Below are 56244 nucleotides of genomic sequence, written 5' to 3'. Positions count from 1 at the left end.
CCGGGCGAGATCGAGCGGCTCGGGACCCACCTCGTTCGGGCGGTCGCAAAATGGCCGACCGGCGTGTTCCTGGCCTGGTATCCGATCAAGGATGCCGCCGCGATCGACCGCATGGTGGGGGACCTCGACGCCGCCCTGCCCCGCCCGGCCCTGCGCCTCGACCTGCTGATCGACCGGCCGGACGATCCGACACGGCTGTGCGGCAGCGGGTTGATCATCGTGAATCCGCCCTGGCGCCTCGCCGAGGAGGCGCTTCTATTTTTGCCGGCGCTAGCTGAGCGGCTGGCCCGGAACGCGTTCGGCGGGTTTCGCTGCGATCGGATCGGTGCAGAGGGCTGATTCGTCACTATTGCCGAAGGATCGCACGATCCGGGCACCGGTCTGACAAGGTCTCGCAGCAACGCGGGCTGAAAAATGTGGCGACAAAACCACAGACCTCTGCCGACCCATCCCTGGCGTCCAAGAATGACTAAAAACTAGGCAAGTGCCATTTGTTTGATTTTGTATCAGCGGCGGGTCGGTGTCAGCTTGGCCGGGAACCAATCCAAACGAGCCGCGAAACCATGCTGAAGCGATCCACCCTGGCCGGCTTGGCCACCGTGCTGCTCTCCTCGACCAGCATCCTCGCGGCCGATCTCTCGGCTCCGGCGCCGGTCCCCGTCGCGCCTCCGGCCGAGCCCTGCAAGGCCACCCTGATCGGCCCGGTTTACAGCGGTACGATCAAGGCCAACCCGAACCCGACCTGCTTCTCTGCCGGTCCGCTGGGCGACCTGTATGTCGGCGGCGCCGTCACCGGCTACGGCTACACGCAGAGTAACCCGTTCGCGTCGTTCTCGACGCCGGCCGCCCCGAATGATCGGGATCGCTCCGCGCGGTTCGACTTCTCGAACATACAGGGCATCATTCAGAAGCCCGAAGGCGCATTCCAGTTCTATATCCAGGCGGGTGGCTACTCGATCCCGCAGCTGGGCTTCCCCACCCTCGGGACGTTCACCCAGACCGACTTGCTGTTCGGCCCGGTTCCGGTCGCCTTCGGCAAGATCCAGATCAACGATGAATGGTCGGTCCAGGGCGGACGGATGTTCACCCTGATCGGCACCGAGCTGCTGTTCACCTATCAGAACCTGAACATCAACCGCGGCCTCCTGTTCGTGCAGGAGAACTTCATCAACCAAGGCGTGCAGGTCAATTACAGCAGCGGTCCGCTCTCGGTCTCGCTCGCCGGCACGGACGGCTTCTTCTCCAACGAAATTACGTGGTTCACCGGCAACGTTGCCTACAAGCTGGACGATTACAACACGATTGGCGTCAATGGCGGCTTGAATGTCGGGCGCACCAATTCGCTCGACCGCAGCCCGCGCTACCAGTTCGCTACGCCGAACGCGCAGCAGAACAGCGGAATTTTCAACATCAACTACACCTACGCGAACGGCCCGTGGATCATCTCGCCCTACTTCCAGTTCACGAATGTCGAGCGTGACCTGCGTGTCGGGATCGGCAACACCGCTTCCACCTACGGCGGTGCCCTGCTGGCGGCCTATTCCTTCACCGATAACTTCTCCCTAGCCGGCCGGGTCGAGTACACCGAGCAGACCGGTGTGCGGGGTTCGACGCAGACGAACCTGCTCGGCTTCGGTCCTGGCAGCAACGCCTTCTCAGTCACCGTCACGCCGACCTTCACGTTCGACCGTTACTTCTTCCGGGTCGAATACGCTCACGTCGAGCTCGGCGGCATCACCCGTGGGAATCTTGCAGAGGGCTCGCTGGGCACCGGCTTCGGCCGCACCGGCAACCGTACCTCGCAGGACCGTTACATGGTCGAGACCGGCATCACGTTCTGATCTGATTCTTCATGCCGGCCTCCGGGCCGGCCCTTTTGAAGACCCCCGGGCACAGGCCCGGGGGTTTTTTCATGCCTCAAGAACAATCCGAAACCGTTGTGCAAGACTGCTCAAGTTTCGGTTTGATCGTTGAATTAAAATATGGAACTTCTCCAATACGGTATATTCTCGACACAGAGGTTGGTAAATCCATACAATTCGAGCGATTCCGGAATCGCAATGAACTTGCGGTGGCGCCGTAAACTCTCGTAATAGACTTCGCCTGTGATGCGTATGCGGGTTGAGGATCTTAGAACATGCCGGTGATAAAGGCTTTGTCGGATACGTTGCGGAGTGTCGCCGCGCCCGGCATGACGCCGAAGGCGTTGCGCGCCGCCGTCCGGGAGAAGCACCCCGATGCCTCCAAGAAGGATATCGTGCGGGCCGCCTTCTATGCCTTGCTCGAGGAGCCGGAGCAGGATCTGGCCTGCCTGGCCGAACTGCATGGCTTCGCCCTCGTCGAGCGCGTGTCGGAGGATGAGCGCACCATCAAGGTCGGGGGCAGCAAGAAGAAGCGCCGGGCCGCCGAGGCGGCGCAGGTTGCGACGGGTGAACTGGCCGAGGCCCTGAACACCTGACCTGACGGCGCCTGCAGTCGTCCTGCGGCGCGAAGAGGCGCGGCTCAGCCGCGCTGGAGTATGCGTCGCCCGGGACGGTGCCCTTCCTCGCCGGTGTCGCGAAAGCCGAGCTTCTGCAAGAGGCCCCAGGAGGCGACGTTGCCGGGGCGGCACTCCGCCACGATGATACGGGCCGGGAACCGCCGGCCGAGGAGTTCGAGGATCGCCGAGACCGCCTCGTAGGCCAAGCCGCGCCCCCGCGCTGCGCCACCGACCCAGTAGCCGATCTCGATCGCACCGGGGCCGCGCAGATGCGTGCCGACCACGCCGACAAGGTCGGATGCGGCCGCGTGCTGGCCCGCCTCCGCGTCGTGCATCCAGACCCCCAGGAAGCGGTCCTGGCCGCGCCCACCGCTGCGGATCAGGTCTTCGGCGTCGCGTACGGTGAAGGGAGTCGGCAGGAAATCCACCGCCGCGGTGATCGCCGGATCGTCGGTGACCCGGCGGAGATCCTGGGCATCCTGTGGCCGCAGCGCGGCGATCGACAGCCGTGGGGTCTCGATTGAAGGCAGGTCGGCGAGGCTGTCGCGGGCGGCGCGAATGGTAAACATCTTTCCGATGTGGGGTGACGGCCGGACCGGAAAAGGCACGGTCAAACCCCGGTCTTTCATCCCGCGCAGAGTGCGGCCACTACTCAGACAGAGCGTCATGCGCTCACCGATAGGCCGGACGGGAACGGTTGCTTAACCTGAATCCGTCTTCATTGGGGCATCAAGTTGCGTCAGGCAAACGGGTGCGTCGATGCGGGTGCGCGGTACGGGTCGAGGGTTACGGACGCTGTCGCGCGTCGCCCTCATCGGCATCATCGGTGGCGGTGCCGCCGCCTGTTCCTCGGACGCATCGCGCCTGAGCAACCCTTTTTCAAACCCCTTCTCGTCGGAGCCTGCCGCCACCGGCAGCCTGCCGGAGGGTAGCCTGAAGCCGGCGCCGGTGATCCGCACCGGCCGGATCCAGTCCGAGGCGCTTGGCGCCCCCGGCGCTGCCTCGCGTCCGGCCGCTACGGCGATCCCGGCCCCGACCCCGGCGGCTGCGCCGGCCACCCGGGTCGCCTCGACCGGTGCTTCCGGTTGGAGCGCCCAGGGCGGCACGCAGATCACGGTGTCGAAGAACGACAGCCTGAACCAGATGTCGACGCGCTTCGGCGTGCCCGCTTCGGCGATCCTGTCGGCGAACGGCCTGTCCAACGCCAGCCAGATCACTCCCGGCCGGCAGATCGTGATCCCGGTCTACAACGCCTCCGGGCTGAACCCAGCCGCGGCTCCGATGACCGCCCGGCCGGCCCGGGCTGCCGAGGAGAAGCGCGAGGACGCGCGGCAGGTCGAGGCCAAGGTCGCCTCGAAGCGCGAGGAGGCCAAGGAGGTCGCCAAGCGCGAGGAGGCTTCCAAACGTGAGGAGGCGTCCAAGCGCGCCGCCGCCGAGAAGGAAGCGGACCGCAAGGAGGCGCTGGCTCGGGATACGGCAGCCCGCAAGGTCGCCGAGGACAAGGCTCGCAAGGAAGCGTCTCTGAAGGACGCCGACAAGAAGCATCACGTTCGCCCCGGCCAGATCGCCAAGGCGGACGAGAAGAAGGCCGACCCGAAGGCTGAGGCGAAGGCCAAGGCCGAGGCGAAGGCCCTGGAAGCCAAGGCCGAGGCCAAGGCGGCCGCGAAGGCCGAGGCCACCCAGAAGCTCGCCGAAGCGAAGGCCGCCAAGGAGGCGGCCCAGAAGGCCGCAGCCGCCGAGAAGCCCGAGAAGGTCGCCGCCAAGGAGGCGCCGAAGCCGGTCGCCGCCGCGCCAGCCAAGCCGGAGCCCGCCGCCACCGGGTCCGTCGCGGATGCGACGGTGTCGGAGAGCTTCCGCTGGCCCGCCAAGGGCCGGGTGATCTCGGGCTATGGCACGTCGGGCAACGAAGGCATCAACATCGCGGTGCCGGAGGGCACGCCGGTCAAGGCCGCCGAGGAAGGCACCGTGGCCTATGCCGGCTCGGACGTGAAGGGCTACGGCAAGCTGGTGCTGGTGCGCCACGCCAACGGGTTCGTCTCGGCCTACGCCCATAACGGCGAGATCGACGTGAAGCCCGGCGACAAGGTCAAGCGCGGTCAGACCATCGCGAAGTCCGGCGCCTCCGGTAACGTCACCTCGCCGCAGCTGCACTTCGAGATCCGGAAGGGCGGATCGCCCGTGGATCCGATGTCCCAGCTCGCCAGCAACTGAGACGCCGCAGTCGATGCGGCGCGTGCGGCGGTCCCGAGAGGGGCCGCCGTTCTCGTTCGCGACCGCTGGCTTAAACGATCAAACTCTTGCGATCAGGCTTTGGGGACCTGCAGCGATCCGTCCGGGCTGTGGTGGTCCACCGCTTCCGGCAGGGTCTTGGCCAGGGTCGGAAACAGCTGGTCGACCGGGATGCCGAGCTTCGCGGCCATCTGGCGGACCTGCTCGTTGTCCAGAACCTTTTGCAGGTCGTCGGCGGTGATCGGCTCGTTCGGGCCGCGGCCCAGCCAGGAATTGACCTGGCTCTCGTAGCCGGAGCGGCGGAGCTGATCCAGCAGCGCGTTGAGCCCGCCCGGCAGGACCTGCTGGATGATGCCGGGGAGCGCCTTGAGCGCCATCTGCCCCAACGAACCGCCGAGACTGTCGAGCAAGCTCATGATGATCCCCCGTCGCTCTCCGTCGGGACAGACCTTAGCGCATGGTTCCGGGTACCGGAACCGGCCGGATGCGCTAGCGATCTGATTCGCAACAGCCTTTCCCAAGCAGCCGGCGCCGCCCTTTGGCGCGAGTTCTCGAGACCGCCGACCGATTCGGCCGGGGCGGCCGATCAAACTATCAGCGGACCTGCGTGCTGAAGTTCGGCTGCGGCTTCAGCCGGCCGTCCTCGCTCTGGGCCGCGACCGCCGCGGGCAGGAACTCGGCGAGCGCCGTCGGCACGCGGCCGGCCGGCAGGCTGAGATCGTAGGCCAGTCGCTCGGTGACCGCATCCGGCAGGCACCCGGCGATCGCGGAGGCCGGGACTGGGCGGTTCTCACCGGACCCGATCCAAGAATCGACGGCTCCGCCGTGGCCCGCCTCGCGCAGCCGATCCAGGAACGCGACGAGGCCGCCCGGGTAGAACTTTGCCAACGCAAGTGCCAGCTTGCCGCTGCCGGCGCTCACGACCGCCCGGTCGGCCGCCGCGACAACGTCGCCGATCAGGGTCTTCACACCGTCGCGCAGGCTCATCGTGTCGTATCCCCGGGTTTGGTTACCACGCTCAAGGTTGGGCGGGACCGGCGGGCGGCAAGAGGCGGCCGGCAACGGTGCATGCGGCAATTGCGCGGCGATCGGCTAGAACATCCGACGCAGCGAGAGGTGATCCATGAAGCGCGTGCAGGCCGGTCTACTCGACGTCGCCTACCTGGAGGTCGGTCCTGCGGACGGGAAGCCGGCCGTCCTGCTCCACGGCTTCCCGTACGACGTCCGTGCCTACGATGCGGCGGCGGCATGCCTGGCCTCTGCGGGCGTGCGCTGCCTGATCCCGTACCTGCGGGGCTACGGGCCGACCCGGTTCCGCGACCCGCAGACGCCGCGCTCGGGTGAGCAGGCGGCCTTGGGAGCGGATCTCCTGGCCTTCCTGGATGCGCTCGGGATTGGGCGGGCGGTGCTGGCCGGCTACGATTGGGGCGGCCGGGCGGCCTGCGTGGTGGCGGCGCTCTGGCCGGAGCGGGCGACGGGGCTCGTGAGCTGCGGCGTGGGCTACAACATCCAGAATATCCAGGCCTCGGCCCAGCCCGCATCGCCGGAGGCCGAGCACCGGTTGTGGTACCAGTACTACCTTCATGGCGCGCGCGGCCGCGCCGGCCTGTCGGCCAACCGCGCGCAATTCTGCGCCTTACTGTGGCGGCTGTGGTCGCCCTCGTGGTCTTTCTCCGAAGAAACGTTCGCCCAGACCGCACGGTCCTTCGAAGAGAATTCGGATTTCGTCGACGTCGTGGTCCACTCCTATCGCCATCGCTTCGCGCTTGTACCCGGCGATCCGGCGCTGGCCGGAATCGAGGCAAGGCTGGCGGCTCAGCCGGACATCACCGTGCCGTCGGTGGTGCTGCTCGGGGCCGACGACGGGGTCGGGCCGCCTTCTCAGAAAGACACCGACGCCCGGCACTTCACCGGGCCGTACCGGCGCGCCATCGTCGCGGGGGTCGGGCACAACTTTCCCCAGGAGGCACCGGAGGCCTTCGCGGAGGCGGTACTCGGCCTGCTGTGACCGTCTGAGCGCGGGGCGTTGCTTTCGGGTAGCCCCTGGCTATAGTCCGCGCGCTTTCAGACAGGTATGCGGACGCCGCTTCCGGCGGCAGGCCTGCGTGCCAATCGCAGGAGACGCTCGTTGATCACCCCCGCCTTCGCGCAAGGGGCCGCTACGGCCGCTGGCGGAGCGGAGATCGCCTTTCAGGTGATCCCGTTCGTCCTGATCTTCGTGATCATGTATTTCCTGATCCTGCGACCGCAGCAGAAGCGGGTCAAGGACCACCAGGCGCTGATCAAGGCCGTGCGCCGGGACGACACGGTCGTCACCAATGGCGGCCTCGTCGGGCGGGTCGTGAAGGCCGTCGACGACCAGGCGGAGATCGAGGTCGAGATCGCCCCGAACGTCCGCGTGCGGGTCGTCCGGACGATGATCTCCGAGGTCCGCGCCAAGGGCGGACCGGCCAAGGCCGTCTGACACCTTCCATGAAGCGGCCGGCGTAACCCGCCGGCCTGACAGAGAAAACATCGGCCGATGCTGCGCTTCTCCCGTGCGAAGATCATCACGACCCTCGCGGCGATCCTGATCGGTCTGATGCTCGCCGTGCCGAGCTTCTTCTCGCCCGAGCAGCGCAAGGGCTTCGTGGCGAGCCTCCCGACCTGGTTCCCGACCTGGATCGTCCCGACCCGGGGCATCGTGCTCGGCCTCGACCTGCAGGGCGGCTCGCAACTGCTGCTGGAGGTGGACCAGAACGAGCTGATCGCCTCCCAGGCCAAGGCCCTGCGCGACGACGTGCGCCGCACGCTCCAGCAGGAGAACGTCCGGGCCGACGGTGGCATCGGCCTGCTCCAGCGCGGCGTCCAAGTGAAGGTCGCGGACGACGCGGCCCGGGCCAAGGTCCTGCCGAAGCTGCAGGACCTGTCGCTGCCGATCACCACGTCGATCGGCCAGACCGCCGCCCGCACCCTCGACATCACCGAGCAGCCCGGCGGCGTGATCCGCCTGGCGCTCACCGATGCCGGCATCACCGACCGGACACGCCGGGCCGTGAGCCAGGGCATCGAGGTCATCCGCCGGCGGCTCGATTCCACCGGCACCACCGAGCCGTCGATCCAGCAGCAGGGCGCCGACCGGATCCTGATCCAGGTCCCGGGCGAGCAGAACCCGGAGCGCCTGGAAAGGCTGCTCGGCTCCACCGCCAAGCTCGAGTTCCGCATGCTGGCCGACAGCCCCTCGGGCGACGTCGATATGCTGCCCTCCAAGGACGAGAAGGGCGCCAAGGTCCCGGTCGAGCGCCGGGTCATGGCGGATGGCGGCGAGCTGACCGACGCCCAGCCGGCCTTCGACCAGCAGTCGCATGAGCCGATGGTCAGCTTCAAATTCAACCTGCGCGGAGCCCAGCGCTTCGGTCAGGCGACCTCGGAGAATGTCGGCCGGCGCATGGCGATCGTGCTCGACAACGAGGTCGTGTCGGCTCCGGTGATCCGTTCTGCGATCACCGGCGGCTCGGGCCAGATCACCGGCAACTTCACGGTTCAGCAGGCCAACGACCTGTCCGTCCTGCTCCGGGCCGGCGCCCTGCCGGCAAAGTTCACCGTGGTCGAGCGCCGCGTCGTCGGCCCCGGCCTCGGCCGCGACTCGATCCAGGCCGGCAAGCTCGCGACCCTGGTGGCGGCGGGCCTCGTGGTCTGCTTCATGTTCGCCACCTACGGGACCTTCGGGTTCATCGCCAACATCGCCCTGATGGTCCATGTCGGGCTGATCCTGGGCCTGATGTCGGTGCTGGAGGCGACCATGACGCTTCCGGGCATCGCCGGCATCGTGCTCACCATCGGCACGGCGGTGGATTCCAACGTGCTGATCTACGAGCGCATGCGCGAGGAGAGCCATGCCGGCCGCTCGCTGATCTCCGCGCTCCAGGCCGGCTTTGATCGGGCCTTCGCGACGATCATCGACTCGAACTCGACCATGGCGATCGCCGCGCTGATCCTGTTCTTCCTCGGCTCGGGGCCGGTGAAGGGGTTCGCCGTGGTGTTCATCCTCGGCATCCTGACCACGGTCATCACCGCGGTGACGCTGACCCGGATGATGATCGCGGTGTGGTATAAGACGTTCAGGCCGAAGGCCCTGCCGTTCTAAGGCTTCGAATCTTCCGAGGAGGTTGGCCGAGCGATCAGACACCGACCCGTCATCCCGGGGCCGCGAAGCGGAGCCGGGGATCCAGAGCCGCCGCCGGCGCCCGATCCTGTCGCCGCCGTGCGTCTGGATCCCGGGCTCGCCTACGGCGCCCAGGACTGGCGGAGCGAGCGGGATGAGCCCGCGTCGATCATCCGGAGGCCCCTCGCGCCCGATACGCGAACCGAGACGAAACCATGCGCCTGCTCCGCCTCTGGCCCGATGAATCGCATTTCGACTTCATGCGCTTCCGGCGGCTCACCTTTCCGCTCTCGGCGGTGCTGTCGCTCGTCACCGTGGTGCTGTTCCTCACCATCGGGTTGAACTTCGGCATCGACTTCAAGGGCGGCACCCTGGTCGAGCTGCAGGCCAAGTCCGGCACTGCCGACGTGGCTGCGATCCGGCACACCGCGGTGGGCTTCGGCTTCGGCGAGCCGGAGGTGCAGGAACTTGGCAACCAGGGCACCGTGCTGGTCCGCCTGCCGCTCCAGCCCGGCGAGCAGGGCCAGACCGCCGTGATGAACAAGGCGCACGCCGCCTTCGACGCCGATTACGATTTCCGCCGCACGGAGACGGTCGGCCCGCGCGTATCGGGCGAGCTGGTCCAGTCGGGGACGCTCGGCGTCGTGCTGTCGGTGGTCGCGGTGCTGCTCTACCTGTGGTTCCGGTTCGAGCGCGAACTGGCGCTCGGCGCCATCGTCGGCACGCTCCACGACATCGTGCTCACGGTCGGCGTGTTCATCATCACCCGTATCGAGTTCAACATGACCTCGATCGCCGCGATCCTGACCATCGTCGGCTACTCGCTCAACGAGACCGTGGTGGTGTTCGACCGGACCCGCGAGCTGATGCGACGCTACAAGACGATCCCTACGGTCGACCTGCTCAACCTGTCGATCAACTCGACCATGTCGCGGACCGTGATGACCTCGATCTCGTCCGGCCTGTCGCTGCTCGCGCTGGTGCTGTTCGGCGGCGAGGCGATCAAGGGCTTCGCCACCGTGATGCTCTGCGGCGTTGTGATCTGCACCTACTCGGCGATCTTCGTGTCGACTCCAGTGTTGATCTATCTGGGGCTGATGCTCTCGGGCGCCCGCGCGGCGGCCGAGCGGTCCGGTGTCCCGCAACCCGCGGAGTAGTTTGTCCCCGAGATGGCCGAGCAGCCGAGTCCGAAGAGTTTCGAGTCCGGCTTCGTGCCGGGGCGCCACATCATCGACACCTACGGCAATGGCGGCTTCCGCTTCGCCGGGATGTCGCATCGCGGCTCGCTCCTGCTCCTGCCGTCGGGCGTTCGGGCGTGGGACGTGACGTCGCCGAAGGCGATCGACCGCACGGCCCTGCGCCCGGTCCAGGCCGAGGCGGCGGAGATCGAGCTGCTGCTGGTCGGCACCGGCCTCGACATCGCGGCGATCGATCCGTCCCTGCGCGGCTGGCTCAAGGATGCCGGCGTCGGGCTGGACGTGATGCAGACCGGGGCGGCGGCCCGAACTTACAACATCCTGGTGGCCGAGAACCGGAAGGTCGCGGCCGCCCTGATCGTGGTCGATTGATGCCGGAGGTCGATGACAAGCCCGCCGAGACCGGCCTGGCTTTCGCGCAGACCCATTGCGAGCAGCTGGTTCGCGACGGCGACCCCGACCGTTATTATGCGACCCTGTTCGCCCCGGCCGCCGCCCGCCCGCACCTCTTCGCCCTCTACGCCTTCAGCCTGACCGTCGCGCGGGTGCGCGAGGCGGCCTCGAACCCGATGGCCGGCGAGATCCGCCTGCAATGGTGGCGCGACGCCCTCCAGGGCGAGGCCCGGGGTGACGTGCGCGCCAACCCGGTTGCGGCGGCGCTCGAAGAGGCGATCCGGGTCAACCGCCTGCTGCGGCAGCCCTTCGTCGACCTGATCGATGCCCGGGTGTTCGACCTCTACGAGGACCCGATGCCCCGGCTGAACGACCTGGAGGGCTATTGCGGCGAGACCGCCTCGGCGCTGTTCCGGTTGGCGAGCCTTGTGATCGGCAACGGCACCGAACCGGGCGGCGCGGGGGCCGCCGGCCATGCCGGCGTCGCCTATGGCATCACCGGGTTGCTCCGCGCCCTGCCGTGGCATGCCCGCTCGGGGCAGGTCTACCTGCCGGCGGACATCCTGGGCCGCTACGGAGTGACCCGCGAGGACATCACCAGCGGCCGCGGCGGCCCCGGCCTGCGCCGGGCCTGCGCCGACCTGCGCGACCTCGCCCGGACCCATCTCAAGGCTTTCGAGGCCGCTCGTCCGGCGATCGCACCGCTCGCCGGTACGGCGTTCCTGCCGGTGGCCCTGGTCGAGCCCTACCTGGCGACGATGGAGCGGGCGAGCTACGACCCGCTCAACACCATCACCGACCTGCCCCGCTGGCGGCGGCTGTGGTGGTTGTGGCGGGCGTCGCGGCGGATTTCTTAGGGGAGGCGACGCCCTTTTCCGGACGCCGGCGACGCAGTGGACGGCGGTCCGGAATCCGGCAGAGGAAGTGTCGCGCAGCGGCACGATCGAGAAGCAACGCAGACGCTTCGCGGCGTCATGTGCTTGGTCTAGGGTCGCATTCCGCTGACGCTGCATGCGCCCGGGAAAGGGGTGGTGCTCGGGACGGCATCGCCATTGCGAGCGCAGCGAAGCAGCCCGGTGCGACAGCCCACCGGGTCGGCTTTTGAATTCAATCGGTAATGAACCGGCACGAGCTTTGGGGGTGGTGCCAGACCATCTCAGGCAGGGATTTGGGTCAGAGGCACGGCCGTGACGAAGCAAGCGTTGCGCGCGGCATCGAGGCGCCACACCGTGCGCACCCGCGGATTGCGTCCATCGGGCGTGAGGAGAGGCCCCGCGAAGATCACTCTCACGTCGCCGCGCCCAGACATCGTCTCCGCCACGAAGGTGGTGTCCGCCGGGTGATCGAGGAGGGCGGCTGAGGACGTCAGGGGATCGTGCATCCCGAATCCGGAGCGCTTGAAGATGCGTGCTTTCGGACCCCCTCCGATATGGATTTCATCCAGGAGGTAGCTGCTGATCGTGCGCGGGTCGAGCGATCAGCTCAGAGGCCAGTCCGGGAGGGTCAAGCCGGCCCGCGCTTCACGAGGCGGAGGTCGCTGGCCTCGACCGTCGCGAGGGCGCCCATCGGATGCGCAAACTCGACGTCGCAGGCTTCCCCGTCCCGCCAGATTCCGACGATCGTTCCCTCGGTGCCGGGCTCCATTGTCACGTCGTCGTCAGTTATCGCATGCGCCCTCAGCGCCACTCGGTCGAGGTCTCGAAGGTCCGACTGCGGCTCCTCGCGCCTGACGCTGTAGAATGCGTCGACCGACATGTCGGCGGGATGGCGGGTCGTGCGCGACGACGCAAGGCTTCAGCCTCACAGCACCCGCGCCAAGCCCGGCACCAGCCCCGCCAAACGTATCGGTGGCCCGAGTTCCGGGTCCGCATCGGGCGTCGCCAGCGTCGCGATCCGGCACCGGCCCTCTCGGCTGAGGCCCGTCACCAGGCGCCCGCCCGGTTCGAGGGCCGCGCGCCAGTGCGACGGGATGGCGTCGACGCTGCCATGGACCAGGATGCGGTCGAAGCCGCCGTCCGGCAGCTCCGGGGCGAGGCCGTCGGCCTGGACGACGTGCACCTCGGACTGGGCGGCGAGCCGCGCGGCAGCCTCATGGGCGAGCGTCGCGTAGCGCTCCAGGCTGAGGACGGCGCCGGCCCCGAGCCGGGCGAGCAGCGCCGTGACGTACCCTGAGCCGGTGCCGATCTCCAGGACACGGAGACCGGGTTCGATCCGCAGCAGCGCCAGCATCTGGGCCACCTGCGTGGGCGCCGTCATGGAGGCGCCGCAGGGCAGCGGCAGGGCGAGGTCGCGCCGAGCCTGGGCGCGGTGGGCCTCGGGGGCGAACGGCTCTCGCGGGACCTGCTCCATGGCCCGCAGGATCGCGGTGTCCCGCATCCCCCGGCCGCGGAGCGCCATGACGAAGGCCGCGTTGCCGGCAGCCTCCTCGAGGCTGCCCAGGTCGATCACGCCGAGAAGGCCTGCGCAAAGCGGGTGAGCGTCGGCTCGTCCGTGAGGTCCAGGCGCAGGGGCGTCACCGAGATCTTCTTCTCGGCGATCGCCTTCAGGTCCGAGCCGTGGCCCGGCTCGAACCGGGCCTTGGCGAAGGCCAGCCAGAAATACGGGTTGCCGCGCCCGTCCATCCTTGCATCGATCGACAGCAGCGCCTGGTTGCGGAAGCCCTGCGCGGCCACCGCAATGCCCTGCACGTCGGCCGGTTCGCAGTCCGGAAAATTCACGTTGATCAGGATGCCGGGCTCAATGCCGGTCTCGAGGATCTTGCGGATCACCTTCGGCCCGTGCTCGCGGGCGCAATCCCACTTGAGATTGGTCCGCCCGCCCGCGCCGTAGGCCTGGCTCAGGGCGATCGAGCGGATGCCGAGGATCGTGCCCTCCATGGCGGCCGCGATCGTGCCCGAATAGGTCACGTCCTCGGCGACGTTCTGGCCGCGGTTGACCCCCGACAGGACGAGATCCGGCCCGTGCTCGCCGAGAATGTGGCGCACGCCCAGGATCACGCAGTCGGACGGCGTGCCCTTCACGGCGAAGCGCTGCTCCGAGACCTGCCGCAGGCGCAGCGGGTCGTTCAGCGACAGCGAGTGCGAGACGCCGGATTGGTCGCTCTCGGGCGCGACCACCCAGACGTCGTCGGACAGCTCCCGGGCGATCTCCTCCAGGGTGGCGAGCCCCGGCGCGTGGATGCCGTCGTCGTTGGTGACTAGGATGCGCATCAGCGGGCCCCTTCGATCCGGTTGAGCCCGCCCATGTAGGGGTGGAGCACCGACGGGATCGTGATGCTCCCGTCCGGGTTCTGGTAGTTCTCCATCACGGCGATGAGGGCGCGGCCGACCGCCACCCCCGAGCCGTTCAGCGTGTGGACATAGGCCGGCTTGCCGTCCTTGCCCCGGTAGCGGGCGTTCATCCGGCGGGCCTGGAACGGGCCGCACACCGAGCACGACGAGATCTCGCGGTGGGTGCGCTGGCCGGGCACCCAGACCTCGATGTCGTAGGTCTTCTGGGACGCGAAGCCCATGTCGCCGGTGCAGAGCGTCATCACCCGGTAGGGCAGATCGAGTTTCTTCAGGACCGCCTCCGCGCAGGTGAGCATGCGCTCGTGCTCGTTGTCGGATTCCTCCGGTGTGGTGATCGAGACCATCTCGACCTTGTTGAACTGGTGCTGGCGCAGCATGCCGCGGGTATCCCGCCCCGCCGCACCGGCCTCGGCCCGGAAGCAGGGCGTGAGCGCGGTGAAGCGCAGGGGCAATTCCTCTTCGCGCAGGATGGATTCGCGGACGAGGTTGGTCAGCGGCACCTCCGCGGTGGGGATGAGCCAGAATTTTTCAGACGTGCTCCGGCCGGCCTCGTCCTGATCTCCCGGGGTCACGCCGATCTCCTGCGCCTTCGGGGCATCGAGACCCTTGAAGACCGAGAACTGATCATCCTCGAATTTCGGCAGCTGCGCGGTGCCGAACATCGCGGCGTCCCGCACCAGTACCGGCGGCGCCACCTCCAAGTACCCGTGCTCCTGCGTGTGCAGGTCGAGCATAAACTGGCCGAGCGCGCGTTCCAGCCGGGCGAGCTGGCCCTTCAGCACCACGAAGCGCGAGCCGGAGAGCTTGGCGGCGGATTCGAAATCCATCAGCCCGCTGGCCTCGCCGAGCTCGAAATGCTCGCGGCCTTCGGTCAGCCGCTCGCGGGTCGAGGCGTGGCTGCGGTAGACCACGTTGCCGTGCTCGTCGGCGCCGTCCGGCACGTCGGACTTGGGCCGGTTCGGGATCGCGGCGAGTTTTTCGGACAGCGCCGCGTCGGCCCGGTCCTGCGCCGCCTTCAAGTCGGCCTCGGCGCTTTTGAGCGCGGCGACCTCGGCCATCAGGTCGGCCGCGCGCGCCTCGTCCTTGGCCTTCTTGGCGCCGCCGATCTCCTTGGCGAGCGCGTTGCGCCGCTCCTGGTTGGCCTGGGCCGCCGAGACCGCGGACTTGCGGGCCTCGTCGAGGCCGATCAGCGCGGACGAGAGCGGCGTGAGGCCCCGGCGGGCGAGGTCGCGGTCAAAGGCGTCCGGGTTGTCCCGGATGGCGCGGATGTCGTGCATCGTGTTGGCTCGGATCTGCGGCGCACGAGGCTCGGCGCGCGCGGCCCACGCTTTGCCGCATTGCGTCCGGTGGGACAAGCGCAGGCCGCCCTCACGCCTTCGGGGGCGCGATCTTCAGCTGGTCGATCGCCCAGAGCCAGGTGCCGTCCGGCTGCGCGCGGGCGACCTCCACGGACAGCGCGCCGTTGGGCAGCCGGGCGAAGGTCAACGCGAGGGCGCCGTTGCGCACGGGCTCCAGCGTCTCGGGGGCCGGGAAGTCGGACTTGCGCGCCAGCAGGTCCGTGTAGAAGGCCCGGATCTCGGCATGACCCGTGGCCACGACGCGGCCGGCGGCCAGCACCGCGTCAGGCTCGTAGAGCGCCACCAGGCCCTCGACATCGCCGGCATTGGCCCGCTCGTTGAAGAGCTGGGCCAGCGCCGCCGGCTCGGTGGCAGCGTGTCGGTGATCGTGGGCCACGGGCAACTCCTGTGTAGGCTATGAGTGTGTGACATCTCGGGCCGCGCGCCCGGATGTTTGAGATGTCGGCCGCGACGCTGCGGGAAGGTCCGAAACGCCACACGTCCAGCCGGCGCTCATGCGAGCCGCGCCCCGTCGGCATCCTCCACCGAGACCGCCACCGGGATCCCGGCCTTCACGCTCTCCGAGACCGTGCAGAAGCGTTCGAACTGCTCCAGCACCCGGTCGATCCGGGGCATGGCCTCGGCCGCGGCCCCCAGCCGGATGCGCACGTCGATCCCGCCGATCCGCAGGCGGCCCTCCGGGTTGCGTGCCATCCGGCAGGTCGCCTCGGCGGCGACGCCCTGCGCGTCCTGCCGGAACTTGCCGAGGGCGAAGACCAGGCTGGCGCAAAGGCAGTTCGCTACGCCCGATGCCAGCAGCTGCTCGGGGATCGGACCTGTGCCGCCGCCGACCGGGGGCGCCTCGTCGGTGAGGAGGCCCGGAAGGCCCGCACCGAAATCGACGGAGAAGACGTAAGCCCCGACCTGGGTGATCCGGATCGTCGGTCCCGCATCCATCCGCGCCCTCCCGGGGCCGACCCGACCGCCCTCGCGGAGGATTCAACGCCCGATCCGGCTTCGCGTTCGAGCCGCACGGGGACGGATGATTTCCGCCACCGAACGCCGTAGTACGGTTGCTCGACCGATCCGGAAGCGAACCCCCGATCCGATGACGAGCCTCGAGACCCTGATGCCGCTCCTGGAGCGGATCGCCACCGCCCTGGAGCGCGCCGCGCCGCCCGCCCAGCCGGCCTTCGACCCGAACGCCGCCGACGCTTTCCTGTGGGGACCGGAGCGGCGGCTCACCCCGGTGCCACAGGTGGCGCGGGTGGAGATCGGCCTGCTCACCGGCATCGACCGGGCGCGCGACACGCTGATCGAGAACACCGAGCGCTTCGCCCGCGGCCTGCCGGCCAACAACGCCCTGCTGTGGGGCGCCCGCGGCATGGGCAAGTCCTCGCTGGTCAAGGCGGCCCATGCCGAGATCAACGCCCGCCGTCCCGAGGGTGCGCGGCCGATGAAGCTGGTGGAGATCCACCGGGAGGATATCGAGGCCCTGCCCGACTTGATGGCCCTGCTGCGGCCCGACCCGCATCGCTGGCTGGTCTATTGCGACGACCTGTCCTTCGACGGCGACGACACCTCGTACAAGTCGCTCAAGACCGCGCTGGACGGCGGCATCGAGGGCCGGCCTGGGAACGTCCTGTTCTACGCCACCTCGAACCGCCGGCACCTGCTGGCCCGCGACATGGTCGAGAACGAGCGCTCCACGGCGATCAACCCCGGCGAGGCCGTGGAGGAGAAGGTCTCCCTCTCGGACCGGTTCGGCCTCTGGCTCGGCTTCCACAAATGCAGCCAGGACGAGTTCCTGGCGATGATCCGCGCCTATGCCGAGCGCTATGGCCTGGACCTGCCCGCGGAGCGCCTGCGCGCCGAGGCCCTGGAATGGGCCACCACCCGGGGCTCCCGCTCGGGCCGCACCGCCTTCCAGTTCATCCAGGACCTGGCCGGGCGGATAGGGAAGGTGCTGGATTGAGGCGTTTGACCGCCTAGAACATGCGCGGCATCCCGGCGGACGCAGCCTCAGACGGTCATCGGCGGCGGGATCGGTGGATGCGCCGAGATCGGTCCACGCACCGTGTCGTCCCCGTCTCCGGCGCCCCGCCGGGACGACACGGTGAATCGTTCGGCCGCCGTCGTATCTCGGGAGTCGACCTTCGACTGGTCGGCACGGCGCGATACGTCAGAGCATGTTCGGCTTGGGCCTTGCGACCCATCGGCAGCTACGTCGGGCTCGCGCGATACGAGGTGATCGCCTTCGGGAATGATCTGGCTTGAGGGGCGGGGCGCCAACCGGCGATCTCCGTCACCCGCGTATCGCCCGGGGCCCTACCGACCGCTCGACCCGAACCCCCCTGCCCCACGGCCCGAACCCGAACCGGGCTCGTCCTCCAGCACGGTGAGGACCGGCCGGGTCACGCGGGTGAAGACCAGTTGGGCGATCCGGTCGCCCGGCTCGATCCGGATCGGCCGCGCGTCGTCGCGATTCCAGGCCGAGACCATCAGGGGGCCTTCGTAATCCGCGTCGATCACTCCGGTGCCGTTGCCCAGCACCAAGCCGTCCCGGTGGCCGCGTCCGGAGCGCGGGAAGATCAGGCCGCACCAGGCGGGGTCGCGGATCAGCACGCAGAAGCCCGCCGGGATCAGGGCCGGTGCGCCCCGGGGCGGCAGCGTCAGCGGTTCGTCCAGGCAGGCATGGAGGTCGAGGCCGGCCGCCGCCGCCGAGCCCCAGCGCGGGAAGCCCCAGCCGGGCAGCCGCAGGTCGAGGAGACGCAGGCCGACCTCGGGTGAATCGTTCACGCGCCGAGCCGTTCGATCGCCTCGGCCAGGGCCAGGGTGCGCCGCGCGGCCTCGACATGGAGGCGCTCGACCATGCGCCCGTCGAGCGCGATGACCCCGTGGGCCTGGGTCTCCGGTGCGTCGAAGGCGGCGGCGACCCGGCGCGCCTCCGCGATCTCGGCCGCGTCGGGCCCGAACGCGGCGTTGGCCGGGCCGATCTGGCTCGGGTGGATCAGCATCTTGCCGTCGAAGCCCAGGTCGCGGCCCTCTGCGCATTCCGCCTCGAATCCCGCCGCGTCGTCGAGACCGGAAAAAACCCCGTCGATTGCCTCGATCTCGTAGGCCCGGGCGGCGGCCAGGACATTCATCAGCCAGGGCACCAGGGCGGCCCGGCCCGGGGGGCGGATCCGGGCCGCCTTCACGAGGTCGTTGGGGCCGATCACCAGGGCGGCGAGCCGTCCATCCACGTCCCGCGCGGCCCCGGCGATCTCGGCGGCGTTCACCACCGCCATCGGGGTCTCGATCATCGCCCAGATCCGCGTCGCCGCGGGCGCCCCAAGCCGGCGCAGGCGGGCGCCCACCGCGATTAGCGCGTCGGAGCAGCGCACCTTCGGCACCAGGATCGCATCCGGGCCGGCGCCGGCCAGCGCCGCGAGGTCAGCCTCGCCGTCCTCGGTCTCGGGCGGGTTGATCCGCACGACCACCTCGCGCGAGCCGAAGCCCGATCCCGAGACCGCCGCGGCCACGAGGGCGCGGGCCTCGGCCTTCTTCTCCGGCGCGACCCCATCTTCCAGGTCGATCAGGATCACGTCGGCGGGCAGCGTGCGCGCCTTGTCGAGGGCGCGGGCGTTGGAGCCGGGCATGGCCAGCACGCTGCGACGGGGACGGATCTCGCTCATCACGCTTCTCCCGGGCCGGCGGCGATGCCCTTGCGGTCGCCGATAGCTTTCCACCGCGTCCCGGGCAAGAACGGATCGCGGGATGCGGGGACGGGATGGCGCGCTGGGTCGCGGGGCTGGACGGCTGCCGAGGCGCCTGGGCGGGGGCGCTCCTCGACCTCGACGATCCCGGTCGGTACCGCTGCGCCCTGTTTCCCGACGTGGCCGCACTCCTCGACGCGCCGGAGCAGCCGCTGATCGTCGGCATCGACGTGCCGATCGGCCTGCCGGACCGGATCGTTTCCGGCGGCCGGGGTGCCGACAGGGCCGCCCGCCTCCGGCTCGGCCCGGCCCGATCGTCCGTGTTCCCGATGCCGGCCCGGGCGGCGGTCTACGCGGCGGATTACGACGCGGCCAAGGCCATCGCCCGGGCGACGAGCGACCCGCCCTTCGCGCCCTCGATCCAGGGCTACAACATCTTCCGCGCCGTCCGCGCGGTGGACACGCTGCTGCGGGCGCGGCCGGTGGCGTTGGCACGCGTCCACGAGGTTCACCCGGAGGTGGCGTTCCACGCCCTGAACGGCCTCCGGCCCCTCGGCCTGCCCAAGAAGGGCGCCCGGGCCCGCGAGGGCCTCGCCCTGCGCCGGAGCCTGCTGGAGGCTGCGGGCTTGCCGGTCGCCCTGATCGAGGTCCGCGCCAAGGGCGTGCCGGCCGACGACCACCTCGACGCCCTCGCCGCCTTGTTGGTGGCACGGGACATCCTCGAGGGCACCGCGGTGCCGCTGCCGGACCCGCCTGAGCGGGATGGGTACGGCCTGCCGGTGGTGATCTGGGCGCCGGCCGCGCGGGTGCTGTGACCCGCCACCTCGAGGTCTTGTGATCGCTCACAACTTGGTGATCGCGGCTGAGCGGTGTCCGTCTGTGGCCTCGTGCTCTAGCTCAATTGCATGAGCGAACCGAACACACCCGCGATCCGCCACATTGCCCGGGCGATCGTCCTCGACCCGCAGGACCGGATCCTGCTGATCGCGTACGCCTCCGTCCACGCCAAGGGGCCGGACGGCGAGCCGCTGCGCTTCTGGTTCATGCCCGGTGGCGGACTGGAACCCGGCGAGGACCACGTCACCGCCTGCCGCAGGGAGCTGGGCGAGGAGATCGGCCGCGATGACGTCGCGATAGGCCCGCAGGTCGCGGCCTGCGACGGCCCGTTCCACCTGTTCCGCCAGTCGCGGGATGCCCGGGAGCGCTACTTCTTGGTCCGCCTGCCCGACGACCGGGTCGATACCAGCCAGCTCGCCGAGACCGAGGACAACCCGGTGATCGGAACCCGCTGGTGGCCGCTGGCCGAACTCAAGGCGAGCGGCGAGCGCGTCGAGCCGGCGGGGCTGGCCGATCTCGCGGCCGATCTCGCGGCCGGGACTATTCCGCCTCGGCCGCGCGTTCTGACTTGGCACGATCGCTGACCCGGATCTCGCATCTGCGAAGATCCCGAACCTCAAGGAGACGGCATGTTCCCTGAATTCCTGACCGAGGGCTACCGCGCGTTCCTGGCCGACCGGTTTCCCACCGAGCGGCGGCGCTTCGCGCAGCTCGCTCAAAGCCAGGAGCCTCAGATCCTGGTGATCAGCTGCTGCGACAGCCGGGTGGCCCCGGAGGCGATCTTCGATGCCGGCCCCGGTGAGTTGTTCGTGATCCGCAACGTGGCCAACATCGTGCCGACCTACGAGCCGGACGGAGCCTATCACGGCACCTCGGCGGCCATCGAGTTCGCGGTCCAGGCGCTCGAGGTGAAGCACATCGTCGTGCTCGGCCACGCCACCTGCGGCGGCATCAAGGCCTTCGCCAACAAGGCTGCGCCGCTCTCGAGCAGCAACTTCATCGGCAAGTGGGTCTCGCTGGTGGGCGCCGCGGAAGCGAAGGCGGGTGATTCGAGCGCGCCGGACTACCTGACCCGGATGGAGCACGCCATGGTCAGCCAGAGCATGGAGAACCTGCTGAGCTTCCCGTTCATCAAGGAGCGGGTCGAGGATGGCCGGCTCAACATCCACGGTGCGCATTTCGGCGTGGCCAACGGCGTGCTGCTGGTCCGGAATCCGGAGACCGGCCACTTCCACCCCGCGGTGGACGATGCCGGCCGCAAGATCCTGCCGACCGCGGTGGCTTGCGACTGAGGAACCCCTCGGACGGCTCGACATTCCGGCTTGAGGTGTTCTGCGGGGCGTCTCAGGCCGGGGGGCTGCATACCGGATGCTGCGGTCGCCAACTGGCAGATGCGCGTCGCCGTTCTTCGCGTATCGGTTGTCGCTTGCGAAAGCTGTAAGGCGCTTAAGCGTCTGCAGGGCTCGACGAACGCGCCTCCCCACGAGGGAGAGAGGAAGCAGGTTCCGCACCGATACTTACGGCTTGACGTCTACCATCTGCGGCTCCGCGAGCCCGCAAGGTCGAGTGGCTCGTCGCACCTTCGAACACGATGACGTCTGGCCGCAACTGCTGCCGGGGTGGCTTCGCTGCACCCGCAAGAACGGTGCAGTGCGCGGTCAGAGACAAGAAAAAGGCGGCGTGCTCGCGCACGCCGCCTCGCCCTGTCACCCGGCCGGGGCCGGGATATCCTAAACGATCACATGGCGCCCGGCAGACGCTGGGCGTGATCGAAGTGCATCTGCAAGGCCGGCAGGGCCTGCTGGGCGTAGTTGCGCAGGGCCGGGTTCGGGCCGCCCTGGGCGTAGGCCTGCGTCATGGCGATCGACATCTGGTGCGCCTGGATCTGCTGGCTGGCGTAGAGACGGTCGAAGCGTGGGCCGGCCGGGGTCGCGGACAGCTCGGCGAGCATCGCCTGCTGCTCGGGGCTCGGCGGGACGACAGTCGAGGCGCCGGTGGCCATGGCATCGCCGCGTCCGAGGCGACTGCCCGCCGCCGCGCCGCTGGCCGCGCCGGTGCCGACGCCCTGAAGGCCGCCGACCGGGCCGCCCGCCAGGGTTCCGCCGACCACGCCGGTCGCTGCGCCGACGCCTGCGCCGACAGCGCCGCCCGCCACCGCCAGCGGTGCCGTCACGAGGCCGCCGAGGCCTTCGTCCCGGGCCGCCATGTAGTTGCTCTCGCCGCCGGACAGCGCCACGTTGGCGGCGCGATGGTCGCGGATGACTTCCTGGGCGAACGACCGGACCTTGGGATTACGCGACTTCGACAGGGCGATCTGCGAGGACTGGACCTCGAAGGCGTTCGCCTGCATCGACTGCAGGCGGAAATCGTTCGCGCCCTGTGCGAAGGCGGGGGTCGATAGCGCCAGGACGAGCGCGGACGCGGCAGCGTAGTTCTTCAGCATGGAAACCTCGATTACGTGTGAAGACGCGAAGCGGCCCGCGGGGCCAGCAAAGATCCGGTCCTGGTCGAAGGCCCAAGATCTTGCAGCCGAAACGGTACGGCGACACGTTCGCGAATTAGTTCGACAACGGGGCTATCGACTTATGGTTCCTGCCGTTTTTTACTGAGAGCCCGGGATTAGAGGAACTCCATTTGTGTTGAAGGCTCCGTGACCCTGTTCGGAATCCAGATCCTGCGCGCCGCTGCTGCGCTCATGGTGGTCTGGCATCACGCGCGCCACGAGTCCGGGATGATGGCTGCCCGCGGCGCCGGCCCGACCCTCGATCCCGGGACGCTCCTGCCATGGTGGGGCGGGGTCGACCTGTTCTTCGTGATCTCTGGTTTCGTCATCGTCCATGCGAGCGGCCGGCTGTTCGGGGCGCCGGGCGGACGCGCCCGCTTCCTGGCGCACCGGGTCGCCCGGGTCGTCCCCCTGTACTGGCTGGTGAGCCTGATCGTCCTGGCCCTCGCCATCGCGCGCCCCGACTGGCTGGGCGAGGCCGCGGCCCTCGTCAGAGAGCCGGGCACGATCCTGGCCGGATTCCTGTTCTGGCCGGCGGCCCGGCCGGACGGCACCATCCAGCCCCTCTACAGCCTTGGCTGGACCCTCAATTACGAGGTGTTCTTCTACGGCCTCTTCGCCCTGGGGCTGGGCTTCGGCCGGCGCGGCGCCGTGGCCTGGCTCGCCCTGGCGCTGGTGCTGCTGGTGTCCGTGGGTGCGCTCGTGCCCGCCTTGCCGGTGCCGGTCCGGTTCTGGGCGAACCCGATCGTGCTGGAATTCTTGCTCGGAGCTGGGCTCGCCCTCGCCCATCGGGAGGGTCTTCGGCCTGGATCCGGGGTGCGCCTCGGGCTCGGGGTGATGGGTCTCCTGGGGCTCGCCCTGGCCGCCCGCCTGCTCGGCGACGACGGGTCCGCCGACGGGGTCCTCCGCCCCCTGCTCGTCGGCCTGCCATCCGCCCTCCTGGTGACCGCCGCCCTCGGGCCGGCGCGGGATGCCGCTCAGGTCGCGGCCCTGCCCGCCTTGACGCGGGGGCTCGTGATCCTCGGGAACGCCTCCTACGCGCTGTACCTCGTCCACCCCTTCGCGCTGCGCCTCGGGCGCGAGGCGCTGCTGCGGCTCGGCCTCGCCCCGGTCCTGCACCCCTGGGGCAGCGTCGTTGTGATGCTCGCCGGCAGCGTCGCGGCTGCCCTGCTGGTCCACCGGTTCGTCGAGCGGCCGCTGAGCCGCTGGGCGCGCGACCACCTGGATCCCGGCGCCGCGCAAAACCGTGTGCGCCCCGTCCCGGCCCCGGTTCCCACCGGGCCTCGGGCGGATTAGCCTCGCGCACCGGAGGAGGATGCCGCGATGAAGACTTTGCTCGTACCCGTCGCGATGCACGACGGCCTGACCTCCGTGTTCGAGACGACGCGGCTCGCGGCGTCGCGCTTCGGCAGCCTGATCGAGGGCGTATCCCTGCGCCCTGCGCTCGCCGAGTACGTCCCCGTCGACATGGTGGGCGGCATGACCTGGCTGCGCGACGAGGAGGCCGACCGCGCCGAGGCCGAGGAGGCCGGCGGCCGCTTCGTCGCCTTCATGGACGCGGCCGGGATCCCGCGGCACGCCCGCGACGGCCTGTGCATCCCCGAGAAGGTGGCGGATGCCGGGCCGCGCTACCGCTGGCGGCAGGACGTGCCCACCGGCGACGCGTTCCTCGGCCAATACGCCCGGCTGTTCTCGGCCACCGTGGTCGGACGCCCGGGGACCACCGACAACGCCCCGCGGATGACCACCTTCGAGACTGCGCTGTTCGAGGGCGGCCGGCCGATCCTGCTGGCGCCGCCGGTCGCCCCGACGTCGCTTGGAGAAGCGATCCTGATCGCCTGGAACGGCTCTACCGAGACCGCCCGGGCGGTGGCCTTCGCGATGCCGTTCCTGCGACGGGCCGAGCGGGTGCTGGTGCTCAGCGTCGAGGGCGGCATGGTCCCGGGGCCGAGCGCCCAGGACCTCGCCCAGGCGCTGGCCTGCGAGGGCGTGGCCGCCTCGCATCGCTCCCTTCCGTCCGGCCGGCGCGCGCCGGGCGAGACCTTCCTGGCCGAAGCCAAGGCGTTCGACTGCGACCTCCTGATCAAGGGCGCCTACACCCAGAGCCGCCTGCGCCAGATGATCTTCGGAGGTGTCACCAGCCACGTCCTGGCCCATGCCGACATGCCGGTGCTGATGGCGCATTGACCGCGACTGGAACCGTCGTCCGCCCCTGGCGTTCGGCCCCCGCAGCCGGACCAGGATCCCCGTGACGAAATCGCGAACCCGCTTCCTTCTCGCAGCCCTTCTGATGGCCGTGACGGCGACCGCTGTCCGGGCGCAGCCGAGCACCGTCCGGTTCCGCGGTACCATTGTGTGGGCCGAGGCCGACCGCCTGCAGATCCGCCGCGCCGGCGGCAGCACCCTGACCCTGCGGATGAACCCGCGGACCCGGGTCTTCGCGGTGACCGAGGCGGCCGTGCGCAACATCAAGCCCGAGAGCTACGTCAGCGTGCTCGCCGGCTCCGAGGCCGAGCCGCGGCGGGCGACGGCCGTGACCGTGTACTCGCCTTCCGAGCGCGGCTTCGAGGCGGGCAGCCAGACCTGGGATACCGAGCCGGGAGCGACGTTCACGGCTGGCTGGGTCTCGGACCTGCGTGGCGGACGTCCGCTTGGCCTGACCCTGGGCTTCGGCGGCGGTCAGGCCAGCTTCTCGGTTCCCGCCGGGACCCCGGTCACCGCGATGGCGCCCGGCGAGAAGGCCCTGCTGGAGCCCGGCGCGGCCACCACGATCTTCGCCCGGTCCGGGCCGGACGGCGCCCTCGATGTCGGTACGATCGCGGTGGGCCGGCAGGGCGCCGTGCCTTCGTTCTGACCGAAGCTTTGCGCCGGTTGCGTCATCACTCCGCGCATCCGAGGCGCGCGCCGGCGCGCTGGCTGCGCTACACCGTCGTGCCATGACCGAGTCCGCCTTCCTCCTCGATCCGCGCCTCTCTGCCGACACCGTCGAGGTGGGCGACCTGACCCTCTGCCGCGTCCTGCTGATGGACGATGCCCGGTTCCCCTGGCTGATTTTGGTCCCGCGCCGCCCCGACGTCTCCGAGATCACAGATTTGTCCGAGGCCGATGCCGGGGCACTGTGGCGGGAGATCCGCATCGCCACCGGGGTGATGCAGGCGCTGTCGAAGCCCGACAAGGTCAATGTCGGGGCGTTGGGCAATGTCGTGGCGCAGCTCCACGTCCACGTCATCGGCCGGTTCCGCTCCGACCCGGCCTGGCCCGGGCCGGTCTGGGGCTTCGAGACCCGGAAGCCCTACCCGTTCCATGCCCGCGCCCAGCTGATCGAGCGCGCCGGCACCTTGTTCTCCGCGGCCTGAACCCGAATGACCGATCCCCGCGACACCCTCGGCTTCGTCCGCAACCGCCTCGACCGGCACTCGGCCGAGCAGCCCGAGGAGGCGGTGCCTCCGTTCGACGCGCCGGACGCGCGCCTCGTCCTGATCTGCGGCGACCGGATCGTGCTGCGCGGGGCGACCGCGCTGATCACCCCGGCCGAAGCGCCGGACCCGTCCGGCACGCGCATCTTCCTGGGCCATCGGGACGGAAGGCCGGTCTTCGCCGCGTCGGCACCGGCCGAGGCCGCGGAGGGTTTTGCCGCCGGCGAGACCCGTACCCTAGACCTGCGCGCCATCGCGACCGAAAACGCCGTTGAGGCCGAGGAGCTGGGCCTGCTGGCGGTGGCCAAGTCGATGCTCGATTGGCACGCCCGGCACGGCTTCTGCGCCAATTGCGGCACGGCCACCGTGGCGAAGGCCGGGGGCTTCCGCCGGGAATGTCCGTCCTGCAACGCCCACCATTTCCCCCGGGTCGACCCGGTGGTGATCATGCTGGTGCGCCGGGGCGAGACCTGCCTGCTCGGGCGCGGCCCACATTTCCGCCCGCACATGTATTCCTGCCTCGCCGGCTTCCTGGAGCCCGGCGAGACCATCGAGGACGCGGTGCGCCGGGAGGTGTTCGAGGAGACGCGGATCCGGGTCGGCGCGGTCACCTACCGGACCTCGCAGCCCTGGCCGTTCCCGTCCTCGCTGATGCTGGGCTGCGCCGCCGAGGCCCTCGACGGCGACATCGTCACCGATCCGAGCGAATTGGAGGACGCCCGCTGGTTCGACCGCGCCGCGGTCGCCGCCATGCTGGCCGGCACCCATCCCGAGGGCATCCAGTCCCCGCCGCCCATGGCGATCGCCAACTACCTGATGCGGGCGTTCGTGGCCGGCGAGACCTGAGCCACTCGCCGCTTCAGCCCATCGGAAACCGCCGGCGGCATCGACGGCGCTCAACGGTTCCGAGCGGTCCGGTACGCCTCATCCCCACCGAGCTTCCTCACGGCGACCACGGTCACGGTGATCGCCGCATCGCTGACTCGGTAGACCAAGCGGTGCCCGGAGGCGCGTCGATCCGCTCCATCCTGGCTTCGCAGGCGGCCGGAGGGGCCTTTTAGGCCATGACCCGATTGGGGTTGAGGATCGCGACCCGCTCGCCCTGCGCTGCGCTCGACACACCGGCCGGACCCTCCTCCAGATCCGACACGCTCAAAGCCCGGTTCGCCAGCACGGCTCGCATCGCGATCGTCGAGAGATTTCATTCCTCGGGGCGTAACGCGATGCCGGGATCAGTACCGACTTTCGACCCAGGACCGATCCGTCTCGGCCTCAGATCGCCAAACGCTCCGGCACCGTCTCGGGGGCCACCGCCGCCCGCGTCTCCGAAAAGGCCTCGCCGACCATCAGCAGCGCGGGCCCGTCGAGGCCCGCAGCCTCGACCCGGTCGGCAAGGTCGGCGGCGGTGCCGCGCAGCGAGGCCTGGTTCGGGCGGCTGACGTTGAAGACGAGGAGCGCCGGGGTCGCGGGCGCCAGCCCCTCGTCCACGGCCCGGGCCAGCAGCGCGCGGAGCGTGCGCTTGGGCATGTAGACCACCGTGGTGACGCTCGGATCGGCGAGGGCACCCCAGTTCAGGTCGTCCGGCAGGGCGCCGCGGCGGTCGTGGCCGGTGACGAATTGCAGACGGCGGGCAGCGTCGCGGTGGGTCAGCGACAGGCCCAGCGCGGCCGCGGCCCCCTGCGCGGCCGAGATGCCCGGCACCACGGTGACGGGAATGCCCGCAGCCCGGCAGGCATCGATCTCCTCGCCGGCCCGGCCGAACACCAGCGGATCGCCGGATTTCAGCCGCACCACCTGCTTGCCGGTGCGGGCCAGCTGAACCATCAGCGCGTTGATGTCGTCCTGGCGGCAGGACGGGCCGTGACCGGTCTTGCCGACCAGCATGGTCCGCGCCTCCCGGCGGGCATAGTCCAGGATCTCGGGGGCGACGAGGTCGTCGTACAGGATCACGTCGGCGTTGCGCAGCGCCCGCAGGGCCTTGAGCGTGAGCAGCTCCGCGTCGCCCGGACCGGCGCCGACGAGGCTCACCGCGCCGCCCTTCGGCGCCACCTCGGTCTCCCCCAGCAGCTCGGCGAGGTCCTGTTGCGTCGGAGCGCGGTCCGGCTCCGCGAAGGCGCGATCGGTGAAGCGTTCCCAGAAGCTGCGTCGCTCACTGAACCCGTGGAACCGGGCGGTGACGCCGTCCCGCCAGTCGCGGGCGGCCCCGACCCAGCGACTGAACCCGCGCGGCAGCATCGCCTCGATCCGGGCGCGCACGGTCTGGCCGAAGACCGGCGCCGCGCCCTCCGTGGAGATGCCGACGACCAGGGGCGAGCGGTTGACGATGGCGCCGAACTTGACGTCGCACAGGTGCGGCCGGTCCACCGCGTTGACGATCGCGCCGGCGCCGCGGGCCGCGACTACGAAGGCGACGCAGTCGGCCTCGTCCTCCATGGCGCCGATGCAGAAGGCGGCCCCCCAGAGGTCGTCGAGTGTCCAGGCGCGCTCGTGAAGGGCCACGCTGCCGTCGACGATCTCGTCCGGCACCGCACGGAGCTCGTCGCTGGGCTGCGGCGCGTAGACGTCGACATGGGCGCCTGCGGCGGCCAGGACCTTCACCTTCCAAGGCGCCCCGCCCGAGGATCCGGCGAGCACCACCCGCTTGCCTCGCAGGGGCACGAACACCGGCAGCACCGCCAGCGGCTCCAGGCCGGCGGATTGGGTCTCGCGGGGTGCGCGGGCCGCGCGCAGGAGGCTTGGGGTGTCGGTCACGAATCTATCCTGAGCCTACATCGTGCCGGTCATCCCAACCGACAACCTCATCCTGAGGTGCCGCGTCGCCGCTGCCGCTCCGCGCCCGCATCTCAGGATGAGAGGGGCTGGCGGGACGGGCCGATCCGTTCTCGATTGGGCATATATCAAAGAATCATGCGGCGCGGGCAGTCTGGCCGGGGAGCATCTTGCGGATCTCGGGGATGCAGGAGCCGCAATTCGTGCCCGCCTTGCAGGCCGCGCCCACCGCCGCGACGGATCCGGCCCCCGCCGCGATGGTCGCGGCGATCACGTCGGCACCGACCCCATGGCAGGCGCAGACCACCGGGCCGGCCGGCGCGGTGGCGGCACGGCCCGAGAGCAGGGCACGGCGCTCGGCCGCCTCGGGGGCCTCGATGGCGAACAGGGCCTTGGCCGTTTCCCAGTCCGGGCGGGCCTCCGCGGGGGCATAGGCGAGGCACGCGACCAGCCGCGCACCGTCGTAGACGGCGCAGCGGTAGCGGTCGCGGGCATGGTCGGCGTATTCGGCGAGTTCGTAGCCGGCGAGCGCCTCGCTCTGGATCAGCCCGCGGACCATCAGCGCCACGGCGCTGGAACTGGCCGCGGTGGCGAATTGTACGCCCCATCCGCCAGTGATCGCCGCCCGCGCCCACCACCAGCCCTCCGGCAGCGCCACCTGACGGCGCGACAGCAGGAAGCCCCGAGCCCGGTAGGCGACGGGCGCGATGGCGACAGGCGTCGCCTTCAACTCGGGCTGGCCCGAGACCGGGTCCGGCACGCCGCGGACCAGGGCCCCGACCCGGGCCTTCGACGCGTGGGCGCTGCCCCAGTGCATCGGCATGAACAGGCAGCCCGGTACCACCGTGTCCGTGACCATCACCTCCAATTCGGCTTCGCCGTGCTCGGTCCACAGGCGGGCGATGCCGCCCTCGGTGAGGCCGAGGCCGGCCGCGTCGTCCGGATGCACCTCGACGAACGGCACGGCACGGTGCGCCGAGAGGCGCTGGCTTTTCCCGGTGCGGGTCATCGTGTGCCAGTGGTCGCGCACCCGGCCGGTGTTGAGCACGAATGGGAACGCCTCCGAGATCGCCTGCGCGAGGGCCGGTGGCTGCACCGCCACGAAGCGGGCGCGCCGGTCGAAGGTGTAGAACCGCCCGTCGCCGAACAGCCGGGCCTTGCCCTGCGGCGCGCCCCGCGGGCCGGAGCGCTTCGGGATCGGCCATTGCACCGGCAAGGCGCTCTCGTAGGCGGCGTCGCCGATGTCGGTGAGCGCGCCGAGATCGAAGTCGCGGGTGCCGTTGTTCTCGTAGGCCGAGAGCCCGGCATGCTCGCGGAACACCGCCGCCGCGGAGTCGAACGCGAAGGCCCGGCCGTGGCCGAGCCGGCGGCCGATGTCGGACAGCACCGCCCAGTCGGCCCGCGCCTCGCCTGGGGGCGCCAGGAACCGGCGCTGCCGGGAGATCCGCCGTTCGGAATTGGTGACCGTGCCGTCCTTCTCGCCCCAGGCGAGCGCGGGCAGCAGCACCGTAGTCTTGCCGAGACCCCGCACCGTGTCGGAATCGGCCATCACCTCGGAGACGACGTAGAGGTCGAGCCCGTCGAGGGCGTCGCGGATCACGTCGGCCCGCGGCATCGAGACCAGCGGGTTGGTGCCCATCACCCACAGGGCCTTGATCCTGCCCCGGCAGATCGCCTCGAACAGGGCCACCGCCTTCATGCCCTCGCCGGTGACGATCCGGGGCGCACCCCAGAACCGGCGCACCCGGTCCACCTCCTCGGGGGCGAAGTGCATGTGGGCGGCCAGCATGTTGGCCAGACCCCCGACCTCGCGGCCGCCCATGGCGTTGGGCTGGCCGGTGAGCGAGAACGGCCCCATCCCGGTCTCGCCGATGCGGCCGGTGATCAGGTGGCAGTTGATGATGCTGTTGCCCTTGTCGGTCCCTTGGGCCGACTGGTTCACACCCTGCGAGAAGGCGGTGACCACCCGGCGGGTGCCCGCGAACAGGTCGTAGAAGGCGGCGATGTCGGCGAGCGGTACCCCCGTCGCGGCGGCGACCGTCGCCACGTCCGGCGCGATGAGGCGGGCGCGATCCAGGGCGGCATCGAGCCCGGCGGTGTGGGCCTCCACGAAGGCCCGGTCGCGGAAGCCGTTATCCGAAAGGTGCACGAGCAGCCCCGAGAACAGCGCCACGTCGCTGCCGGGCCGGATCCCGAGGAACAGGTCGGCCTCCTGGCCGGTCTGGGTCCGGCGCGGGTCGATCACCACGAACTTGGTGCCCCGACGGGCCTTGGCGTCGGCCATGCGGCGGAACAGCACCGGGTGGCACCAGGCGGCGTTGGACCCGACCATGACGATCAGGTCGGCCTCGTCCAAGTCCTCGTAGCAGCCCGGTACGGTGTCCGAGCCGAAGGCGCGGCGATGGGCCGCCACCGCGCTCGACATGCAGAGCCGCGAATTGGTGTCGACATGCGGCGTGCCGATGAAGCCCTTCGCCAGCTTGTTGGCGACGTAGTAATCCTCGGTGAGAAGCTGCCCCGAGAGGTAGAACGCGATCGATTCCGGACCGTGCGCCTCGGCCACCGCGCGCAGTTTTTCCGACACGGTCGACAGCGCCGCGTCCCACGAGGCCTGGACGCCATCGACCTGCGGGTGGAGCAGGCGGTTCTCCAGCGACAGGGTCTCGCCGAGTGCCGAGCCCTTCGAGCAGAGCCGGCCGAAATTGGCCGGGTGCTCGGAATCGCCCGCGATCGCCGCGCCGCCGTTCCCGTCCGGGGTCGCGAGAACGCCGCACCCGACACCGCAATAGGGGCAGGTTGTCCGCACCGCCGGGTCTGCCACGGACAGGGTCATGGCTGAATCCTCGAAACTTCTGTGTTCGACGGCGGCCGCAAGAGGCGGGCCGCCTATTCCCTCCCCCGCAGAGGGGGGGAGGGTTTCACGGGCTCAGTACACGTCGGCCTGGTAGCGGCCAGCCTTCTTGAGTGCGCCGAGATACGCCACCGCGTCCTCGGGGCTCTTGCCCCCGAACTGCGCCGCCACGTCGATGATCGCCCGCTCCACGTCCTTGGCCATGCGCTTGGCATCGCCGCAGACGTAGAAATGCGCGCCGCCTTCGAGCCACTTCCACAGGTCGGCGCCGTTCTCGCGCATCCGGTCCTGGACGTAGGTCTTCTCGCTGCCGTCCCGGGACCAGGCGAGCGACAGGCGGTTGAGCACCTTGTCGTCCTTCAGCGTGTTGAGCTCGTCCTTGTAGAAGAAGTCCGTGGCCTGGCGCTGGTGGCCGTAGAACAGCCAGTTGCGGCCGGGGGCGTTCGTGGCGGCGCGCTCGCGCAGGAACGACCGGAACGGCGCGATGCCGGTGCCGGGGCCGCACATGATCACGTCCTTGGACAGGTCCGCCGGCAGGGCGAAGCCGTGGGCCTTCTGGAGGTAGATCTTCACCTTGGTCTGCTCGGGCAGGCGCTCGCCGAGATGGGTCGAGGCCACGCCGAGCCGCAGCCGGGAGCGGTGGTTGTAGCGCACCGCATCGACGGTCAGCGAGACGCGGCCGGCATCCATCTTGGGCGAGGACGAGATCGAGTAGAGCCTCGGTTGAAGCTCGTCCAAAGCTTCCAAGAAGACCTCCGCGTCGGGCCGGGCGCCGGGGAACTTGTGCAGGGCGCCGAGCACATCGAGATAGGCGGCGTCCCCGTCCGGGTCCTCGCCCGAGGCCAGCGCCTGCGCCTTCTTGCGCGCCGCTCCCGAGGTGAGCAGCGACAGCAGCTGGTAGAGGTTGTCCGGCGCGGCGCCGAGCGCGTAGTCCGTGAGCAGGTGGTCGCGCAGGGTCTGGGTCCCGATCATCCGCTCGGGCCGGGCGCCGAGTTCGGCGATCACCGCGTCCACCAGAGCCGGGGCGTTGGCCGGGAACAGGCCGAGCGAATCGCCGGCCTCGTAGGTGATCGGCGTGCCGTCCAGGCCGATCTCGATGTGCCAGGTCTCCTTCTCGCCGCCCGGCTCGTTGAGTCGGCGGCGGGACAGGAACAGCGCCTCGACCGGGTTCTCGCGGCAGAAGCCCAGGGGGCCGAGATCGGCCGTTTGCTTCGGTGTGTCGCCCTCGGCCATCGGGGACACGGGCGCGCCGCCGGCGGTGCCGAATTCCTCGTCCAGCTTCTTGAGCATGCGCAGGGTCTCCTTGCCGCCGGGCTGGCAAAGATTCAGGCGCTCCTCGTTCTTCAGGAAGATCGCGTTGGCGTAGTCGGCGCAGTTGTAGCCGCACTGGCCGCAATCCTGCTGGGCCATGGCGGCCATGAGCTTCTGCGGCTCGGGCCGGTCCTTGGCCATCGCCATCCGGTCGCCGATCGGCACGGAGGGGTCGTGCCAGGGCGCGTCGTCGTTGTCGGCCAGCTTGGGGCCGGCGGCGGAGGCCTCGCCCGGCGCTAGGGCTGTGGCTCCCGTCACGGCGGGGCCGAGCAGGGCGGCGAAGTAGCCGGAGAGCCACGAGCGCTGGTCGGCGTCGAACGGGGCGGTCTCGGGGATCAGGACGAGGGGGGGCGAGACGTGCTGGGTCATGCGGCGGCCTTCAGGGCGGGCTGTTCCTCGGCGGCGTCCCGCAGGGCTTCGGCGCCGGTGCGGGCGGTGAAGGATTGGAAGCTCTCGTCCGGGCCTTGCCGGCGGGCCAGATAGGTGCGCAGCAGCGCCTCGACCCGGAACGGCGCGTCCTCGGCCTTCACGGCCTTCCAGATCTCGGTGCCGATCTTCGGGTTCTCGGCGAAGCCGCCGCCGACCACGATGTCGTAGCCCTCGACGGTGTCTCCCTCCTCCGAGACGACCACCTTTGCGCCGATCAGCCCGATGTCGCCGATGTAGTGCTGGGCGCAGGAATGATGGCAGCCGGTGAGGTGGACGTTCACCGGCACGTCGAGCTCCGTCACCGTGCGCTCGACGTGGTCGGCGATGATCAGCGCGTGACCCTTGGTGTCGGAGGCGGCGAACTTGCAGCCCCGTGCGCCGGTGCAGGCGACGAGACCCGAGCGGATGCCGGCCGCTTTGATGGTCAGGCCGAGTTCGAGGATACGGCTCTCGACCTCCGCCACCCGCGCGTCCGGGACCCCGGAAAAGATGAAATTCTGCCAGACGGTGAGGCGGATCTGGCCGTCGCCGCAGTCGCGGGCGATCTCGGCCAGCGCCCGGACCTCGTCGCTGGTCATCTTGCCGACCGGCAGGACCACGCCGATCCAGTTGAGGCCGGGCTGCTTCTGGGCGTGGACGCCGACATGGGCGAACCGGTCGGTGGGCCGGCGCGGCGCCACGTGGGCCGGATCGACCCGGTCGAGCTTGCGGCCGAGCTTCTCCTCGACGGCGGCGAGGTACGCGTCGAAGCCCCAGGCGTCGAGGACGTACTTCATCCGGCTCTTGTTGCGGTTGGTCCGGTCGCCGTTCTCGATGAACACCCGGATGATCGCGTCCGCGACCACATTGCAGTCTTCGGGCTTGAGCACGATGCCGGTGTCGCGGGCGAGGTCCCGGTGGCCGGAGATGCCGCCGAGCACGAGGCGCATGTAGACGCCCGCCGCCACCGCGGCCCCGTCCAGCACCTCGATCGCCTGGAAGCCGATGTCGTTGGTCTCCTCCAGGGTCGGCATGACGCCGCCGCCGTCAAAGGCGACGTTGAACTTGCGCGGCAGGCCGTAGAGCGAGCGGTCGTTGATGATCCAGTTGTTCCAGGATTTCGCCAGCGGGCGCGTATCCAGCAGCTCCTGGGTGTCGATGCCGGCGGTCGACGAGCCGGTGACGTTGCGGATGTTGTCGGCGCCCGAGCCGCGGGCGGTCAGGCCGATATCCACCAGCCCGTCGAGGAACGGCTGGGCGTGTTCGGGGCCGATCTCGCGGACCTGGAGGTTGGCCCGGGTCGTCACGTGGACGTAGCCGCCGCCGTGCCGGTCGGCGAGGTCGGCGACGCCTGCGAACTGCCAGTGGTGCAGGATGCCGTTGGGGATCCGCAGGCGCGCCATGTAGCTCACCTGGTTCGGCGCCACCCAGAACAGGCCGTGGTAGCGCCAGCGGAAATTGTCCTCGGGCTTGGGCGGCTTGCCGGCGGCGGCGTCCGCGATCAGCCGGTTATGGCCGTCGAACGGGTGCTCGGCGCGCTTCCACTTCTCTTGCTCGCAGAGCTTGCCGCCGTCCTTGACGGTCTTGTCCTGCGCCTTGAGGTGGATCGCGTCCGGCCCGGTGGGCTCGGCCGGCGCCGGCGGGCCCTGCCCGATCGCGAGGCCGCCGGTGAGGCGGGCCGCGGCCACGCCGGAGGCGAACCCTTCGAGATAGCGCTTCTGCTCGGGATTGAAGCCGTCCGGGGCGGTCTGTGGGGTGGTCTCGGCCATCTGCGCCTCCCTGGATCGCTCGCCGCCGAAGTGAACGCCGGTCCGGCGTAAGCGAGCGTGTCAAATCAAAGGCTTAGTACCCCCGGCCGATCGGCCGGGAACCTAAGCGGCGAGCGGCTCGGGCACCGGGCGCCCGAACATCAGGTCGTCGACGTTCCCGACCGGATCGCCGGAGCGGATCAGGCCCTTGCAGGCGCCCTGCTCGGCAATGTCGCCGACGAACACGGCACCGATCAGTCTGCCCTCTCGCACCAGCAGCTTGCGGTAGAGCCCGGCGCCGGGATCGGAGAGGACGATCGCCTCGGCATCTTCGGGGGTGTCCACGAGGCCGGCGGAGAAAACCGGGAGGCCCGAGACCTTGAGGCTGGTGGCAAGCGAGGTGCCGGCATAGGCGGCGCTCTCGCCGGCGAGGTGCCGGGCCAGGATGTCGGCCTGCTCGTAGGCCGGCTCGACCAGCCCGTAGATCAGGCCGCGATGCTCGGCGCATTCCCCGAGGGCGAAGATGTTGGCGTCCGATGTGGTCATCCGGTCATCGACCTTGATGCCGCGGCCGATCTCCAGCCCCGCCCCCTGCGCCAGGGCCACTGAGGGGCGCACCCCCACCGACATCACCACCATGTCGGCCGGGAGCACGGTCCCGTCGGCCAGGATCAGGCGCTCGACCCTGCCGTCGCCCTCGACCCGGGCGGTGTCGGCCTTGAGCAGTACCCGCACGCCGCGGGCCTCCATGGCCCGCTTCACCAGCCCGGCTGCGTGGTGGTCGAGCTGGCGCTCCATCAGCCGGTCCATGACGTGGAGAAGGGTCGTGTCGACCCCCAGACGCGCCAGGCCGACCGCGGCTTCCAGCCCGAGCAGGCCGCCGCCGATGACGATCGCCCGGGCGTGCTGCACGGCGGCCTTGCGGATCGCCGCCACGTCGGCGAGGTCACGGAACGTGATCGCCCCGGGAAGGTCCATCCCGGGCTTGGGCAGGCGGATCGGCAGCGATCCCACCGCCAGCACGAGCTTGTCGAAGGGCAGGACGTGGGTCTCTCCCACGATCGCCAGCCCGTTCTCGCGATCGATCTGGGTGACCGGGGCTCCGGTGATCAGGCGGATTCCGTGGGCCGCGTACCAGTCCAGGCCGCGGAAGTCGCAGGCCGCCTCTTCGACTTCGCCGCCCAGCAGCGAGGAGAGCAGGACCCGGTTATAGGCGGCCTTCGGCTCGGCGCCGACGCAGGTCACGTCGAACCGGCCGGGCGATCCTTCGGTCAGGCGCTCGAGGAAGCGGAGCGAGGCCATGCCGTTGCCGACGACGACGAGCCGCTCGCGTGGGAGACCGGTCTCGGCGCGCGTATCGTGTGCGCTGGTATCCATTGGGGATGTCGCCATCTCTCGATCGCGTCGGGGACCTCGATTGCAGGATCGTCGGCGGACCGCCCACGAAAAAGCCGCTGCCGGTTATCCCCCAGGGCAGGCTTGAACCCGCAGGAGAACCGGATCAGCGGCCTCGCTGACGGCGCTGCCCGTCGCCATTGACGGACGCGAGCTATCAAGCAGATCTCATGCCAAGCAGGATCCGAATCGGTAAGGTGTTGTCATGACGCTTGAAATCGCGGCGGCCCATGGGGCCTGGCACGCCGGAGCGCATCGCATCGCACTGCACAAAAAGTGGGCTGGTGGTCGCTTAAACGATCAGCGCTGTGGCAGTGGAACTGGCGTCCGAGCTGCCTTCAAACACGAGCGCAGACGGCAGCAGGATCGCACTGCACGCTCATTGCGAGCACGGCGAAGCAATCGAGGAACCCTATACGCTCGTAGCGAGAGCGAACTCGGATTGCTTCCCTCTACTCGGTGAGACGGAGAAACAGGAACACGCCGATCGGATCGGATTACATGCCGTGTTCGACTCGGATCTCAGATCAGTGTCGAGAGCATCGCCAGCAGGCCCAGCGTCGGCATGGCGCCGGCCACGAGCACCCAATACCAGGACGGAACACCACCGGGACGGCGGTTGTCGTTGCTGGCGCGCGGAGCCTTGGCGCCGCGGCGAACATAGCGTCGAAGCTCGATCCGGCTGCGCGGATGCGATGTCGACGATTCGGTATCGAGTTTACGGCATCCGGGCATGGCGTAGTCACAACGGCCGAGACCCGGCAACGTTCCGCGATCTGCCGCATCCCGGCAATGGGCGAATGACGAAATCCGCGTGAAGTCTGCTGCCACTCAGAGCGCTGTCGCGGCCCGGTAGAGGTCGGGCCTGTAGATGGCCGCCGCTTCGGCATCCGGGTGTCTCCCCGGCGGTAACTGCTGCGAGGCGGCCATCTGCGTCACGAGCCACCGCGCGGCCTCGGGCCGCGGCTCCTGCACGTCGGCGCCGAGGTCGAGACGGCCCGGCATCGGCCGCGTCGCGCCGGCCGCGTCCAGGATCGCATCGCCCGCGAAGCCCCGGGCCACGAGGTCGACGTCGAGGTCGAGATAGGTCCGGTGCGCCAGGCAATGGATCAGGTCGGTGCGGTTGGCCGGGTCGGCGCACCATAGGCCGGCCCGCGCCACCGCCCGGACGAGGGGCAGCAGCGCGTCGTCGAGCCGGCCCGACACGGCCAGGACCTTCTCGGGGGCGTCCGGTGCGAGGTCGCAACCGAGCGCCGCGATCCGCCCGTGACCGGCTGATACCGCGACGTCGTTCCAGGGCGCGCCCGCGCAATAGCCGTCGACCAGGCCGCGGGCGAGCGCCTCGACGCTGTGCTGGGGCGGAACCACGACCGTGCGGAAGGCCGACGGGTCGAGGCCGCCGGCCTCGGCGAACAGCCGCAGCTGATAGCTGTGGCAGGAGAACGGATGCACGGTCCCGAGCGTCAGCGGCTGGCCCGCGTCCCGGCGCTCGACCGCCACCCGGGCGAAGGCCCGGGCCACATCCGTCAGGGCCTCGCTCGCCGGGCCCATCGCGGCCCAGAGCCCGCGCGACACCGTGATGGCGTTGCCGTTGGCGCTGAGCTGCAGCGGGACGACGAGGTCGGAGGGCGGTCCCGACAGGGCGAGCCGGCTCGCCAGCGCCAGCGGCGCCAGCATGTGGGCGCCGTCGAGATGGCCCAGCGCGAGGCGGTCGCGCAGGGTCGCCCAGGACGGCTCTGCCGAAAGGTCGAGTTCCAGTCCCTCGGCCCGGGCGAAGCCGAACGCGTGCGCCACGATCAGCGGCGCGGCATCGCAGAGCGGGACGTAGCCGAGCTGAAGCCTCATCCGAGCAGGTCCGCCGTGGTGACGATGGCCCGGGCGATGTCGGCGATCTTGCGCTTCTCGTTCATGGCCTTGCGTCGCAGCTGCTTGTAGGCCTCGTCCTCGGTCAGCCCCTTCAAGTTCATCAGGATGCCCTTCGCGCGCTCGATCAACTTGCGGTCGGCCAGTTCGCCGCGGGCCTCCGACAATTCGCGCTGGAGCCGCGCGAAGGCATTGAAGCGCAGGATCGCGATATCGAGGATCGACTTGATCCGCTCCGCCCGCAGCCCGTCGACCACGTAGGCCGAGATGCCGGCGTCGACCGCCGCCTGCATCATGGTGGTGTCCGAGCGGTCGACGAACATCGCCACCGGCCGCTCGACTTGCCGAGAGACCCCGGACATCTGCTCCAGGATGTCCCGGCTGGGGCTCTCGAGGTGGATCACCACCACGTCGGGCTTGAGGGCGGTCACTCGTTCCAGAAGGTCGACGGTATCGGGAATCACCACGATTCGACCGATGCCGGCCGCGCGCAAGCCCTCCTCCAGGATCGCCGCGCGGGCGCGGCTCGGGTCGATCACGGCGACGGTGAGGTTGGATTCGGTCATCGGGGCCCGGTCGGGCGGGACTTCTCGAGAGGGCGACCCGGTTCGGGCGCTCCGGCCAAGCAAGGCATATGCCCCGCAGCTGTCGCCAGCGTTACCGCCGCGCAAAGAAACGGTCCAGCTTCCGCCGCAATGCTGGGGGCATTCTTGCGTCGTCGGAACTAGGGCGGGGGTGGTGAAACGGATGCGCAGGCCAGACCCGCTTGCCCTCACGGACGCCGCCACCGGCCGCGTGTCGATGCCGTTCCTGCCGACGTTGGTCGTTGTGGGGATCCTGGGCGTCGCGTCCCTCTACTGCCCGTCGTCGCAGCTGACGCCGCCGCCGGAGGCCCGCGCCGAGCTCGTCGCGCCCGAGGCTCCGTCGCCCACCGCGTTCGTCAAAGCCGCGCCGGTGTCCGTGCCGGTCCGCCGCCCGGCCACCGTGGCCTTCGCCGAAGTCTATCCCCTGGTCCCGACGCAGCCGGCCCGGCCGGCGTTCGCGGCCCGGGCGACGTCGCATATCGCGATCGCAGGCCGCCATGCCTGCCCCGGGCGCCGCTGCCCGGAGATGCCCCAGCGCATGACCGATCCGCTGGCCGCCGCCCGTGCGGAGACCATCGATTCGGATGAGGCCGGGCTGCTGCCCCCCGCCGCCCTGCCCTTCGCGGCCTCCGTGGTCGAACGGCTGACGCCCGCCGCCCGCGTCGTCGGCGATGCGGCCAACCTGATGCGCGACGGGGCGGCCGCCGTGCAGGGATCCGTCGCCCTGGTGGTGGCCGACTGCCTGCGCTGACGCGCCTGCAACTCCGTCCGTACGACACGGCATTCCGCTTGGCTCGCCGTGCCTCCGGCTCTGGACCTCGCAACCGGGCGTCCTAGGTGCGTTGCAGCGGATGGCCGGGGGATTCCGGCCGCGCGGGAGCCGGGGCCGTATGGCTGCACGCATCGAGGATTATGCGCTCGTCGGGGATTGCCGCAGCGCCGCGCTGATCAGCCGGCAGGGCAGTGTCGACTGGTTGTGCTGGCCGCGCTTCGACGCCGCCGCCCTGTTCACCAGCCTGCTCGGGACCGAGGCTCACGGATTCTGGAAGATCTATCCCGAGGCCGAGCATGTCGAGACCAGCTGGGCCTACCGTCCGGGAAGCCTGGTGCTGGAGACCCGGCACACGACGCGGCAGGGCGAGGTCCTGGTCACCGATTTCATGCCGGTCGGCGACGGCGCCCACTTGGTGCGCCTGGTCGAGGGTGTTCATGGGCGTGTTGCCATGCGCATGGAGATGGCGGTGCGATTCGACTACGGCTCCGCGGTGCCGTGGGTCTCGCGCTCGGAACTGGACGACCTGCGCGCCGTGTCCGGCCCCCACAAGGTCGTGCTGCGCACCGATGTCCACTTGAAGGGCTCGGACGCGCAGACGACGCTATCCGAGTTCACCGTCCATGCCGGCGAACGCTGCCGCTTCGTCCTGAGCTACGGCGCCTCGCACGAGGACGACCCGCATCCGATCGAGCCGCTCAAGACCCTCGAGGCTACCGATCAGGTCTGGCGCGACTGGTCGAGCCGCTGCGCCGGCGGCACCGCCTGGGACCGGATGCTGCAACGCTCGCTTCTGACCCTGAAGGCGCTGATCTACGAGCCCACCGGCGGCATCGTCGCCGCGCCGACCGCGTCCCTGCCCGAGGGCCTCGGCGGCGAGCGCAACTGGGATTACCGCTTCTGCTGGCTGCGCGACTCGACCCTGACGCTCATCGCCCTGATGGATGCGGGCTACATCGACGAGGCGCGCGACTGGCTGGGCTGGCTGCTGCGGGCGGTGGCCGGCAACCCGGAGCAGGCGCACATCCTCTACGGTATCGGCGGCGAGCGGCTGCTGCCGGAGATCGAACTCGACTGGCTGCCCGGCTACGAGAACTCCAAGCCCGTGCGGATCGGCAACGCCGCGGCCTCGCAGTTCCAGATCGACGTCTACGGCGAATTGTTCGACGCGCTCTACCAAGCCCATGCCCGCGGCCTGCCGATCAGCAAGGATGGCCTCCGGGTCGGGCTGGCGATCCTGGGCCACCTCGAGAAGGCCTGGCGCTTGCCCGACGAGGGCATCTGGGAGGTGCGTGGCGGCTCGCGTCACTTCACCCACTCGAAGGTGATGGCCTGGGTCGCCTTCGACCGGGCCCTGCGCATGCACGAGATGCACGAATCCGGCGCCACCGAGGGGCAAGCCGTGCGCTGGCGCGCGCTCCGCGACGAGATCCACGCGGAGGTCTGCGCGAAGGGCTTCGACGCCGAACTCAACAGTTTCGTGCAGTCGTACGGATCGAAGGCGCTGGATGCGAGCCTGCTGCTCATCGCCCATACCGGCTTCCTGCCGCAGGACGATCCCCGGGTGGTCGGCACCGTCGCGGCGATCGGCAAGGGACTGATGCGGGACGGCTTCATCCTCCGCTACGAGACGCAGGGGCAGACCACCGACGGCCTGTCCGGCAACGAGGGGGCGTTCCTGCCCTGCACGTTCTGGTATGCCGACAACCTGATCGGCCTCGGCCGGCGGGACGAGGCGCGGGCGATCATCGAGCGCCTGATCGGGATCTGCACCGATCTCGGCCTCGTCAGCGAGGAATACGACGTGCATGCCAAGCGCCTTGTGGGTAACTTCCCCCAGGCATTCACCCATGTGGCGCTCGTCAACACGCTGCTCAGCTATACGCGCGGCGAAGGGCCGGCGGATCGGCAGGGTGGTAAGGCCAACGGAGCCCCTCCCGCCGTCCTGCGGCAGCGTGAAGCCGACAAGCGGCACGCAAGAGGCGAACTGGAAGACGCGACATCATGAGCGGCGCTGATACTCCCGCCAAGGCGGCCCTCGCTGAGATCGATACGCTCAGCATCAACACCATCCGAACGCTCGCCATCGATGCGGTGCAGAAGGCGAATTCCGGCCATGCGGGCGCGCCTATGGGCCTCGCCCCGGTCGCCTACACGCTGTGGAACCGCTACCTCCGCTACGACCCGGCCCATCCGCACTGGCCGAACCGGGACCGCTTCGTGCTGTCCTGCGGTCACGCGTCGATGCTGCTCTACGCCCTGCTGCACCTGGCCAACGTCGCGGAGAGCGACGGCGGCAACGCGGCGGCCGTGACGCTGGACGAGATCAAGAAATTCCGGCAGCTCGACAGCCGCACCCCGGGACATCCCGAGTACCATTTCACCACCGGCGTCGAGACGACCACCGGGCCGCTGGGCCAGGGCGTGGCGAACTCGGTCGGCATGGCGATCGGCGGCCGCTTCCTCGGCCAGCACCTCAACCGGCCCAACCTGCCGCTGTTCGACTACAACGTCTACGCGATCTGCTCGGACGGCGACCTGATGGAGGGCGTCGCCTCGGAGGCCGCCTCGCTCGCCGGCCACCTGCGGCTGGCCAACCTCTGCTGGATCTACGACGACAACACCGTCACCATCGAGGGCCACACCGAACTCGCCTTCGGTGAAGAGGTCGCCACCCGGTTCCTGGCCTATGGCTGGCAGGTGCTGCGGGTCGCCGACGCCAACGACGTGCACGCGATCGCCGGCTCCATCGAGACGTTCCTGGCCACCAACGACCGGCCGACCCTGATCGTCGTCAAGTCGGTGATCGGCTACGGCGCCCCGAAGAAGCAGGGCACGTCGAAGGCGCACTCGGACGCGCTGGGCGAGGAGGAGGTCAAGGGTGCCAAGCGGGCCTACGGCTGGCCTGAAGACGCGCAGTTCCTGGTGCCGGACGGCGTGCACGAGAATTTCCGCGACGGCATCGGCAAGCGCGGCGCCGCGCTCTACGATGCCTGGCAGGATTTGCTGTCCAAGGCCCGGGAGGCCGATGCCGACCACGCCGAGGATCTCGACGCCCTGCTGGAAGGCCGCCTGCCCGACGGCTGGGACAAGGACATCCCGGTGTTCGAGCCCGACGCGAAAGGCCTCGCCACCCGCGAATCGTCCGGCAAGGTCCTCAACGCCATCGCGCAGCACGTGCCGTTCCTGCTCGGCGGCTCGGCCGACCTGGCCCCGTCCAACAAGTCGAACCTGACCTTCGAGGGCGCCGGCTCGTTCGGGCCGTTCTCGCCCGGCGGGCGCAACCTGCATTTCGGGGTGCGCGAGCACGCCATGGGCTCGATCGTGAACGGGCTCGGGCTCTCCGGCCTGCGGGCCTATGGCGCGACCTTCCTGGTGTTTGCCGACTACATGCGGCCGCCGGTCCGGCTCGCCTCCCTGATGGAGCTGCCGATCTTCCACATTTTCACGCACGATTCGATCGGCGTGGGTGAGGATGGACCGACCCACCAGCCGGTCGAGCAGCTGCTGTCGCTGCGTTGCATCCCGGGTCTCGTCACCCTGCGCCCGGCCGACGCGAACGAGGTCGCAGAGGCCTACCGGGTCATCTTCTCGCTCAAAGACCAGCCGGCCGTGCTGGCGCTCTCGCGCCAGCCGCTGCCGACGATGGACCGGACCAAGTTCGGCGCGGCCTCCGGCACCGCCAAGGGTGCCTACGTGCTGGCCGACAGCGACGGGACGCCCGACGTGATCCTGATCGGCACCGGGTCCGAGGTGCAGCTCTGCGTCGGCGCCTACGAGACGCTGAAGGCCGAGGGCGTGAAGGCCCGGGTGGTCTCGATGCCGTCCTGGGACCTGTTCGAGCGCCAGGACCAAGCCTACCGGGATTCCGTGCTGCCCCCCGCCGTCAAGGCGCGGGTGACCGTGGAGCAGGGCAGCATCATCGGCTGGGACCGCTACGCCGGAACCGAGGGCACGGTCATCGGCATGGATACGTTCGGCGCCTCGGCCCCGATCAAGGATCTCCAGACCAAGTTCGGCTTTACCCCCGAGAAGGTGCTGGAAGCAGCCCGGGCGCAGCTCGCCAAGCACAAGCGATAACGCGTGACCCCTCCCCCCTGCGGGGAGGGATCAGGGGTGGTGGTGGTTCATACGGAACCGCCGAGCCTCATCCGGCACCACCCCCACCTCCAACGCGTCCCCACGAGGGGGAGGCGAGCAGGGCGTGAGTAGGGAAGGACGAGGAACCGACATGAACGCGCTCAAGGCCCTGCACGACGAACAGGATCAGGCGGTTTGGCTGGACTTCGTGGCCCGCGGCTTCGTCCAGAAGGGTGAGCTGAAGCGCCTCGTCGAGGAGGACGGCCTGCGCGGGGTGACGTCCAACCCGTCGATCTTCGAGAAGGCGATCGGCCACTCGGACGAGTACGATGCCAGTCTGAAGGCCGTGCAGGAGACCGGCGACAGCCGCGTCATCGACCTCTACGAGGGCCTGGCCATCGCCGACATTCAGGCTGCCGCCGACGTGCTCCGCCCGGTCTACGAGTCGAGCGACGGGGCGGACGGCTACGTCAGCCTCGAAGTCTCGCCCTACCTGGCGCTCGACACCGAGGCGACGCTGACCGAGGCGCGGCGCCTGCACAAGGCGGTCGCCCGCGACAACCTGATGGTGAAGGTGCCCGCCACCCCGGAGGGCATCCCGGCGATCCGGCAGCTCACGGCCGAGGGCATTTCGATCAACGTGACGCTCCTGTTCTCGCAGGAGGCCTACGAGGCGGTGGCCCGCGCCTTCGTCGACGGGCTCGACGCGCGGGCGAAGGCCGGCCACGACGTCTCGAAAATCGCCAGCGTGGCGAGCTTCTTCATCAGCCGGATCGACGTGCTGGTGGACAAGCTGCTCGACGAGAAGATCGCCCAGGCCAACGACCCCGACGAGAAGGCGGCACTCGGCCAGCTCAAGGGCAAGGTCGCGATCGCCAACGCCAAGCTGGCCTACCAGCGCTACCGGACGATTTTTTCCGAGGCGACCTGGACGTCGCTGTCGGAGAAAGGCGCCAAGGCGCAGCGGCTGCTTTGGGCCTCGACGGGCGTGAAGAACAAGGCCTATCCCGACGTGCTCTACGTCGAGGAGCTGATCGGGCCTAACACCGTCAACACCATGCCGCCTGCCACCATGGACGCGTTCCGCGACCACGGCACCGTGCGGGCGACGATCGAGGAGGACGTGCCGGGCGCCGAGGCGGTCATGACCCGCCTCGCCCGGGCCGGCATCGACATCGAAAAGGTCGCCGAGCAGCTGGTGAAGGAGGGCGTGCAGCTCTTCATCGACGCCGCCGACGACCTGCTCGGCGCGGTCGCCGGCAAGCGTGCGGCGCTGCTCGGCCAGCGCCTCGACGGCCAGAGCCTCGTGATGGACGACAGCCTCGCCGCAGAGGCGAAGAAGACCGTCGAATCCTGGCGGGCGAGCGGCGCCATCCGCCGGCTCTGGGCCGGGGACGCGACGGTCTGGTCCGGCCACGACGAGGCCAGCTGGCTCGGCTGGCTGCACATCGTCGAGGAGGAGCTGGCGAAGGCCGAAGACTACGCCGCCTTTTCCGACTGGGTGAAGCAGGAAGGCTTCACCGACGCCGTGGTGTTGGGGATGGGCGGCTCCAGCCTCGGCCCCGAGGTGCTGAGCCTGACCTACGGACAGCGCGAGGGCTTTCCGAAGCTCCAGGTCCTCGACTCGACCCATCCGGACCAGGTGCGCGCCCTGGAGGCGAGCATCGACCTCGGCCGGACCCTGTTCATCGTCTCGTCCAAGTCCGGCTCGACGCTGGAGCCCAACGTATTTCGCGATTATTTCCTGGGGCGCGTGAAGGAGACTCTGGGTGACCGGGCGGGCGATCACTTCGTCGCCGTGACCGACCCGGGCTCGGACATGGAGCGTGCCGCTCAAAGAGATAAGTTCAAGAAAATCTTCTACGGCATGAAGCAGATCGGCGGGCGCTACTCGGTGCTGTCGGCCTTCGGGCTGGTCCCGGCCGCCGCCTTGGGCCTCGACGTGAAGGCGCTCTTGGAGACGGCTCGGATCATGGTTCGCTCCTGCGGACCGGTGGTGCCGCCCGCGCAGAACCCGGGCGTGCTGCTCGGTGCCGCGATGGGCGCGGCGGGTCTCGCCGGACGCGACAAAGTCACGATCATCGCCTCGCCGGGGATCGACAGCTTCGGCGCCTGGGCCGAGCAGCTCATCGCCGAATCGACCGGCAAGCAAGGCAAGGGCCTCGTGCCGGTGGACGGAGAGCCGGCGAGCGTTCCGGCGGTCTACGGCCGCGACCGGTTCTTCATCTACCTGCGCCTCGACGGTCAGGCTCAGGAGGCACAGGACGAGGCCCTGCGCGCCCTGGAGCGCGATGGACACCCGATCGCCCGGATCACCCTCGATTCGATCGAGCAGCTACCGCAGGAATTCTACCGGTTGGAGATGGCGACCGCCGTCGCCGGCGCGGTGCTCGGCATCAACCCGTTCGACCAGCCCGATGTCGAGGCCAGCAAGATCGAGACGAAGAAGCTGTTCTCGGAAGCGGAAGCGAGCGGCGCCCTCCCCGACGAGACGCCGCTGTTCGAGGACGACGCGATCGCCCTCTACGCCGACCCGAAGAATGCTGCGGCCTTGCCGCAAGCCACCGAAGGCTTGGCGGCGGCGCTCAAGGCGCAGATCGCCCGCCTGAAGGATGGTGACTATCTCGGGCTCCTGGCCTACGTCCCGCGCAACCCGAAGGCCGCCGGCATCCTGCAGGAAGCCCGGCTCGCCGTGCGCGACGCCCGGAAGGTCGCGACCTGCCTGGAATTCGGGCCGCGGTTCCTGCACTCGACCGGGCAGGCCTACAAGGGCGGCCCGGATACCGGCGTGTTCCTGCAGATTACCTCGGCCCCCTCCGAGGACCTGCCGATTCCCGGCCGGGCGCTTGGCTTCAGCACCGTGGTGGCCGCCCAGGCGCGGGGCGACTTCGCGGTGCTGGCCGAGCGCGGCCGCCGTGCCCTCCGGGTCCACATCAAGGGCGATCTCGACGCCGGGCTGAAGCGCGTGGCGGCGGCGCTCACGGCGGCAGTGGATTAGGCGCCGGCTGTCTCCTTCCCCTTGCGGGGAGGAACCGGAGGTGGAGGTGATTCCGGATGAGGCTCAGCGGTCCCGTCTGAACTGCCCCCACCCCTGACCCCTCTCCGCAAGGGGGAGGGGAAACCCCGAGGAGATGACGACAATGCAACTCGGCATGATCGGCCTCGGCCGGATGGGCGGCAACATCGTCCGGCGCCTCCTGCGCGACGGGCACACGGCCGTGGTCTTCGATCAGAACCCGGCGGCTTTGGCCGCGCTGGTCGAGGCCGGCGCGGTCGGCGCGTCGAGCCTGGAGGATCTGGTCTCCAAGCTGGAAGTGCCGCGCACCGCCTGGGTGATGCTGCCGGCCGGCGCGATCACCGAGGAGGCGGTCAAGACGCTGGGCGGCCTGATGCAGTCCGGCGACTGCATCATCGACGGTGGCAATTCCTTCTACGGCGACGACGTGCGCCGGGGGCTGGAATTGAAGGAGAAGGGCCTGCATTACGTCGATGTCGGCACATCGGGCGGCGTCTGGGGCCTGGAGCGCGGCTACTGCATGATGATCGGCGGCGATACCGAGACCGTCGACCGCCTCGACCCGATCTTCAAGACCCTGGCGCCGGGCATCGGCGACATCCCGAAGACCCCCAACCGCGACGGCCGCGACCCGCGCGCCGAGCAGGGCTACATCCATGCCGGGCCCACCGGCGCCGGCCATTTCGTCAAGATGGTCCATAACGGCATCGAGTACGGCCTGATGCAGGCCTATGCCGAGGGCTTCGACATCCTGAAACACGCCAATGCGGATGCGCTTCCGCCTGAGCGGCGCTTCGACCTGAACATGGGCGACATCGCCGAGGTCTGGCGACGCGGCAGCGTCGTCTCGTCCTGGCTGCTCGACCTGACCGCCCAGGCGCTGGCCGGCGACGAGAGCCTCCACGACTTCTCCGGCTACGTCGAGGATTCCGGCGAGGGCCGTTGGACGATCAACGCTGCCATCGAGGAGAGCGTCCCGGCAACCGTGCTGTCCGCCGCCCTGTACCGCCGCTTCCGCTCGCGCGAGCAGGAGAGCTACGCCGACAAGCTGCTCTCGGCCATGCGCAAGGGGTTCGGCGGCCACCAGGAGCCCAAGAAGTCCTGAAGCCAAGAACTCCTGATCCCAAAGAATCCCGAGGCGCCGATGAGCCTTCCCACCGGAATCCATGTCCTGCCCGATCCGCAGGCGGTCGCCCGCGAGGCGGCCGAGCGGCTGATCGTGGCCTGCGGCGAGACCGACGCCGAGCGGATCGCGCTCTGCCTGGCCGGAGGCTCGACCCCGAAGGTGCTCTACGGCCTGCTCGCCGGCCCGGACTACGCCGCCCGGGTGCCGTGGGAGAGGATCCACTGGTTCTTCGGCGACGACCGCGTGGTCCCCTGGGACGATGAGCGCAGCAATGTCCGGATGGTCCGCGAGGCGTTCGGGCACGGCTCCCGGATCCCCTCGACCCACCTGCACTTCATCCCGTCCGACGCGGGCGTGGAGGCCGGAGCCCGGGCCTACGAGCGGACCCTGCTGGACTTCTACGGGGCCGACAGCCTCGATCCCGCCCGGCCGCTGTTCGACCTGGTGCTGCTCGGCCTTGGCGAGGACGGGCACACGGCTTCCCTGTTCCCGGGCAAGCCGGCCGTCGCCGAGACCGACTGCCTGGTCGCCCCCGTGCCCGAAGCTGGGCTGGCGCCGTTCGTGCCGCGGATCAGCCTGACACTGCCGGCCCTGGCCTCGTCACGGCACGTCTTGTTCCTGGTCACGGGTGCCGGCAAGCGCGAGGCCCTGGCTCGGATCGCCGACGGGGAGGACCTGCCGGCAGGCCGGGTCACCAGCGTGGGCGACGTGGCCTGGCTGCTCGACGCCGCGGCGGCGCCGTAGGCGGTGATCCGGCGTTACGGTCTGGCAAGGCCGATGCGCTAAGACAGCCTGCCTGCGACGCGACGCGGATCCCGCTGCCTCTCGGGCCGGGGGCATGCCACGAAGAGCCAGATGCGCGCGGGCATCGTCGTCCTTTACACCGACCAGCCCGGCCGCCGCGGCGAACTCCTGCGCGTGCTCGGAGACATTGCCCCCTGCACGGTGCTGAACGCGGCCGCGATGCCGCCCCCCGGCCCCTGCCTCGCCCTGGTGGCGGATGTCGACCTGCTGCAGCCCTCCCCGCTCATCGGCCTGCGGACCCTGATCGCCGCCGCCCCGGCCCTCCCGCGGGTGTTCCTGATGCGCAGCATGGGCGCACGCAGCCTGTCGGCGGCGCGCGGGCTCGGGGCGGGCCTCTGCCTCCCCGTGGATACGCCGGCCGAGACAGTGGCCGAGGCCCTGCTGGCGCAGCTGCCGCCCGTGCCCGGGGAGGTGCCGAAGCCGGGCGGGCGCGTCGGGACGCCCCTCGTCGTCCAGGCCGCCGACAAGGCCGGCGCCGTCATCGCCGACCTGCTCGACGCCGCGCGAGCCTCCGGATCGGTCGATGCCGCCCTGGTCGACGACGGCCTTGAGCCGATCCTCGGGGCGATCGGCCAGGGCGGCCTCAACGCCTGGCTCGACACGGTCCGCGCCTACGACGACGCGACCTATCAGCATTGCCTTCTGGTAGCCGGCCTCGCCGCGACCTTCGCGATCGACCTCGGCTTCTCCGACGCCGACCGCCATCAACTCGTGCGCGCCGCCCTCGTGCACGATGTCGGCAAGGCCAAGATTCCCCTGGAGATCCTGAATAAGGCCGGTCCCCTCGACGTGGCGGAGCGGGCCGTGATGCGCGAGCACCCGGCGCTGGGGCACCGGATACTGGTCCAGGCCGGCGGCTTCGACGACGCGGTGCTGAAGGTGGTGCGACACCACCACGAACTCCTCGACGGCTCGGGCTATCCGGACGGGCTCGTGGGTGACGCCATCGACGACATCGTCCGGCTGATCACTGTCTGCGACGTCTACGCCGCGCTGGTCGAGCGCCGCCCCTACCGGGCCCCGATGTCGGCCGCGGCGGCCATGGCGATCCTGCACGGCATGGATGGCAAGCTCGACCGGGCGCTGGTGCGCGCTTTCGAGCGCTCCGTCGCCGGGTCCTGATGGGCGCTGGCGTCCGCGAACGATCGATCTCCCTGAACGGTCCGATCGACGCGGCCTCTCGCGTCACGTCGCCCTTACGAACGCAGCGAAGCGATCCGGGGAGACGCCGATGTCCGGACAACGCGCTGCGCTGGGTCGTTTCGCTCCGCTCGCGATGACGGTCGAGCCTGCAGACGAAGTATGCGGAAACCGCCGCCCACACACCTCCTGCATTGCGTCTGAACAGCCAGACGCGTGGGACGGTCTGACGCGATTGGTCAACTAAGAAATAAAACCCTCGCAATCCGTCGCTCCGCGCAATCTCATTGCGCGAGGGAGCAGCACGAGACCGAACTTGGCAACCTGTCTCCCGCACCCTGGCGGTAGGATTCGCCGAGCCCGACGGAGGGCTTCGAAGGAGATCGCCATGACCCCGCTAAGCCATCCGGCCGACATTGAGGCGATGATGGCGGATCTGGCGCTCTCGGCCGCTCGCTCTCCTGACGCCTACCTGGCCGCGGCTCGGACGACCCTGACGCAGATCCTGGCGCGCCCGGGGGTCGTGGACCGGACGCGGCTGGCCGCACCGCCGGAGGGTCTGGGCCGCAACCTGCTGTTCGGGACGCGGGCGATCAGCGTCTGGGCCATGGTCTGGAGCCCCGGCGCCATCACGCCGGTGCACGACCACCATTGCTCCTGCTGCTTCGGCCTGCTCAGCGGCAGCCTGCGGGAGACCTGGTATCGCCCGATCAGCGACACCCACGCGGTCGCGACCCGCGATGCGGTCCGGGAGCCAGGCTACGTGGCCTGCATGATGCCCTCGGGGCCGAACCTGCACCGGATCGCCAACGACGGACCAGCGACGGCGATCTCGATCCACGTCTACGGCTACGATCACCGGGAGCGGGCCTCCTCGGTGCACCGCACCTACGAGGTCGCGGCGGGGTGACGGCGGGCGAATACACGGTGCCCGGCTGAGGCTTTCGGATCTCGCTGATCGGCATCGCGCCGAGCAACCCGGTCAACCCGCGTCTCACGCGTGGTACCGCCTCGAGGCGGAGACTTCCGGCGCAGGGCAGACGTCCGCTACAGGAACGAAAGGCCCCCCGGCCCGAGTCGTAACTCGGCTCGACCGTTCGTTCAGTCTCGCAGCAGGACGCCAACATGAGCCTTCGCGTCGGCATCGTCGGGATCAGTGGTTTTGGCGGCGGCGAGGCGTTGCGCCTGATCGCGGGCCACCCGTCCTTCGAGCTCGTCTACGCCGCGGGCGAGGGGAGCGCCGGTAGCCGTTTGGCGGATCGCTATCCCGGTGTGCCGGCTAAGCTGGCTGAGCTGGTGATCGAGAAGTGGGACCCCGGGGCCCTGCCGAAGCTCGACGTGCTGTTCGCGTCGCTACCCACGGGCACCTCGGCTGAGGCGCTGGCGCGCGTCCCCGGGGACGTCAAAATCGTCGATATCGGTGGTGACCACCGCTACGTCGCGGGGTGGGCATACGGCCTGGCCGACATCTGGCCGGCCCGGATCGTGGATCAAGCGCGCGTCGCCAACCCCGGCTGTTTTCCGGCAGCGACCCTGACGGCGCTGGCGCCGTTGCTGGCCGATAAGCTGATCGAGCCCGGCAACATCGTGATCGACGCCAAGACCGGCATTTCCGGTGCCGGTCGGGGCGGTGCGGACAGCCGGTTCGGCTACGCCGAGAGCAACGAGAACCTGGTGCTCTATGGCCTGCTCAATCATGTCCACATGCCCGAAATCGCCGAGACGATCGAGCGGCTGAGCGGTGGCAGCGCGGCCGGGCTGGTGTTCACGCCGCACTTGGTTCCGATGACCCGCGGCGTCCTCGTGACGATCTACTGCCGTGGCCGCGCCACGACGGATCAATGCCTGGAGGCGGCGCGGCGCTTCTACGCCGGACGTGCCTTCGTCCGCGTCACCGACAAGCCGCCGCAGACCAAATGGGCGACCGGCTCGAACCTCGCGTTCGTCAGTTATGCGGCAGATCCCGAGCGCAACCTCGTGATCGCGATGGGCGTGGTCGACAATCTCGGCAAGGGGGCGGCCGGTCAGGCGGTTCAGAATGCGAACCTGATCTGCGGCCTGCCGGAAACCGCAGGGCTCGACGGCGCACCTGTCTGGCCGTGAGGCTTGCACGCGTGCGCGTCGTCGGCTTGAGGCGGTCGGCAGTGCTTCATTGCGCCGGATTCGCCGCGGTCCGGGACCGCGCATCGCCCCGGGTTGCCCCGCCGGTCCCGCGATGGCGCCGGAGGCCACGCCCTGCCTCCTGCTGAAAGACGGCCTCACGTCATGTAGATCGTCGGCACCGCGGTCGTGTACTTCATCTCCTCCATGGCAATGGAGGAGGACAGGTTCGAGAATTCGAGCTTCGCGATGAGCCGCTGGTAGACCGCGTCGTAGGTCTCGATATCGGGCACGACGATGCGCAGCAGGTAGTCGATCTCGCCGGTCAGGCGCCAGGCCTCGACGATTTCCGGGAAGCCTGCCACCACCCGGCGGAACGCGTCGGACCAGTCTGCGGCGTGGCGCGGTGCCTTCACGGCGACGAACACCGTGGTCGGGACGTTGACCTTGCGGCGGTCCACCAGGGCGACCCGGCCCCGGATGACGCCGGAGGCCTCCAGCTTCTTGACCCGGCGCCAGCACGGCGCGGCGCTGACGCCGACTCGCTCGGCCAACTCGGCGACCGGCAGCGTCGCGTCCTGCTGCAGGACGTCCAGGATTTTTCGGTCCACCGCGTCCATACGACCATCGCTCCCGCGCGGGGTCCGGGCTGCCGGGGCTACAGGAAGAAGTGCTTCGAGAGCTTCAGCCCCTGGGCCTGGTAGTTCGATCCGGCCCCGGCGCCGTAGAGCGTGCCGGGGATGGCCAGCATCCGCTCGTAGACGAGCCGTCCGACGATCTGGCCGTCCTCCAGCAGGAACGGCACGTCCCGGGAGCGGACTTCGAGCACCGCGCGGGCACCCGCCCCGCCGGCCCCGGCATGGCCGAAGCCCGGGTCGAAGAACCCGGCGTAATGGACCCGGAACTCGCCGACCAGCGGATCGAACGGCACCATCTCGGCGGCGTGGTCGGGGGGGACCTGCACCGATTCCTTGGAGGCCAGGATGTAGAACTGGCCGGGATCGAGGATCAGGGCGCCCGAGCCGTCCGCCGGCAGCGGCTCCCAGAAATCCGCCGCCCGGTGGCGGCCCGGGGCGTCGACGTCCACCAACCCGGTATGGCGCTTGGCCCGGTAGCCGATCAGTCCATCGAACCCGGACAGGTCCACCGAGACCGCGACGCCGCCCTGGAAGGACGGGGCCGCGCAATCGACCAGCGGTGAACGCAGGTGGAGCTGGCCGAGTTCGGCCTCCGTCAGCCGCGGCGCCCCACGGCGGAAGCGGATCTGCGACAGACGCGATCCGGTGCGGACCAGCACCGGGAAGGTGCGTGGCGAGATCTCGGCATAGAGCGGCCCGGTATAGCCGGGCTCGACCTGGTCGAATGCCTCACCCCGGTCGGTGATGACCCGGGTGAACACGTCGATGCGGCCGGTTGAACTCTTGGGGTTCGCGGCCGCCGCCAGGTCGGCGGGGAGCGCCAGGCCCTCCTGCAGTTCCGCGATGTAGACGCAGCCCGTCTCCAGCACAGCGCCGGGGCGCAGGTCGATCGTGTGCAGCGACAGGCGGTCGACGCAGGCCTGGACCGTCCGGGCCGCCCCCGGCAGGAAGCTGGTGCGGACCCGGTAGGCCGTCGCACCGAGGCGCAGGTCGAGGCTCGCCGGCTGGATCTGGTCCGGCGCGAAGGCGGCGGCGGTGCGGATGCCGCCCGCCTGCGCCAGCGCCGCGATCGCCTCGGCCGGCAGGATGCCGCCACGGATCTCGACGCCCGGATCGGTGGCCTGCGAATCGGCGGCATCCTGGCCTGCGCCCGCGTTCATCGCGCCTCGACTCCTTCGCGCGCCTCCGGGTGGATCCGCGATCCCCGACGTTCTCCGCCCGGACTGGCTAATGCCGGCTTAATCCGGATGGTACGATACGCGCGGCGCTGGACTCGACCCCCCTCGGACGAGGCTGCGGCATCATCCGCGCGAGGTAGTCCGCCGCAATTGACGCCGATTTCACTGGCCACTACCACCGCCAGTGAAGCGCGTTCAATTCGTCTTCATCGAATCGCACCGTTCGAAGAAGGGCCTAATAGGGCGATGTACAAGGCCGAGACGCGGGGAATTCGTGTGACCGTTGAGCCCCGCTTCGTCGAGGAGGAATCCTCGCCGAATGAAAGTCGTTACTTCTTCGCCTATACGGTCGAAATCGTGAACACCGGCAGCGAGCAGGTGCAGCTGCGCTCCCGGCACTGGCGCATCATCGACGGGCACGGGGCCTGCCAGGAAGTGCGGGGCACGGGCGTGGTCGGCAAGCAGCCGGTGCTAGAGCCCGGCGAGTCCTTCTGCTACACGAGCGGCTGCCCGCTCAACACGCCCGATGGCCTGATGGCCGGCAGCTACACCATGGCGACGGTGGCCGGCGAGAGCTTCGAGGCCGAGATTCCCGCCTTCTCCCTCGACAGCCCGCACGTCCGCCGCAGCCTGCACTGAGGTCCCGGCTCCGGGGTCTCGCTCCGGAGGGACCTATGTCTGGGATCGGCGAGCGGCTCAGCCCGCTCGACATGCTCGCTCGCCTCGTGTCGTTCGATACCGAGAGCGACAAACCGAACCTCGCCCTGATCGATTCCGTCTGCGCCTATCTCGACGGTTGGGGTGTCCTTTATCTGCGCCTGCCGAACGCGGCCGGCGACAAGGCCGCCCTGTTCGCCACGATCGGCCCGATGGTCGACGGCGGCGTCGTGCTCTCCGGCCATACCGACGTGGTCCCGGTGGCGGGCCAGGCCTGGACCGGCGACCCGTTCACCCTGCGCGTCGCCGACGGGCGGGCCTACGGGCGTGGCGCCGTCGACATGAAGGCCTTCGACGCCCTGGCGCTGGCGCTGGTGCCCGACATGCTGGCCGCCAACCTCATGCGGCCGATCCACATCCTGCTGTCCTACGACGAGGAGACCACCTGCCTCGGCTCGATGGATGTGATCACGCGGTTCGGTGCCGACCTCCCGCGGCCCGGCGCCGTGATCGTCGGGGAGCCGACCGGCATGGAGGTCGCGGACGCGCACAAGAGCATCGTCACCTGCCTGACCACCGTACACGGCCACGAGGCCCATTCGGCACGGCCGGCGCTGGGGGCGAACGCGGTCGCGGCGGCCTGCGAGCTGGTCGCCGGCCTGAACCGGATCGCCGACCTGATGATCGAGCGCGGCGACGCCTCCGGGCGCTTCGATCCGGCCGCCACCACGGTCCATGTCGGGACGATCCACGGTGGCACGGCGCGCAACATCCTCGCCAAGGAGTGCCGCTTCCTCTGGGAATACCGCGGCCTGCCAGACCTCGACCCGGCCGAGGTTCCGCGCCTGTTCGGCGAGGTGGTCGAGCGGGTGACGCGCGAGCGCCTGAACCGCTACGGTGAGTACGGGCGAATCGAGACGCTCGAGGAGGTCGACATTCCTGGGCTCGCACCAGATCCAGGCTCAGAGGCCGAACGGCTGTGCCTGCGGCTCGCGGGGCGCAACCGCACCATCGCGGTGCCCTACGCCACGGAGGCCGGCCGCTTCCAGCAGGCCGGGATCGCGACCGTCGTCTGCGGCCCCGGCGACATCGCCCAGGCCCACCAACCCGACGAGTTCATCACCCTCGACGCGCTCGGCAAGGGCGAGCGGTTCCTGAGGGCCCTGATCGAGGCTTGTGCGTCATGAACGCGCTGATCGGCATCACCATCAAGCTGCGCCCGCTGGAACGCGAGGACCTGCGCTTCGTCCACCAGCTGAACAACAACGACAGCATCATGCGCTACTGGTTCGAGGAGGCCTACGAGTCCTTCGCCGAGCTGCAGCAGCTCTACGAGCGCAACATCCACAACCAGACCGAGCGCCGCTTCATCGTGGCCGATCCGAGCGGCGAACCGGCGGGGCTGATCGAGCTCGTGGAGATCAACCACCTGCACCGGCGCTGCGAGTTCCAGATCGCGATCCACCCCAGCTTCCAGGGCCGTGGCTATGCTTGGCAGGCGACCCGGATCGCCATGGATTACGCGTTCAGCGTGCTCAACATCCACAAGCTGTACCTGCACGTGGACCGGGACAATGCCCGGGCCGTGCGGATCTACGAGCGCTGCGGCTTCCATCCCGAAGGCGTGCTCAAGGACGAGTTCTTCGTGAACGGCCGCTATCGCGACGCCGTGCGGATGTGCCTGTTCCAGCCGGATTATCTCAAGAACCGCGGCAGCGGCGACATCGCCGAACCGGTGCTGAAAGTCTGATCCCGCGGCGGATGCGGGAGGGGCCGCGCGGACCCCTCCCGGACCTCTGCTTAGTTGCGGCCGGCGCCGGGCTCGCGGCCGACCCTTCCGGCTCCCTGCGCTGCGCCGCCCTGAGCGCCACCGGCATTCATGCCGCCGCGCTCGGTGTTGCCCATCCGGCCACCGTCGTTGTTGGCCGGCCGCGCGCCACCCTGCTGGTCGCCGCGCTCGGAGGCATTGCGGATGCCGTCCTGTCGGCCGCCCCGCATGTCGCCGCTACGCGTGCCGTCGTCCCGGCCCTGGCGATTGGCCGTCCGATCCCTGTCGCCGCCGTCAGTATTGCGGGCGCCGTCGCGTTGATCGCGACGGTCCGTGCGGACGCCGGCGCGGGTCTCGGCCCGGAAGCCGGCATTGACCGTGCCGCCGCCGCTCAGGCGACGGTATTCATCGGAGCCGTAGCGCACCCTCTGGCCGTGGATCGTCACGAACCGCTCCTCGCGCACCGATACCAGGCGGCGATACTCGGGCGAGCCGTACACGACACGCTGGCCAC

General features: G+C 69.8%; 56 protein-coding genes (2 of these 56 cut by a window edge). 31 read left to right on the top strand and 25 right to left on the bottom strand.

Going from position 1 to position 56244, the window contains the following annotated elements; all coding sequences use genetic code 11:
* The 3 genes from rlmJ to FVA80_RS04120 form a co-directional block, all read left to right on the top strand.
* On the top strand, positions 1–339 hold the 3' end of the coding sequence (gene rlmJ, locus FVA80_RS04130; protein WP_147907597.1) for a 23S rRNA (adenine(2030)-N(6))-methyltransferase RlmJ. It extends 510 nt beyond the left edge of the window; the window shows 339 of its 849 coding nt (coding positions 511–849); its start codon lies beyond the left edge, outside the window; the stop codon is at positions 337–339.
* 224 nt (positions 340–563) lie between these two features.
* Positions 564–1841 carry a porin gene (locus FVA80_RS04125; RefSeq protein ID WP_147907598.1) on the top strand — a complete coding sequence of 426 codons (1278 nt, stop codon included), beginning with the start codon at positions 564–566 and terminating at the stop codon, positions 1839–1841.
* Positions 1842–2137: 296 nt separating this feature from the next.
* A complete protein-coding gene (locus tag FVA80_RS04120) occupies positions 2138–2458 on the top strand; it encodes a hypothetical protein (protein WP_147907599.1) in 321 nt (106 codons plus the stop codon).
* Positions 2459–2502: 44 nt separating this feature from the next.
* Here FVA80_RS04120 and FVA80_RS04115 read toward each other — a convergent pair whose 3' ends face one another.
* Positions 2503–3048: a GNAT family N-acetyltransferase gene (locus FVA80_RS04115; protein WP_147907600.1), complete on the bottom strand. Its 546-nt coding sequence runs from the start codon at positions 3046–3048 to the stop codon at positions 2503–2505.
* A gap of 190 nt (positions 3049–3238) precedes the next feature.
* Between FVA80_RS04115 and FVA80_RS04110 the strand changes: the two genes are divergently transcribed.
* Positions 3239–4690: a peptidoglycan DD-metalloendopeptidase family protein gene (locus FVA80_RS04110; RefSeq protein WP_147907601.1), complete on the top strand. Its 1452-nt coding sequence runs from the start codon at positions 3239–3241 to the stop codon at positions 4688–4690.
* A gap of 92 nt (positions 4691–4782) precedes the next feature.
* Here the strand turns inward: FVA80_RS04110 and FVA80_RS04105 are convergent, their stop codons facing one another.
* Both FVA80_RS04105 and FVA80_RS04100 read right to left on the bottom strand, forming a co-directional pair.
* Positions 4783–5229 carry a YidB family protein gene (locus FVA80_RS04105; protein WP_246692492.1) on the bottom strand — a complete coding sequence of 149 codons (447 nt, stop codon included), beginning with the start codon at positions 5227–5229 and terminating at the stop codon, positions 4783–4785.
* Positions 5230–5302: 73 nt separating this feature from the next.
* On the bottom strand, positions 5303–5695 hold the full coding sequence (locus tag FVA80_RS04100) for a YidB family protein (protein ID WP_147907603.1): 393 nt from the start codon (positions 5693–5695) through the stop codon (positions 5303–5305).
* Between the two features lie 136 nt (positions 5696–5831).
* Here FVA80_RS04100 and FVA80_RS04095 point away from each other — a divergent pair, with 136 nt between their 5' ends.
* The 6 genes from FVA80_RS04095 (at position 5832) to FVA80_RS04070 (ending at position 11298) form a co-directional block, all read left to right on the top strand.
* Positions 5832–6716, top strand: coding sequence for an alpha/beta hydrolase (locus tag FVA80_RS04095; protein ID WP_147907604.1), 885 nt, complete (start codon positions 5832–5834; stop codon positions 6714–6716).
* 120 nt (positions 6717–6836) lie between these two features.
* Entirely contained in the window at positions 6837–7172 is a 336-nt protein-coding gene (yajC, locus tag FVA80_RS04090; protein WP_147907605.1) for a preprotein translocase subunit YajC, read from the top strand.
* Positions 7173–7229: 57 nt separating this feature from the next.
* Positions 7230–8834, top strand: a complete 1605-nt coding sequence (gene secD / locus FVA80_RS04085; protein WP_147907606.1) for a protein translocase subunit SecD — start codon at positions 7230–7232, stop codon at positions 8832–8834.
* A gap of 233 nt (positions 8835–9067) precedes the next feature.
* Positions 9068–10009, top strand: a complete 942-nt coding sequence (gene secF, locus FVA80_RS04080; RefSeq protein ID WP_147907607.1) for a protein translocase subunit SecF — start codon at positions 9068–9070, stop codon at positions 10007–10009.
* A gap of 12 nt (positions 10010–10021) precedes the next feature.
* Positions 10022–10420, top strand: coding sequence for an MTH938/NDUFAF3 family protein (locus FVA80_RS04075; protein WP_147907608.1), 399 nt, complete (start codon positions 10022–10024; stop codon positions 10418–10420).
* Entirely contained in the window at positions 10420–11298 is an 879-nt protein-coding gene (locus FVA80_RS04070) for a phytoene/squalene synthase family protein (RefSeq protein WP_147907609.1), read from the top strand. Before FVA80_RS04075 ends, FVA80_RS04070 begins: the two co-directional genes overlap by 1 nt.
* 299 nt (positions 11299–11597) lie before the next feature.
* Here FVA80_RS04070 and FVA80_RS04065 read toward each other — a convergent pair whose 3' ends face one another.
* The 7 genes from FVA80_RS04065 to FVA80_RS04035 form a co-directional block, all read right to left on the bottom strand.
* Positions 11598–11870 (bottom strand): DUF6883 domain-containing protein, encoded by a 273-nt coding sequence (locus FVA80_RS04065; RefSeq protein WP_348644654.1) that lies wholly within the window; start codon positions 11868–11870, stop codon positions 11598–11600.
* A gap of 74 nt (positions 11871–11944) precedes the next feature.
* Complete coding sequence (locus FVA80_RS04060) at positions 11945–12196, bottom strand: DUF4926 domain-containing protein (protein WP_147907611.1); 252 nt, start codon at positions 12194–12196, stop codon at positions 11945–11947.
* Between the two features lie 45 nt (positions 12197–12241).
* Positions 12242–12889, bottom strand: coding sequence for a methyltransferase domain-containing protein (locus FVA80_RS04055; protein ID WP_147907612.1), 648 nt, complete (start codon positions 12887–12889; stop codon positions 12242–12244).
* Positions 12886–13650, bottom strand: coding sequence for a 5'/3'-nucleotidase SurE (gene surE / locus FVA80_RS04050; RefSeq protein WP_147907613.1), 765 nt, complete (start codon positions 13648–13650; stop codon positions 12886–12888). Before surE ends, FVA80_RS04055 begins: the two co-directional genes overlap by 4 nt.
* Positions 13650–15008 carry a serine--tRNA ligase gene (gene serS, locus FVA80_RS04045; RefSeq protein WP_147907614.1) on the bottom strand — a complete coding sequence of 453 codons (1359 nt, stop codon included), beginning with the start codon at positions 15006–15008 and terminating at the stop codon, positions 13650–13652. Before serS ends, surE begins: the two co-directional genes overlap by 1 nt.
* Before the next feature lie 91 nt (positions 15009–15099).
* The gene (locus FVA80_RS04040; protein WP_147907615.1) at positions 15100–15465 is read right to left on the bottom strand and encodes a nuclear transport factor 2 family protein; all 366 of its coding nucleotides are present in this window, start codon (positions 15463–15465) and stop codon (positions 15100–15102) included.
* 116 nt (positions 15466–15581) lie between these two features.
* Entirely contained in the window at positions 15582–16025 is a 444-nt protein-coding gene (locus FVA80_RS04035; protein ID WP_147907616.1) for an OsmC family protein, read from the bottom strand.
* A 151-nt stretch (positions 16026–16176) separates the two neighbouring features.
* Here FVA80_RS04035 and FVA80_RS04030 point away from each other — a divergent pair, with 151 nt between their 5' ends.
* Positions 16177–17043 (top strand): ATP-binding protein, encoded by an 867-nt coding sequence (locus FVA80_RS04030; RefSeq protein ID WP_147907617.1) that lies wholly within the window; start codon positions 16177–16179, stop codon positions 17041–17043.
* Between the two features lie 353 nt (positions 17044–17396).
* Here the strand turns inward: FVA80_RS04030 and dut are convergent, their stop codons facing one another.
* Both dut and FVA80_RS04020 read right to left on the bottom strand, forming a co-directional pair.
* The gene (dut, locus tag FVA80_RS04025) at positions 17397–17867 is read right to left on the bottom strand and encodes a dUTP diphosphatase (RefSeq protein WP_147907618.1); all 471 of its coding nucleotides are present in this window, start codon (positions 17865–17867) and stop codon (positions 17397–17399) included.
* Positions 17864–18745, bottom strand: coding sequence for a CoA ester lyase (locus FVA80_RS04020; protein ID WP_147907619.1), 882 nt, complete (start codon positions 18743–18745; stop codon positions 17864–17866). Before FVA80_RS04020 ends, dut begins: the two co-directional genes overlap by 4 nt.
* Positions 18746–18840: 95 nt before the next feature.
* Here FVA80_RS04020 and FVA80_RS30980 point away from each other — a divergent pair, with 95 nt between their 5' ends.
* The 3 genes from FVA80_RS30980 (at position 18841) to FVA80_RS04005 (ending at position 20895) form a co-directional block, all read left to right on the top strand.
* Positions 18841–19581: a DUF429 domain-containing protein gene (locus FVA80_RS30980; protein ID WP_147907620.1), complete on the top strand. Its 741-nt coding sequence runs from the start codon at positions 18841–18843 to the stop codon at positions 19579–19581.
* 90 nt (positions 19582–19671) lie between these two features.
* Entirely contained in the window at positions 19672–20187 is a 516-nt protein-coding gene (locus FVA80_RS30975) for an NUDIX domain-containing protein (protein ID WP_147907621.1), read from the top strand.
* A gap of 45 nt (positions 20188–20232) precedes the next feature.
* Positions 20233–20895, top strand: a complete 663-nt coding sequence (locus FVA80_RS04005) for a carbonic anhydrase (RefSeq protein ID WP_147907622.1) — start codon at positions 20233–20235, stop codon at positions 20893–20895.
* A 446-nt stretch (positions 20896–21341) separates the two neighbouring features.
* On the opposite strand, the gene FVA80_RS04000 is transcribed toward FVA80_RS04005, so the two are convergent.
* Positions 21342–22046 (bottom strand): DUF4142 domain-containing protein, encoded by a 705-nt coding sequence (locus FVA80_RS04000; protein ID WP_147938375.1) that lies wholly within the window; start codon positions 22044–22046, stop codon positions 21342–21344.
* 207 nt (positions 22047–22253) lie between these two features.
* Between FVA80_RS04000 and FVA80_RS03995 the strand changes: the two genes are divergently transcribed.
* From FVA80_RS03995 to nudC, 5 genes are all read left to right on the top strand, one after another.
* Entirely contained in the window at positions 22254–23402 is a 1149-nt protein-coding gene (locus FVA80_RS03995) for an acyltransferase (protein ID WP_187193588.1), read from the top strand.
* Between the two features lie 27 nt (positions 23403–23429).
* Positions 23430–24293, top strand: a complete 864-nt coding sequence (locus FVA80_RS03990; RefSeq protein ID WP_147909551.1) for a universal stress protein — start codon at positions 23430–23432, stop codon at positions 24291–24293.
* Between the two features lie 61 nt (positions 24294–24354).
* On the top strand, positions 24355–24960 hold the full coding sequence (locus FVA80_RS03985) for a hypothetical protein (protein WP_147909552.1): 606 nt from the start codon (positions 24355–24357) through the stop codon (positions 24958–24960).
* Positions 24961–25042: 82 nt separating this feature from the next.
* Positions 25043–25462 (top strand): HIT domain-containing protein, encoded by a 420-nt coding sequence (locus tag FVA80_RS03980; RefSeq protein WP_147909553.1) that lies wholly within the window; start codon positions 25043–25045, stop codon positions 25460–25462.
* Positions 25463–25468: 6 nt separating this feature from the next.
* On the top strand, positions 25469–26368 hold the full coding sequence (gene nudC, locus FVA80_RS03975; RefSeq protein ID WP_147909554.1) for an NAD(+) diphosphatase: 900 nt from the start codon (positions 25469–25471) through the stop codon (positions 26366–26368).
* A gap of 211 nt (positions 26369–26579) precedes the next feature.
* Here the strand turns inward: nudC and FVA80_RS31825 are convergent, their stop codons facing one another.
* From FVA80_RS31825 to FVA80_RS03925, 9 genes are all read right to left on the bottom strand, one after another.
* Complete coding sequence (locus FVA80_RS31825; protein ID WP_281407045.1) at positions 26580–26705, bottom strand: hypothetical protein; 126 nt, start codon at positions 26703–26705, stop codon at positions 26580–26582.
* A gap of 89 nt (positions 26706–26794) precedes the next feature.
* Positions 26795–28273, bottom strand: a complete 1479-nt coding sequence (gene cysG / locus FVA80_RS03960) for a siroheme synthase CysG (protein ID WP_147909555.1) — start codon at positions 28271–28273, stop codon at positions 26795–26797.
* 154 nt (positions 28274–28427) lie between these two features.
* Positions 28428–31124, bottom strand: a complete 2697-nt coding sequence (locus FVA80_RS03955; RefSeq protein WP_147909556.1) for a nitrate reductase — start codon at positions 31122–31124, stop codon at positions 28428–28430.
* A 93-nt stretch (positions 31125–31217) separates the two neighbouring features.
* Entirely contained in the window at positions 31218–32822 is a 1605-nt protein-coding gene (locus FVA80_RS03950) for a sulfite reductase subunit alpha (protein ID WP_147909557.1), read from the bottom strand.
* Positions 32819–34630 (bottom strand): NirA family protein, encoded by a 1812-nt coding sequence (locus tag FVA80_RS03945; RefSeq protein ID WP_147909558.1) that lies wholly within the window; start codon positions 34628–34630, stop codon positions 32819–32821. Before FVA80_RS03945 ends, FVA80_RS03950 begins: the two co-directional genes overlap by 4 nt.
* Before the next feature lie 102 nt (positions 34631–34732).
* Positions 34733–36001 (bottom strand): FAD-dependent oxidoreductase, encoded by a 1269-nt coding sequence (locus tag FVA80_RS03940; RefSeq protein WP_147909559.1) that lies wholly within the window; start codon positions 35999–36001, stop codon positions 34733–34735.
* Between the two features lie 525 nt (positions 36002–36526).
* On the bottom strand, positions 36527–36835 hold the full coding sequence (locus FVA80_RS03935) for a hypothetical protein (protein WP_147909560.1): 309 nt from the start codon (positions 36833–36835) through the stop codon (positions 36527–36529).
* Entirely contained in the window at positions 36836–37849 is a 1014-nt protein-coding gene (locus FVA80_RS03930) for a CmpA/NrtA family ABC transporter substrate-binding protein (protein WP_147909561.1), read from the bottom strand. It lies immediately after the preceding gene.
* Complete coding sequence (locus tag FVA80_RS03925; RefSeq protein WP_147854501.1) at positions 37846–38433, bottom strand: ANTAR domain-containing protein; 588 nt, start codon at positions 38431–38433, stop codon at positions 37846–37848. Before FVA80_RS03925 ends, FVA80_RS03930 begins: the two co-directional genes overlap by 4 nt.
* A gap of 181 nt (positions 38434–38614) precedes the next feature.
* Here FVA80_RS03925 and FVA80_RS03920 point away from each other — a divergent pair, with 181 nt between their 5' ends.
* From FVA80_RS03920 to argC, 9 genes are all read left to right on the top strand, one after another.
* Complete coding sequence (locus tag FVA80_RS03920) at positions 38615–39202, top strand: hypothetical protein (RefSeq protein WP_187193587.1); 588 nt, start codon at positions 38615–38617, stop codon at positions 39200–39202.
* Positions 39203–39341: 139 nt separating this feature from the next.
* Positions 39342–41231 (top strand): glycoside hydrolase family 15 protein, encoded by a 1890-nt coding sequence (locus FVA80_RS03915; RefSeq protein WP_147909562.1) that lies wholly within the window; start codon positions 39342–39344, stop codon positions 41229–41231.
* Positions 41228–43303 (top strand): transketolase, encoded by a 2076-nt coding sequence (gene tkt, locus FVA80_RS03910; RefSeq protein WP_147909563.1) that lies wholly within the window; start codon positions 41228–41230, stop codon positions 43301–43303. The genes FVA80_RS03915 and tkt overlap by 4 nt, the downstream gene beginning before the upstream one ends.
* A 151-nt stretch (positions 43304–43454) precedes the next feature.
* Positions 43455–46301 (top strand): bifunctional transaldolase/phosoglucose isomerase, encoded by a 2847-nt coding sequence (locus FVA80_RS03905; RefSeq protein ID WP_147909564.1) that lies wholly within the window; start codon positions 43455–43457, stop codon positions 46299–46301.
* Positions 46302–46443: 142 nt separating this feature from the next.
* Positions 46444–47424: a phosphogluconate dehydrogenase (NAD(+)-dependent, decarboxylating) gene (gene gnd / locus FVA80_RS03900; protein WP_147909568.1), complete on the top strand. Its 981-nt coding sequence runs from the start codon at positions 46444–46446 to the stop codon at positions 47422–47424.
* A 39-nt stretch (positions 47425–47463) separates the two neighbouring features.
* On the top strand, positions 47464–48189 hold the full coding sequence (pgl, locus tag FVA80_RS03895; RefSeq protein WP_147909565.1) for a 6-phosphogluconolactonase: 726 nt from the start codon (positions 47464–47466) through the stop codon (positions 48187–48189).
* A gap of 111 nt (positions 48190–48300) precedes the next feature.
* The gene (locus FVA80_RS03890) at positions 48301–49371 is read left to right on the top strand and encodes an HD domain-containing phosphohydrolase (protein WP_147938361.1); all 1071 of its coding nucleotides are present in this window, start codon (positions 48301–48303) and stop codon (positions 49369–49371) included.
* 406 nt (positions 49372–49777) lie between these two features.
* A complete protein-coding gene (locus FVA80_RS03885; protein ID WP_147908822.1) occupies positions 49778–50299 on the top strand; it encodes a cysteine dioxygenase family protein in 522 nt (173 codons plus the stop codon).
* A 215-nt stretch (positions 50300–50514) separates the two neighbouring features.
* A complete protein-coding gene (argC, locus tag FVA80_RS03880) occupies positions 50515–51492 on the top strand; it encodes an N-acetyl-gamma-glutamyl-phosphate reductase (protein ID WP_147908821.1) in 978 nt (325 codons plus the stop codon).
* A 155-nt stretch (positions 51493–51647) separates the two neighbouring features.
* Here the strand turns inward: argC and FVA80_RS03875 are convergent, their stop codons facing one another.
* Both FVA80_RS03875 and FVA80_RS03870 read right to left on the bottom strand, forming a co-directional pair.
* Complete coding sequence (locus FVA80_RS03875; RefSeq protein WP_147908820.1) at positions 51648–52109, bottom strand: Lrp/AsnC family transcriptional regulator; 462 nt, start codon at positions 52107–52109, stop codon at positions 51648–51650.
* Between the two features lie 38 nt (positions 52110–52147).
* Positions 52148–53287, bottom strand: a complete 1140-nt coding sequence (locus FVA80_RS03870) for a 2'-deoxycytidine 5'-triphosphate deaminase (RefSeq protein ID WP_147908819.1) — start codon at positions 53285–53287, stop codon at positions 52148–52150.
* 264 nt (positions 53288–53551) lie between these two features.
* Here FVA80_RS03870 and apaG point away from each other — a divergent pair, with 264 nt between their 5' ends.
* From apaG to speG, 3 genes are read left to right on the top strand one after another with little or no spacing between them, the layout of a single operon-like run.
* Positions 53552–53944, top strand: coding sequence for a Co2+/Mg2+ efflux protein ApaG (gene apaG / locus FVA80_RS03865; protein ID WP_147908818.1), 393 nt, complete (start codon positions 53552–53554; stop codon positions 53942–53944).
* 35 nt (positions 53945–53979) lie between these two features.
* Positions 53980–55149, top strand: a complete 1170-nt coding sequence (gene argE / locus FVA80_RS03860; RefSeq protein WP_147908817.1) for an acetylornithine deacetylase — start codon at positions 53980–53982, stop codon at positions 55147–55149.
* Positions 55146–55712: a spermidine N1-acetyltransferase gene (gene speG, locus FVA80_RS03855; RefSeq protein WP_147908816.1), complete on the top strand. Its 567-nt coding sequence runs from the start codon at positions 55146–55148 to the stop codon at positions 55710–55712. The genes argE and speG overlap by 4 nt, the downstream gene beginning before the upstream one ends.
* A gap of 50 nt (positions 55713–55762) precedes the next feature.
* Here speG and FVA80_RS03850 read toward each other — a convergent pair whose 3' ends face one another.
* Positions 55763–56244, bottom strand: the 3' end of a protein-coding gene (locus FVA80_RS03850; RefSeq protein WP_147908815.1) for a hypothetical protein. The gene runs 616 nt beyond the window's last position; the window shows 482 of its 1098 coding nt (coding positions 617–1098); the start codon falls outside the window, past its right edge — the gene reads right to left on this strand; the stop codon is at positions 55763–55765.

Origin of the sequence: Methylobacterium sp. WL1 (genome assembly GCF_008000895.1) — a bacterium.
GTDB lineage: Bacteria > Pseudomonadota > Alphaproteobacteria > Rhizobiales > Beijerinckiaceae > Methylobacterium.
Note: the sequence above shows the minus strand (reverse complement) of the source record. Positions and strands in the feature narration are given on the sequence as shown.

Bases quoted from the DNA above. Each gene is read 5' to 3' on its own strand.
- gnd (WP_147909568.1), top strand. From the start codon at position 46,444: ATGCAACTCGGCATGATCGGCCTCGGCCGGATGGGCGGCAACATCGTC.
- pgl (WP_147909565.1), top strand. From the start codon at position 47,464: ATGAGCCTTCCCACCGGAATCCATGTCCTGCCCGATCCGCAGGCGGTC.
- FVA80_RS03930 (WP_147909561.1), bottom strand. From the start codon at position 37,849: ATGAGGCTTCAGCTCGGCTACGTCCCGCTCTGCGATGCCGCGCCGCTG.
- FVA80_RS03945 (WP_147909558.1), bottom strand. From the start codon at position 34,630: ATGGCCGAGACCACCCCACAGACCGCCCCGGACGGCTTCAATCCCGAG.
- tkt (WP_147909563.1), top strand. From the start codon at position 41,228: ATGAGCGGCGCTGATACTCCCGCCAAGGCGGCCCTCGCTGAGATCGAT.
- FVA80_RS04035 (WP_147907616.1), bottom strand. From the start codon at position 16,025: ATGGATGCGGGACCGACGATCCGGATCACCCAGGTCGGGGCTTACGTC.
- FVA80_RS04120 (WP_147907599.1), top strand. From the start codon at position 2,138: ATGCCGGTGATAAAGGCTTTGTCGGATACGTTGCGGAGTGTCGCCGCG.
- FVA80_RS04030 (WP_147907617.1), top strand. From the start codon at position 16,177: ATGACGAGCCTCGAGACCCTGATGCCGCTCCTGGAGCGGATCGCCACC.
- FVA80_RS03925 (WP_147854501.1), bottom strand. From the start codon at position 38,433: ATGACCGAATCCAACCTCACCGTCGCCGTGATCGACCCGAGCCGCGCC.
- FVA80_RS03940 (WP_147909559.1), bottom strand. From the start codon at position 36,001: ATGGCGACATCCCCAATGGATACCAGCGCACACGATACGCGCGCCGAG.
- FVA80_RS04115 (WP_147907600.1), bottom strand. From the start codon at position 3,048: ATGTTTACCATTCGCGCCGCCCGCGACAGCCTCGCCGACCTGCCTTCA.
- FVA80_RS03870 (WP_147908819.1), bottom strand. From the start codon at position 53,287: ATGAACGCGGGCGCAGGCCAGGATGCCGCCGATTCGCAGGCCACCGAT.
- FVA80_RS04095 (WP_147907604.1), top strand. From the start codon at position 5,832: ATGAAGCGCGTGCAGGCCGGTCTACTCGACGTCGCCTACCTGGAGGTC.
- secD (WP_147907606.1), top strand. From the start codon at position 7,230: ATGCTGCGCTTCTCCCGTGCGAAGATCATCACGACCCTCGCGGCGATC.
- apaG (WP_147908818.1), top strand. From the start codon at position 53,552: ATGTACAAGGCCGAGACGCGGGGAATTCGTGTGACCGTTGAGCCCCGC.
- speG (WP_147908816.1), top strand. From the start codon at position 55,146: ATGAACGCGCTGATCGGCATCACCATCAAGCTGCGCCCGCTGGAACGC.
- argE (WP_147908817.1), top strand. From the start codon at position 53,980: ATGTCTGGGATCGGCGAGCGGCTCAGCCCGCTCGACATGCTCGCTCGC.
- FVA80_RS03905 (WP_147909564.1), top strand. From the start codon at position 43,455: ATGAACGCGCTCAAGGCCCTGCACGACGAACAGGATCAGGCGGTTTGG.
- FVA80_RS04070 (WP_147907609.1), top strand. From the start codon at position 10,420: ATGCCGGAGGTCGATGACAAGCCCGCCGAGACCGGCCTGGCTTTCGCG.
- FVA80_RS04005 (WP_147907622.1), top strand. From the start codon at position 20,233: ATGTTCCCTGAATTCCTGACCGAGGGCTACCGCGCGTTCCTGGCCGAC.
- FVA80_RS04060 (WP_147907611.1), bottom strand. From the start codon at position 12,196: ATGTCGGTCGACGCATTCTACAGCGTCAGGCGCGAGGAGCCGCAGTCG.
- FVA80_RS03915 (WP_147909562.1), top strand. From the start codon at position 39,342: ATGGCTGCACGCATCGAGGATTATGCGCTCGTCGGGGATTGCCGCAGC.
- FVA80_RS03875 (WP_147908820.1), bottom strand. From the start codon at position 52,109: ATGGACGCGGTGGACCGAAAAATCCTGGACGTCCTGCAGCAGGACGCG.
- FVA80_RS04020 (WP_147907619.1), bottom strand. From the start codon at position 18,745: ATGAGCGAGATCCGTCCCCGTCGCAGCGTGCTGGCCATGCCCGGCTCC.
- FVA80_RS03885 (WP_147908822.1), top strand. From the start codon at position 49,778: ATGACCCCGCTAAGCCATCCGGCCGACATTGAGGCGATGATGGCGGAT.
- FVA80_RS03955 (WP_147909556.1), bottom strand. From the start codon at position 31,124: ATGACCCTGTCCGTGGCAGACCCGGCGGTGCGGACAACCTGCCCCTAT.
- FVA80_RS04110 (WP_147907601.1), top strand. From the start codon at position 3,239: ATGCGGGTGCGCGGTACGGGTCGAGGGTTACGGACGCTGTCGCGCGTC.
- FVA80_RS04100 (WP_147907603.1), bottom strand. From the start codon at position 5,695: ATGAGCCTGCGCGACGGTGTGAAGACCCTGATCGGCGACGTTGTCGCG.
- nudC (WP_147909554.1), top strand. From the start codon at position 25,469: ATGACCGATCCCCGCGACACCCTCGGCTTCGTCCGCAACCGCCTCGAC.
- argC (WP_147908821.1), top strand. From the start codon at position 50,515: ATGAGCCTTCGCGTCGGCATCGTCGGGATCAGTGGTTTTGGCGGCGGC.
- FVA80_RS04000 (WP_147938375.1), bottom strand. From the start codon at position 22,046: ATGCTGAAGAACTACGCTGCCGCGTCCGCGCTCGTCCTGGCGCTATCG.
- secF (WP_147907607.1), top strand. From the start codon at position 9,068: ATGCGCCTGCTCCGCCTCTGGCCCGATGAATCGCATTTCGACTTCATG.
- serS (WP_147907614.1), bottom strand. From the start codon at position 15,008: ATGCACGACATCCGCGCCATCCGGGACAACCCGGACGCCTTTGACCGC.
- FVA80_RS03980 (WP_147909553.1), top strand. From the start codon at position 25,043: ATGACCGAGTCCGCCTTCCTCCTCGATCCGCGCCTCTCTGCCGACACC.
- FVA80_RS04075 (WP_147907608.1), top strand. From the start codon at position 10,022: ATGGCCGAGCAGCCGAGTCCGAAGAGTTTCGAGTCCGGCTTCGTGCCG.
- FVA80_RS03990 (WP_147909551.1), top strand. From the start codon at position 23,430: ATGAAGACTTTGCTCGTACCCGTCGCGATGCACGACGGCCTGACCTCC.
- FVA80_RS30975 (WP_147907621.1), top strand. From the start codon at position 19,672: ATGAGCGAACCGAACACACCCGCGATCCGCCACATTGCCCGGGCGATC.
- FVA80_RS03890 (WP_147938361.1), top strand. From the start codon at position 48,301: ATGCGCGCGGGCATCGTCGTCCTTTACACCGACCAGCCCGGCCGCCGC.
- FVA80_RS31825 (WP_281407045.1), bottom strand. From the start codon at position 26,705: ATGCGAGCCGTGCTGGCGAACCGGGCTTTGAGCGTGTCGGATCTGGAG.
- FVA80_RS03950 (WP_147909557.1), bottom strand. From the start codon at position 32,822: ATGACCCAGCACGTCTCGCCCCCCCTCGTCCTGATCCCCGAGACCGCC.
- FVA80_RS03920 (WP_187193587.1), top strand. From the start codon at position 38,615: ATGCGCAGGCCAGACCCGCTTGCCCTCACGGACGCCGCCACCGGCCGC.
- FVA80_RS30980 (WP_147907620.1), top strand. From the start codon at position 18,841: ATGGCGCGCTGGGTCGCGGGGCTGGACGGCTGCCGAGGCGCCTGGGCG.
- surE (WP_147907613.1), bottom strand. From the start codon at position 13,650: ATGCGCATCCTAGTCACCAACGACGACGGCATCCACGCGCCGGGGCTC.
- FVA80_RS04125 (WP_147907598.1), top strand. From the start codon at position 564: ATGCTGAAGCGATCCACCCTGGCCGGCTTGGCCACCGTGCTGCTCTCC.